This is a genomic window from Pedobacter hiemivivus, assembly GCF_004331685.1.
GTDB lineage: Bacteria > Bacteroidota > Bacteroidia > Sphingobacteriales > Sphingobacteriaceae > Pedobacter > Pedobacter hiemivivus.
This window is the reverse complement of the sequence record NZ_SJSM01000009.1, coordinates 114,500-172,170: the sequence shown is the minus strand read 5'-3', so window position 1 is coordinate 172,170 and position 57,671 is coordinate 114,500. Positions and strand designations below refer to the sequence as shown.

The 57,671-nt window shown below is 39.3% G+C and carries 51 protein-coding genes (2 of these 51 running past the window's edge); 33 read left to right on the top strand and 18 right to left on the bottom strand.

Features of this window, described 5'->3' with window-relative positions; translation table 11 throughout:
* The 7 genes from mutL to EZ444_RS15550 all read left to right on the top strand — a co-directional run.
* Positions 1–1,431, top strand: partial view of a DNA mismatch repair endonuclease MutL gene (gene mutL, locus EZ444_RS15580; RefSeq protein ID WP_131610076.1) — the 3' portion only. 441 nt of this gene lie to the left of the window's left edge; the window shows 1,431 of its 1,872 coding nt (coding positions 442–1,872); its start codon lies beyond the left edge, outside the window; the stop codon is at positions 1,429–1,431.
* Positions 1,432–1,435: 4 nt separating this feature from the next.
* A complete protein-coding gene (locus EZ444_RS15575) occupies positions 1,436–2,173 on the top strand; it encodes a rhomboid family intramembrane serine protease (RefSeq protein WP_131610075.1) in 738 nt (245 codons plus the stop codon).
* Positions 2,166–3,035: a rhomboid family intramembrane serine protease gene (locus tag EZ444_RS15570; RefSeq protein WP_131610074.1), complete on the top strand. Its 870-nt coding sequence runs from the start codon at positions 2,166–2,168 to the stop codon at positions 3,033–3,035. Before EZ444_RS15575 ends, EZ444_RS15570 begins: the two co-directional genes overlap by 8 nt.
* Positions 3,032–4,141, top strand: coding sequence for an endonuclease/exonuclease/phosphatase family protein (locus tag EZ444_RS15565; RefSeq protein ID WP_131610073.1), 1,110 nt, complete (start codon positions 3,032–3,034; stop codon positions 4,139–4,141). The genes EZ444_RS15570 and EZ444_RS15565 overlap by 4 nt, the downstream gene beginning before the upstream one ends.
* An 18-nt stretch (positions 4,142–4,159) precedes the next feature.
* Positions 4,160–5,620, top strand: coding sequence for a cysteine--tRNA ligase (cysS, locus tag EZ444_RS15560; RefSeq protein ID WP_131610072.1), 1,461 nt, complete (start codon positions 4,160–4,162; stop codon positions 5,618–5,620).
* Positions 5,621–5,699: 79 nt separating this feature from the next.
* Positions 5,700–6,557 (top strand): YybH family protein, encoded by an 858-nt coding sequence (locus EZ444_RS15555; protein ID WP_165503627.1) that lies wholly within the window; start codon positions 5,700–5,702, stop codon positions 6,555–6,557.
* A gap of 105 nt (positions 6,558–6,662) precedes the next feature.
* Complete coding sequence (locus EZ444_RS15550) at positions 6,663–7,541, top strand: glycerophosphodiester phosphodiesterase family protein (RefSeq protein WP_131610070.1); 879 nt, start codon at positions 6,663–6,665, stop codon at positions 7,539–7,541.
* Positions 7,542–7,551: 10 nt separating this feature from the next.
* Here EZ444_RS15550 and EZ444_RS15545 read toward each other — a convergent pair whose 3' ends face one another.
* From EZ444_RS15545 to EZ444_RS15535, 3 genes are all read right to left on the bottom strand, one after another.
* Positions 7,552–8,514 carry an AAA family ATPase gene (locus EZ444_RS15545; RefSeq protein WP_131610069.1) on the bottom strand — a complete coding sequence of 321 codons (963 nt, stop codon included), beginning with the start codon at positions 8,512–8,514 and terminating at the stop codon, positions 7,552–7,554.
* A gap of 6 nt (positions 8,515–8,520) precedes the next feature.
* Positions 8,521–9,885: a peptidylprolyl isomerase gene (locus tag EZ444_RS15540; RefSeq protein WP_131610068.1), complete on the bottom strand. Its 1,365-nt coding sequence runs from the start codon at positions 9,883–9,885 to the stop codon at positions 8,521–8,523.
* A 65-nt stretch (positions 9,886–9,950) separates the two neighbouring features.
* A complete protein-coding gene (locus tag EZ444_RS15535) occupies positions 9,951–10,448 on the bottom strand; it encodes a hypothetical protein (RefSeq protein WP_131610067.1) in 498 nt (165 codons plus the stop codon).
* Positions 10,449–10,559: 111 nt separating this feature from the next.
* Here EZ444_RS15535 and EZ444_RS15530 point away from each other — a divergent pair, with 111 nt between their 5' ends.
* Positions 10,560–11,111: a hypothetical protein gene (locus EZ444_RS15530; protein ID WP_131610066.1), complete on the top strand. Its 552-nt coding sequence runs from the start codon at positions 10,560–10,562 to the stop codon at positions 11,109–11,111.
* Positions 11,112–11,113: 2 nt separating this feature from the next.
* A complete protein-coding gene (locus EZ444_RS15525; RefSeq protein ID WP_131610065.1) occupies positions 11,114–11,698 on the top strand; it encodes a non-canonical purine NTP diphosphatase in 585 nt (194 codons plus the stop codon).
* Here the strand turns inward: EZ444_RS15525 and EZ444_RS15520 are convergent.
* Positions 11,664–13,940, bottom strand: coding sequence for an OstA-like protein (locus EZ444_RS15520; RefSeq protein ID WP_131610064.1), 2,277 nt, complete (start codon positions 13,938–13,940; stop codon positions 11,664–11,666). The genes EZ444_RS15525 and EZ444_RS15520 overlap by 35 nt on opposite strands.
* A 79-nt stretch (positions 13,941–14,019) precedes the next feature.
* On the opposite strand from EZ444_RS15520, the gene tilS reads away from it, so the two are divergent.
* The 3 genes from tilS to bshA all read left to right on the top strand — a co-directional run bounded on the left by tilS (position 14,020) and on the right by bshA (position 17,228).
* Complete coding sequence (gene tilS / locus EZ444_RS15515) at positions 14,020–15,381, top strand: tRNA lysidine(34) synthetase TilS (RefSeq protein ID WP_131610063.1); 1,362 nt, start codon at positions 14,020–14,022, stop codon at positions 15,379–15,381.
* 61 nt (positions 15,382–15,442) lie between these two features.
* Positions 15,443–15,925: a hypothetical protein gene (locus tag EZ444_RS15510; RefSeq protein WP_131610062.1), complete on the top strand. Its 483-nt coding sequence runs from the start codon at positions 15,443–15,445 to the stop codon at positions 15,923–15,925.
* A 148-nt stretch (positions 15,926–16,073) separates the two neighbouring features.
* Positions 16,074–17,228 (top strand): N-acetyl-alpha-D-glucosaminyl L-malate synthase BshA, encoded by a 1,155-nt coding sequence (bshA, locus tag EZ444_RS15505; RefSeq protein ID WP_131610061.1) that lies wholly within the window; start codon positions 16,074–16,076, stop codon positions 17,226–17,228.
* On the opposite strand, the gene EZ444_RS15500 is transcribed toward bshA, so the two are convergent.
* Both EZ444_RS15500 and EZ444_RS15495 read right to left on the bottom strand, forming a co-directional pair.
* The gene (locus EZ444_RS15500) at positions 17,221–18,339 is read right to left on the bottom strand and encodes a lactonase family protein (RefSeq protein WP_131610060.1); all 1,119 of its coding nucleotides are present in this window, start codon (positions 18,337–18,339) and stop codon (positions 17,221–17,223) included. The two genes, bshA and EZ444_RS15500, sit on opposite strands and share 8 nt — an antisense overlap.
* A gap of 7 nt (positions 18,340–18,346) precedes the next feature.
* The gene (locus tag EZ444_RS15495) at positions 18,347–19,960 is read right to left on the bottom strand and encodes a pseudouridine synthase (RefSeq protein ID WP_131610059.1); all 1,614 of its coding nucleotides are present in this window, start codon (positions 19,958–19,960) and stop codon (positions 18,347–18,349) included.
* A gap of 892 nt (positions 19,961–20,852) precedes the next feature.
* On the opposite strand from EZ444_RS15495, the gene EZ444_RS15490 reads away from it, so the two are divergent.
* From EZ444_RS15490 to EZ444_RS15475, 4 genes are all read left to right on the top strand, one after another.
* On the top strand, positions 20,853–21,593 hold the full coding sequence (locus tag EZ444_RS15490; protein ID WP_394347788.1) for a lytic transglycosylase domain-containing protein: 741 nt from the start codon (positions 20,853–20,855) through the stop codon (positions 21,591–21,593).
* 94 nt (positions 21,594–21,687) lie between these two features.
* Positions 21,688–22,740: a 2Fe-2S iron-sulfur cluster-binding protein gene (locus EZ444_RS15485; protein WP_131610057.1), complete on the top strand. Its 1,053-nt coding sequence runs from the start codon at positions 21,688–21,690 to the stop codon at positions 22,738–22,740.
* Positions 22,741–22,797: 57 nt separating this feature from the next.
* On the top strand, positions 22,798–25,641 hold the full coding sequence (uvrA, locus tag EZ444_RS15480) for an excinuclease ABC subunit UvrA (protein WP_131610056.1): 2,844 nt from the start codon (positions 22,798–22,800) through the stop codon (positions 25,639–25,641).
* A gap of 10 nt (positions 25,642–25,651) precedes the next feature.
* The gene (locus tag EZ444_RS15475; RefSeq protein ID WP_131610055.1) at positions 25,652–26,584 is read left to right on the top strand and encodes an NAD(P)H-hydrate dehydratase; all 933 of its coding nucleotides are present in this window, start codon (positions 25,652–25,654) and stop codon (positions 26,582–26,584) included.
* Between the two features lie 4 nt (positions 26,585–26,588).
* Here the strand turns inward: EZ444_RS15475 and EZ444_RS15470 are convergent, their stop codons facing one another.
* The 4 genes from EZ444_RS15470 to EZ444_RS15455 form a co-directional block, all read right to left on the bottom strand.
* Positions 26,589–27,446, bottom strand: a complete 858-nt coding sequence (locus EZ444_RS15470) for an anti-sigma factor (protein WP_131610054.1) — start codon at positions 27,444–27,446, stop codon at positions 26,589–26,591.
* Between the two features lies 1 nt (position 27,447).
* Positions 27,448–27,999, bottom strand: a complete 552-nt coding sequence (locus tag EZ444_RS15465; RefSeq protein WP_131610053.1) for an RNA polymerase sigma factor — start codon at positions 27,997–27,999, stop codon at positions 27,448–27,450.
* A gap of 55 nt (positions 28,000–28,054) precedes the next feature.
* Positions 28,055–28,933, bottom strand: coding sequence for a lipoyl synthase (lipA, locus tag EZ444_RS15460; RefSeq protein ID WP_131610052.1), 879 nt, complete (start codon positions 28,931–28,933; stop codon positions 28,055–28,057).
* Positions 28,934–29,004: 71 nt separating this feature from the next.
* Positions 29,005–29,424 (bottom strand): META domain-containing protein, encoded by a 420-nt coding sequence (locus EZ444_RS15455; protein WP_131610051.1) that lies wholly within the window; start codon positions 29,422–29,424, stop codon positions 29,005–29,007.
* Between the two features lie 53 nt (positions 29,425–29,477).
* Here EZ444_RS15455 and EZ444_RS15450 point away from each other — a divergent pair, with 53 nt between their 5' ends.
* Positions 29,478–29,882, top strand: coding sequence for an OsmC family protein (locus EZ444_RS15450; RefSeq protein ID WP_131610050.1), 405 nt, complete (start codon positions 29,478–29,480; stop codon positions 29,880–29,882).
* Here the strand turns inward: EZ444_RS15450 and ytxJ are convergent.
* Positions 29,872–30,204 carry a bacillithiol system redox-active protein YtxJ gene (ytxJ, locus tag EZ444_RS15445; protein WP_131610049.1) on the bottom strand — a complete coding sequence of 111 codons (333 nt, stop codon included), beginning with the start codon at positions 30,202–30,204 and terminating at the stop codon, positions 29,872–29,874. The genes EZ444_RS15450 and ytxJ overlap by 11 nt on opposite strands.
* 218 nt (positions 30,205–30,422) lie before the next feature.
* A complete protein-coding gene (gene ribH / locus EZ444_RS15440; RefSeq protein ID WP_131610048.1) occupies positions 30,423–30,914 on the bottom strand; it encodes a 6,7-dimethyl-8-ribityllumazine synthase in 492 nt (163 codons plus the stop codon).
* A 157-nt stretch (positions 30,915–31,071) separates the two neighbouring features.
* On the opposite strand from ribH, the gene EZ444_RS15435 reads away from it, so the two are divergent.
* The 6 genes from EZ444_RS15435 (at position 31,072) to EZ444_RS15410 (ending at position 40,073) form a co-directional block, all read left to right on the top strand.
* Positions 31,072–31,662, top strand: coding sequence for an RNA polymerase sigma factor (locus tag EZ444_RS15435; protein ID WP_131610047.1), 591 nt, complete (start codon positions 31,072–31,074; stop codon positions 31,660–31,662).
* Between the two features lie 66 nt (positions 31,663–31,728).
* Positions 31,729–32,931, top strand: coding sequence for a FecR family protein (locus EZ444_RS15430; RefSeq protein ID WP_131610046.1), 1,203 nt, complete (start codon positions 31,729–31,731; stop codon positions 32,929–32,931).
* A gap of 148 nt (positions 32,932–33,079) precedes the next feature.
* On the top strand, positions 33,080–36,727 hold the full coding sequence (locus tag EZ444_RS15425; RefSeq protein WP_131610045.1) for a SusC/RagA family TonB-linked outer membrane protein: 3,648 nt from the start codon (positions 33,080–33,082) through the stop codon (positions 36,725–36,727).
* 11 nt (positions 36,728–36,738) lie between these two features.
* Positions 36,739–38,196 (top strand): RagB/SusD family nutrient uptake outer membrane protein, encoded by a 1,458-nt coding sequence (locus tag EZ444_RS15420; protein ID WP_131610044.1) that lies wholly within the window; start codon positions 36,739–36,741, stop codon positions 38,194–38,196.
* 30 nt (positions 38,197–38,226) lie between these two features.
* Entirely contained in the window at positions 38,227–39,099 is an 873-nt protein-coding gene (locus tag EZ444_RS15415; protein WP_131610043.1) for a substrate import-associated zinc metallohydrolase lipoprotein, read from the top strand.
* Positions 39,100–39,122: 23 nt separating this feature from the next.
* Positions 39,123–40,073, top strand: coding sequence for a DUF4302 domain-containing protein (locus EZ444_RS15410; protein WP_131610042.1), 951 nt, complete (start codon positions 39,123–39,125; stop codon positions 40,071–40,073).
* A 420-nt stretch (positions 40,074–40,493) separates the two neighbouring features.
* Here EZ444_RS15410 and EZ444_RS15405 read toward each other — a convergent pair whose 3' ends face one another.
* On the bottom strand, positions 40,494–41,165 hold the full coding sequence (locus EZ444_RS15405; RefSeq protein WP_131610041.1) for a tetratricopeptide repeat protein: 672 nt from the start codon (positions 41,163–41,165) through the stop codon (positions 40,494–40,496).
* A gap of 204 nt (positions 41,166–41,369) precedes the next feature.
* Here EZ444_RS15405 and recF point away from each other — a divergent pair, with 204 nt between their 5' ends.
* Both recF and EZ444_RS15395 read left to right on the top strand, forming a co-directional pair.
* Positions 41,370–42,473 (top strand): DNA replication/repair protein RecF, encoded by a 1,104-nt coding sequence (recF, locus tag EZ444_RS15400; RefSeq protein WP_131610099.1) that lies wholly within the window; start codon positions 41,370–41,372, stop codon positions 42,471–42,473.
* Positions 42,466–42,756, top strand: a complete 291-nt coding sequence (locus EZ444_RS15395) for a DUF721 domain-containing protein (RefSeq protein WP_090777565.1) — start codon at positions 42,466–42,468, stop codon at positions 42,754–42,756. The genes recF and EZ444_RS15395 overlap by 8 nt, the downstream gene beginning before the upstream one ends.
* An 8-nt stretch (positions 42,757–42,764) precedes the next feature.
* Here EZ444_RS15395 and EZ444_RS27235 read toward each other — a convergent pair whose 3' ends face one another.
* From EZ444_RS27235 to EZ444_RS15385, 3 genes are all read right to left on the bottom strand, one after another.
* The gene (locus EZ444_RS27235) at positions 42,765–42,938 is read right to left on the bottom strand and encodes a hypothetical protein (RefSeq protein ID WP_165503626.1); all 174 of its coding nucleotides are present in this window, start codon (positions 42,936–42,938) and stop codon (positions 42,765–42,767) included.
* Between the two features lie 58 nt (positions 42,939–42,996).
* Positions 42,997–43,728, bottom strand: coding sequence for an FKBP-type peptidyl-prolyl cis-trans isomerase (locus EZ444_RS15390; RefSeq protein WP_131610040.1), 732 nt, complete (start codon positions 43,726–43,728; stop codon positions 42,997–42,999).
* Positions 43,729–43,825: 97 nt separating this feature from the next.
* Positions 43,826–44,245: a nucleoside-diphosphate kinase gene (locus EZ444_RS15385; protein ID WP_090777560.1), complete on the bottom strand. Its 420-nt coding sequence runs from the start codon at positions 44,243–44,245 to the stop codon at positions 43,826–43,828.
* A gap of 143 nt (positions 44,246–44,388) precedes the next feature.
* On the opposite strand from EZ444_RS15385, the gene EZ444_RS15380 reads away from it, so the two are divergent.
* The 5 genes from EZ444_RS15380 to EZ444_RS15360 all read left to right on the top strand — a co-directional run bounded on the left by EZ444_RS15380 (position 44,389) and on the right by EZ444_RS15360 (position 49,854).
* The gene (locus EZ444_RS15380) at positions 44,389–45,399 is read left to right on the top strand and encodes a DHH family phosphoesterase (protein WP_131610039.1); all 1,011 of its coding nucleotides are present in this window, start codon (positions 44,389–44,391) and stop codon (positions 45,397–45,399) included.
* 65 nt (positions 45,400–45,464) lie between these two features.
* A complete protein-coding gene (locus EZ444_RS15375; RefSeq protein WP_131610038.1) occupies positions 45,465–46,469 on the top strand; it encodes an FKBP-type peptidyl-prolyl cis-trans isomerase in 1,005 nt (334 codons plus the stop codon).
* 112 nt (positions 46,470–46,581) lie between these two features.
* Positions 46,582–47,349, top strand: coding sequence for a TatD family hydrolase (locus EZ444_RS15370; protein WP_131610037.1), 768 nt, complete (start codon positions 46,582–46,584; stop codon positions 47,347–47,349).
* A gap of 2 nt (positions 47,350–47,351) precedes the next feature.
* Positions 47,352–48,368 (top strand): asparaginase, encoded by a 1,017-nt coding sequence (locus EZ444_RS15365; RefSeq protein ID WP_131610036.1) that lies wholly within the window; start codon positions 47,352–47,354, stop codon positions 48,366–48,368.
* 70 nt (positions 48,369–48,438) lie between these two features.
* Positions 48,439–49,854, top strand: coding sequence for an MBL fold metallo-hydrolase (locus EZ444_RS15360; protein WP_131610035.1), 1,416 nt, complete (start codon positions 48,439–48,441; stop codon positions 49,852–49,854).
* Here the strand turns inward: EZ444_RS15360 and EZ444_RS15355 are convergent.
* Entirely contained in the window at positions 49,851–50,843 is a 993-nt protein-coding gene (locus EZ444_RS15355) for an alpha/beta hydrolase (RefSeq protein ID WP_131610034.1), read from the bottom strand. The two genes, EZ444_RS15360 and EZ444_RS15355, sit on opposite strands and share 4 nt — an antisense overlap.
* Before the next feature lie 74 nt (positions 50,844–50,917).
* Between EZ444_RS15355 and EZ444_RS15350 the strand changes: the two genes are divergently transcribed.
* The gene (locus tag EZ444_RS15350; RefSeq protein ID WP_131610033.1) at positions 50,918–51,889 is read left to right on the top strand and encodes a polyprenyl synthetase family protein; all 972 of its coding nucleotides are present in this window, start codon (positions 50,918–50,920) and stop codon (positions 51,887–51,889) included.
* A 10-nt stretch (positions 51,890–51,899) separates the two neighbouring features.
* Here EZ444_RS15350 and EZ444_RS15345 read toward each other — a convergent pair whose 3' ends face one another.
* Positions 51,900–52,664 (bottom strand): DeoR/GlpR family DNA-binding transcription regulator, encoded by a 765-nt coding sequence (locus tag EZ444_RS15345; protein WP_131610032.1) that lies wholly within the window; start codon positions 52,662–52,664, stop codon positions 51,900–51,902.
* Between the two features lie 199 nt (positions 52,665–52,863).
* Between EZ444_RS15345 and EZ444_RS15340 the strand changes: the two genes are divergently transcribed.
* Together EZ444_RS15340 and EZ444_RS15335 are read left to right on the top strand one after the other, a co-directional pair.
* Complete coding sequence (locus tag EZ444_RS15340; RefSeq protein ID WP_131610098.1) at positions 52,864–54,477, top strand: glycerol-3-phosphate dehydrogenase/oxidase; 1,614 nt, start codon at positions 52,864–52,866, stop codon at positions 54,475–54,477.
* A gap of 147 nt (positions 54,478–54,624) precedes the next feature.
* Positions 54,625–57,671: the 5' portion of a SusC/RagA family TonB-linked outer membrane protein gene (locus tag EZ444_RS15335; RefSeq protein WP_225874743.1), read on the top strand. Its footprint extends 187 nt past the window's final position; 3,047 of the gene's 3,234 nt are visible here — the first part of the coding sequence; the start codon lies at positions 54,625–54,627; its stop codon lies beyond the right edge, outside the window.

Sequence of the window (57,671 nt, the reverse complement as noted above, 5' to 3'; positions counted from 1 at the left end):
ATCAAAAATTTATTTTACAATACACCTGCAAGACGTAATTTCCTAAAAAGTAATCCAGCCGAAATGCGTCATATCCTTGATGAGTTTCAACGGGTATCTCTTGCAAATCCTGCCATAGCTTTTACACTTCACCATGATGGGGTAGAGATTTACCGCTTACCATCGTCTGTTTTAAAACAGCGCATTGTTCATTTGTTTGGAAACAATTACAACGAGCGTTTGATCCCTGTTGAAGAGGAAACTAGTATCATCAACATAAAAGGATACATTGGAAAGCCACAATTTGCCAAGAAGACAAGAGGAGAACAGTTCTTTTTTGTAAATAACCGTTTTATAAAAGACGCTTATTTGAATCATGCATTGAGCAGGGCATATGAAGAATTGCTGGCGGATGATCATTTTCCGATGTATGTGCTGTTTATAGATATTGATCCCGCTAATATTGATGTCAATGTGCATCCTACAAAAACGGAGATCAAATATATAGATGAGAAATCTATTTATGCCATATTGCATTCAGCAGTAAAAAGATCCTTGGGTCGATTTAACATCAGTCCAACCATAGATTTTGATCAGGAAACAGGTTTTAGTGGGATGATCACCCATAAATCACCTGAAGAAATTGTACCACCAAGTATTAGCTTTAATCCTGATTTTAATCCCTTTTCTGGTGATAAACCGGCAACTTCAAGAGAATCTGCATATGCCAGTTTCCCAAAAAGTTATGGTGGAGGTGGTGGCAGTATGTCGCCAAGCACAAAAAACTGGGGATCACTGTACGAGATTGCCAATCATGCCCCGGAAGAGCAAGCTGCATTAGATTTACCTACAGAGGAGGCCGAGCATCAGTTTAGTCTCGTGCAAAAGCAATTGATGCAATTGCATAACCGTTATATCATATCCCAAATTAAATCGGGGCTAATGCTGATTGATCAGCAGGCTGCACACGAAAGAATTTTGTATGAACGTTTTACCGTACATCTAGAGGATAGAAAGGGCGCTTCGCAGCAAAGTTTATTTCCGCAAACGGTAACTTTAAGTCCTAATGACTACGAACTGGCAAAAAGTTTATTGGAGGATATTAAAAGTTTGGGATTTGAGGTCAGAGAGTTTGGTAAAAATACTTTAGTGATCGAAGGTATTCCTGTTGATCTTGGAGGTGGGAATATTAATGAAACCCAGCTTTTTGAACATTTAATTGAAGGATTTAAAAACTCACAGCAAGAGCTGAAATTAGATAAAAGAGATGCCTTGGCCAGAAGTATGGCAAGAAACAGTGCCATAAAGAATGGTACAGTTTTGGGACAGGAAGAGATGAATACATTGATTGAGCAGCTTTTTGCTTGTAAAAGTCCTAACTTTAGTATTAGTGGGAAGCCTGTTATCCAGACCATTGGTTTGGCCGAATTAGATAAGAAATTTGATAAATAGATAGATGAATAATATCCACATACCCCCTGTAGTAAAGAATTTGCTGATCATCAATGTGCTGTTTTTTGTTGCAAAATTTGTGCTTCAGAGAGCTAACATAGATTTAGATACCTTGTTAGGTGCTTTTTATTTTGATTCACAATTTTTTAATGTATGGCAGGTGGTTACTTATATGTTCATGCATGGTGATTTCTGGCACATCGCATTTAATATGTTCGGATTATTCATGTTTGGTGGCGTGTTAGAAGCACGATGGGGGGCAAAAAGGTTTATTAATTTTTACCTGATTACAGGTTTGGGAGCTGTAGCCCTGCAAATGGGGGTGCAGGCTTATGAGGTTTATCATATTACCGGATCAGCGGTGAACAATCCGGTTGTCATTGATATTGCTGCAAATTATGTTAAACTGCCTCCGGGCTTGTCGCAGCTAGATCAGGCCACCTTATTTGGTATTTATGCGTCCCCTATGGTTGGTGCTTCAGGCGCTATATTTGGATTGCTGGTTGCTTTCGGTATGCTGTATCCAAATACAGAGTTGTACATCATGTTTATCCCAGTTCCAGTGAAGGCGAAATACTTTATTCCATGTTACATTCTTTTTGAATTGTTTATGGGGGTTGCAAATAGACCTGGGGACTCGGTAGCCCATTATGCTCACCTAGGTGGTGCATTAATTGGCTTCATCCTTGTGAAGATTTGGAAAGACAAAAATAACGATAGATTTTATACCTACTATGAATAGCAATAACGTTTTAAAAGATTTAAAGTATAAAATATTTCAATCGGGCAATCCTGTATTCTTTTATATAGGCGTTAATGTCCTTATTTTTGTTGTTTTAGCGCTCCTAAATATTCCTTTCTTTTTGTCAGGTAAAGGCGGGATTGCTTACGATAGCCTGGTCCGCGAATATGTTGGCTTCCCGGCCGCACTAGAAAAGCTGCCGTTCAGGTTTTATACGATCCTCACTTACCAGTTTTTTCATGATGGACTACTCCATATCCTCTTTAATATGCTATGGCTATTTTGGCTGGGGAGCATCTTTCTTGATTTTTTAAAACCGCGTCAGTTTCATTTTGTATACCTTGGCGGAGGCGTTTTTGGTGCATTGTTGTACCTGTTGGCTTATAATGTATTCCCTGTTTTTGCTTTGTCTTTATCTGGCGCCACAATTATTGGCGCATCGGCTTCAGTAATGGCAATTATTGTGGCTATAGCCACTTTGTTACCAGACTATAGCATGAGGCTGTTGTTGTTGGGGGATGTAAAATTGAAGTATCTGGCCGTAGCGTATGTTGTGCTGGATTTAATAGATATCGCCTCTAGCAATGCTGGTGGTAGCTTTGCGCATATTGGTGGAGCTATATTTGGCTTTGCCTATATTAAGTTGTTAAAAAGTGGAACAGATTGGAGTACCTGGTTTAAACGTAAACCTAAATTAAGAGTAGTTAAAAATGAATCTGGAAAGCAGGGGACGCAAAAACAAAATGATGGTGTAGATCAGGAAGAGATAGATAGAATATTAGATAAAATTTCTAAAACCGGTTACGATAAACTAAACAGACAAGAAAAAGAAACCTTATTTAAGGCGAGTAAAAATCAATGAGAAACGCTAAACCTACCTTTCTAGATCAATTGGTTCGCCTGGCTGCTGCTGGGCTTGCGTTTGGTTTGGTGTTTGGTTTCCTTGCTGGTAGGTTTGATCCACGTAGTTTCCAGCTTCTCGCTTTTTTTGGTCTGGCCTATCCCTTTTTTCTGGTGCTAAACGTATTGATGATTATTTGGTGGTGCCTGCGTAAAAGATGGCTTTTCGCTTTCGCTACACTGGGTTTGATTCTGGTTGGCTGGACTGCCTTAACTGCTACGTTTGGATTTAGTGGTGAAGCCGGAAAAGGACCTAAATCTGATGCCGGACTGATACGGATGATGACCTATAATGTACATAGTTTTAAACCTTATGGTCAGGAAAATGTAGAGCCAGTAAAGCAGAAGATGCTGAATTTGATTGAAAATGAAAATCCAGATATCATTTGTTTTCAAGAGTATTTTACTCGAAGAAAAGGAACTTTTGACATCACGGATAGTTTAAAAAGGATATTGAATAAGCCACATTATTATTTTGTGCCTTCTTCTAAAAACGATTACGAAGCTACCGGATTGGCTATTTTTTCTAAATACCCTATTGTTGATAAAGGGACTATCGTTTTTGGTGAAAACTACGGTGGCAATGCCAGCATATATATTGATGTAATGATTAAAAAACAAAAGATCAGGGTCTATAATGTGCATTTACAGTCCATCTCTTTTGATAAACAGGATTACGACTATATTGACCGGGTTAAAGATATGAATCCTAAGCTTTACCCCTCAAAAAGAATTTTGGTGATGTTAAGAAATGCCTTTTTGTTGCGTAGTGAACAGGTAGACGTCATGAAGGCACACATGAAGACCTGTGAAACTCCCTTTTTGATTGCTGGTGATTTTAATGATACCCCTGCGTCTTATGCAGTAACGCAATTGACAAAATCATTAAAGAATACATTTAAAGAACAAGGAACTGGGTTTGGGAAAACTTACAATGGCAAGTTTCCTAATTTTCAGATCGATTATATAGCGACTACTAAAAGCATAGATGTGTTGAATTATCACATCGCTGAGGCTGAATTGTCAGACCATTTTCCTGTTCGCAGTGACTTAAGATTAAACCCCTAAAATTTTTACCTTTGTATAATGGATACAGGCCTACACCTATATAATACGCTTTCAAGAAAAAAAGAACTTTTTGAACCGTTAAACGCTCCCAATGTTGGTATGTACGTTTGCGGACCTACCGTATACAGTGATGTTCATTTAGGCAATTGCCGTACTTTTATTTCTTTCGATTTAATATTCAGATATTTAAAATATAGTGGTTATAAGGTGCGCTACGTTCGAAACATCACTGATGCCGGCCATCTGGAAGGCGACCGTGATGAAGGGGATGATAAATTTGCAAAAAGGGCAAAGCTGGAACAGCTGGAGCCTATGGAGATTGTCCAAAAATATACCTTAGGCTTCCATGATGTATTGAGAATGTTCAACACCCTTCCTCCAAGCATTGAACCAACCGCTACCGGACACATTACCGAGCAGATTGAAATGATCAAAGAGATCATTGCCAATGGCTACGCTTATGTGGTAAACGGAACGGTTTATTTTAACGTAGAGAAGTATAGTGCCGCTCATAATTATACCATATTAACCAACAGAAATCTGGAAGATATGCTGGCCAATACCCGCGAACTGGGGGGGCAGGATGATAAACATGGTAGACTTGATTTTGCATTATGGATTGAGGCTAAACCTGAAACCATTATGCGCTGGCCTTCTCCATGGGGTATTGGCTTTCCTGGGTGGCATATTGAATGCTCGGCTATGAGCGCTAAATACCTCGGTGATGAGTTTGATATTCACGGCGGGGGGATGGACCTTGCAGCAACGCACCATACCAATGAAATTGCCCAGTCTGAAGCTTGCAGCCAAAAGCAACCGGCAAAATACTGGATGCATACCAATATGCTTACCGTAAATGGAACCCGCATGTCTAAATCAGCTGGTAATGGATTCCTGCCAGGTGAGCTTTTTAACGGTGATCACCCTTTGTTGGATCGTGGATATAGTCCAATGACGGTTAAGTTTTTTATGCTTCAGGCACATTATCGCAGTACCCTGGATTTCTCTAATGAAGCATTAGATGCTTCAGAGAAAGGGTTCAGAAGATTAATGAATGCCGTAAATCTATTAGAAAAGTTAATACCTTCAGCGGATAGTGATTTCGAAATTGAGCCTTTGGTGCTTGCCTGCGTTAAGGCAATGAATGATGATTTCAATAGCCCGGTAGTGATTGCGGAACTGTTTGAAGCCAGCCGGATCATCAATATCGTATTTGATGGAAAAGGTAAAATCTCTGCCCCGGAATTGGATAAGCTGAAAAAGCTGATGAACGATTTTGTATTCGATATTTTCGGACTTAAGGATGAAGAGACCTCCAATGTTGAGCTAAATTCAGTGTTGGATATGCTTATCGACCTCCGCAAAGCAGCTAAAGAGAACAAAGATTATGCAACCTCTGATAAAATACGTGTAGGCCTGCAAAGTATGGGTATACAACTAAAGGACAGTAAGGACGGTACTACCTGGACTAAAGCCTAGGATTGTTTAATTGTTAATTACTTTTTAAAAGAGAAATAATCCCAAACCCTATATTCGTATCGCAAACTATTTAAACATAATGATGAACAAGTTTCTTTATACAATTATTGCCGCTTCTCTAACCCTTGGAGCTTACGCCCAAAAATCTGATGGAAGCACTAAATCTCTCGTGAAAGCTGAAAAAGAATTTGCAGATAGCTTTGCAAAAAATGGTTCGAAAGCTGCATATATTGCTTTCGCAGCAGCAGACGGCCTTGTCTTTAGACCAAATCCTGTAAATGCTAAAACTTTTTATGCAGCGCAGCCGGATAGTAAAAATATTAGCTGGACACCTGCATATGCAAGAGTGTCAAAAAGTGGTGATTGGGGCTTTACAACCGGTCCATACACGGAAGCTGGTACTAAGCCATCATACGGACAATATTTGTCTGTATGGAAAGAAAATAATGGCAAATGGGAACTTGTTTTGGATTTAGGTACTTCAAGTAATAAACCATTAAACAAAGTAACTCCCGAGTATATAGAGCCTAAAGAGTCTTATAAACCAAAGTTTCTAAATGATAAGGTGAGAGCTGCAGGTGCAGATATTGTTGCAACTACAGAAAAAACACTAAATACAACTTTAAAAACTTATGGTATTTCTGCTTTTTCAGGTTTCCTGAATCCTGATGCAAGATTGATATTCCCGGGATATGAGCCAATTGTTGGTAAAGATAAAATATTGCCCTTCTTTAATAGTATGGTAGACAAAGTATCGCTAAAAACAACTAAAGCAAATAAAGCAGATGGTGGTGATTTGGCTTATACTTATGGTATTGCTACTGTAGATTATAAAGCAGACCTAAGAGAAAGCTTCAATTACGTGTTTATTTATGAGCGTCAGCCAGATCATAACTGGAATATTATTGCTCAGATTTTTACAGCAGCAGAACGCTAAATAAACTCATTTGATCCAAAAAGGGGCTTTTATCATGTAAATGGTAAAGCCCCTTTTTTTGTTTGCAGCCAATAAATCCTTATTTTGAGCCGTTATACAAAATAAATGAAGAAAATATTACTGATTATAATTTTAGTCTCAGCCATTCAGGTACATGCTCAAAAATTTCTGCTTATTGGTCATCAGGGAGCTAGGGGGATTATGCCCGAGAATACCCTCCCGGGAATGCTCAAGGCTTTAGATCTCAATGTAAATGTACTTAATATGGGCGTGGTGATCTCCCAGGACGGACAGGTTGTGCTTTCTCACGAACCATACTTTAACAACGAGATTAGCACCAGGCCGGATGGAAAGGCAATCACTTTTAAGGATGAGAAGACCTACAATATGTATAAAATGAACTATTCAGAGATCGAAAAGTTTGATGTGGGCAGTAAGGTGCATAAGCGTTTCCCTGGCCAGATGAAGCTAAAAATCCACAAGCCACTGCTGGTAGATGTGATAGACTCTGTAGAGGCATATGTAAAGGCAAATAAGTTACCAAAGCCAACTTATAATATAGAAACCTCCTTGATCAGGAAAGGGGATGAGGAATTCCAGCCAGATGCTTCGGTGTTTGTCGAACGGATCATGGATATTGTAAAAGCAAAGAAACTGACAAAAAGAGTGGTCATCCAGTCGCTTGATCTTCGTCCACTTCAGTATCTCCATGAGTACTTCCCAGCTATAAAAACATCATTAATGGTAGATGAGAAGCAGGATTTTGAAGATGGGATTCAGGCATTGGGTTTTACACCAACCTATTACAGCCCATACTATGTGCTGGTTGGAAAAGGCTTAGTAGATCGTTGTCATGCTGCGGGGGTAAAAATTATCCCATGGACGGTAAACACAGCAAAAGATATGAAGTACTTAATTAACCTGGGTGTAGATGGCGTAATTACTGATTATCCAAATCAGTACACCCGTGTGATGCAAGAATAAAGAAGGGGATTTAAAAAAGGTTTTTGATGATGTGCTCTATCGAAAGACCTTCGGCCTCTGCACGGTAATTTCGTACAATTCTATGGCGAAGAATCGCCTCTGCTACGGCCTGTACATCTTCAATATCAGGTGCATATTTGCCGCTAATTGCCGCATGGCATTTAGCGCCTATAATCAGGAATTGTGAGGCTCTTGGGCCAGCACCCCAGTTTACATACTTATTTACCTCCTCGGTAGATAATGGGGTATTGGGGCGTGTTTTGCTAACCAGCTTGACTGCATATTCAACAACATTGTCAGTTACGGGAATATTTCTTACCAGTTTTTGGAAGTATTGTATCTGACTTGCATTGATGATTTTATTTAATACAACCTCATGATTGCTGGTCGTATTTTTAACGATAGTCATTTCATCCTCAAATGAAGGATAGCCTAACAGGACATTGAACATAAACCTGTCTAGCTGAGCCTCCGGAAGGGGATAGGTACCCTCTTGCTCAATAGGATTCTGGGTCGCGAGTACAAAGAAAGGATTTGGCAATACGTGCCTTAATCCGGCTGCTGTGATTGCTTTTTCCTGCATGGCCTCCAATAGGGCCGCCTGAGTTTTAGGCGGTGTCCTGTTGATCTCATCGGCAAGAATAATATTAGAGAATATCGGTCCGTTAATGAATTTGAAGTTTCTGTCTTCACCCAGGATTTCAGCCCCTATGATGTCACTAGGCATCAGATCGGGGGTAAACTGTATTCTGTTAAAGTCGAGGTCCAACACATTTGCTACCGTTTGAACGAGTAACGTTTTGGCCAGACCTGGAACACCAACCAGCAAACAATGTCCATTGCTAAAAATGGATATCAGAACAGACTTGATGATCTCGTCCTGTCCGATAACAACCTTTCCTATTTCGGCTTTGATGCTTTTGTAGGATTGATGCAGCGCATCAACGGCCTTTATGTCATTGTCAAACTGCATGAGCGCTTATTTTTTTGCTGAGATTTGAGAAGTCCACATTTTTAGTTCAGCGCAGTCCGTATAATCTTCGTCTATACGAACATACGTGTTCACTCTTTTTTTCTCAAACCATGCACTTAATTCACGGTTTACTTTATCCTGTTGTGCATATTCCTTAAACTTAGCATAATCCTGTTCTAAATTAGCTTTATGAGGAGGTATCTTAGATTTTAAGTAAATGATTTTGTAACCTTCTTTGCCACTTTGATCAGTGAATAGAGTAGGAGCGGATATTTCTCCAACTTTCATGGTATCTGCAACAAGGAATACTTTTGGATCTAATTTATCCGCTGGGATAAAAGAAGTTCTGGCGGTTACATTATCTGCATATAATAACATCCCTCCATTGTACTGAGATTCTTTGTTGTCTGAATATTGTGATGCTGCAAAAGAGAATGGAACTTTCTTAGACACTAAACTCTTGTATATCGTATCGGCTTTAAGTTTAATACGATCCATACTGGCTGGCGTATTTTGCGGACGAATCAAAATATGGCGAGCTTGAACCTGCTCTCCGCGACGTTCTATAACCTGTAAAATATGGAAACCATGCTCAGTTTCAAAAACATTCGATACTTCTCCAGCTTTTAATTTAAATGCCTGAGCAGTAAATTCTTTTACCATCGCCTTACGGTCAAAAAATCCAAGGTCACCACCTTCTGGTGCCGATCCAGGGTCTTCAGAATAAGATTTCGCTAGGAACGCAAAGTCCTCACCGCTCTTTACTCTTAAACGTAAAGCATCAATCTTATCATGAAACTTTTGTTTTTCCGCTTTAGTCAGCTTAGGGAACATTACAATTTCTCCAACCTCAAACTCAGTTGGGATATCCGGCAGACTATCTTTTTTATAAGAATCGAAATATTTTTTTACTTCAAGAGGAGTAATATTAATGTCCTGAGTGATGTGTGATTCCATTTTTCTCGAAATCAACTGCTCTTTAATGTCAGGTCTGATTTCGTCTTTGTACTGCAATACCGAACGATTTAGGAATTGCTCTAAACGCTCTTGTCCACCAGCTTTTTGAATTTGATAGCGCATACGTTTGTCTACCTCTTCATCAATCTGACTTTCGTCAACAGTGATCGAGTCAATCTCCGCTTGTTGTTTTAAAAGCTTATTGGTAAGAATCTGGCGTAATATTTCACACTTAACGCTTGGGTTATCAGGATTACCCATGTTTAGATATTGAGCATACTGCTGGTTTAAATCAGATAATAGAATAATGTTGCTTCCCAATACCGCAACGACCTTGTCTATATTCTTTTTTTGTGCCTGAGTATTTAAAAACAAACAGATTAATCCGCCTGTAATCATTAAAAATTTCTTCATTATATGTTTGTTCAATTGTATTCGTTTTGCAAATTTAATATTCTCAATAGCTAATGGCTAGTTTTTTACAACTTTGCCAGTTTCTTTACTTCATTCTGGTTAATCTTCACTGTATATTTCCTTCTAAGTGAATCCGTCCAATCTCTTTCCAGACTATCTTGATCATCTTTCAACTTATTCCATATTTTTATCTCCGAGACATTAAACATTAAAGCCGCCTCTTTATATTCATTCAAGACCATTGTATAGGTCATGCTTGTCTTAGATGCCCTTTTTTGAGCAGCTAATGTCGTTTCATAGTTTTTTATCTCTGCAAGATAAGCTGTGTCTGTATCTAAGCCCATTTCCCTTGCATCCAAAACTTTAAGCTTAAAATTGATGTACTGGTTTAAATAGGTCTCTAAATCTTTAGCAGACGCATTCGCGTTTCCACCATGATTTTTTTTGTAAAACCACATAAACTCTTTATTAGTTATAGGCTTCCCATTAATGGTGGCTACATTTTGTGCAAATGCACCAGAAGTAAAAAGACCTAAAGTAATAATACGATAAACTGCGTTCACGAAAGTTATATAGTGTACATTTTTAAGGCATAAAAGTAATAAATAAAGGCACTATAATAAGATATTTAACTAATTTTAACAGAAAAAATATTCCCAGTAAAATTATCATTAATGGATAGCGAATTAACAGCCGACAAAGCAGCCCTGCATTTATTTTTCACCGATGATGTTTATCTGGTAAATGAGCCTGGTATTCAGGTGGATACGGTGGTTTCTGCTGCGGTTAGATCTGCGTCCATTAGCCAACCTTCGGCTTCGCCTGTAGCGCAAACTGTCGACTTTAAGTTTTTAGGCAATAATAAACGCAATATCCTGATCCTTGTCAACGATGAGGAAAATGAGGTAAGTGATGAAATGGGACGTGAATTGCTAAGGAAAATTGTAAAGTCAGTAAATCTTAGTGCCAACGATTTTGCATTGTTAAACTATGCAAAATACAAGGGTACAGGCTTTCAAGCACTACAAGATTACTTCTCAAGCACACTCATTTTTGCATTTGGGGTAACAGCAGCAGAGCTTTCGTTGGCTACTGTGCATCCAGAAAATGTAATTGTACAGGAGGGAACAATAAGAATGATCTTCTCTGCCGAATTGAAAACGCTGGATAAAAACCCGGCTGGAAAAAAAGCACTGTGGGGAAGTCTTCAAAACCTTGGATTATAACAATGAGAGAACTCGTATTTGCTACCAATAACCAACACAAAACTCAAGAAGTTCGTAACCTACTTTTAAATGATTATAACGTATTAAACCTAAATGATATAGGTTGTACAACTGATATTCCTGAAACCGGCAGTACTTTTGCCGAAAATGCAACGCTGAAAAGTAGTTATGTTGTTGAGCATTATCATATGGATTGCTTTGCCGATGATAGCGGATTGGAAGTAGAAGCCCTAAATCAGGAGCCTGGTATTTTTTCGGCCAGATATTCAGGTGTTAGGGATGATCAGGCAAATTTAACACTCGTGCTTCAAAAGATGGAGGGGCAGACCAATAGAAAGGCACGCTTCAGAACTGTTATTTCTTTGATGCGCGGAGGAGAGAATTTTCTATTTGAAGGCATTGTAAATGGAACCATCCGGGAAACTCCAACTGGAGCACAAGGTTTTGGGTACGATCCAATTTTTGTGCCTGATGGTTATGACCATTCATTTGCCGAAATGAGTATGGAACAAAAGAATCGGATTAGCCACCGGGCATTAGCCATGAAAGAGCTTATATCTTTTTTAAAGGAGCAGAAACAGGTTTAATTGTATCTGTTTTTACCTTTGTCGTATCGGGATTAGTCTTAATAGGCGTAACCTCCGTTCTAGGTGCAACAGGGACAACTGCTGTGCTGTCCTTTTTAAGGACAGGAGTCGCCTTCTTAACTGTATCTCTTTGATCAACCGGTGTCCCTTTCTGCTCTGTTTTGCCTTTAGTTGCTGCAGCAGGCTTACCCGTTGTTTTTGAGGCTGCAGGTGTAGCCTTCTTAGCTGGAGCTTTAGCCTTAGGTTTGCCATTAATCACCTCTTTTTTAGAAAGCGGCCTTAGTTCAGGTTTCCATTTAAAACCGGTAAGGAAAACATCTTCTTTTAACTCAGGAATAGGAGTTCTAACCCCCTCAGGCTCTCTAATGATTACAATTTTTGCAATTTCTTTATTTTTAAAAAGAACCTTTAATCGGCTGCTAACCGTTTGGTTCATATCCGTATAAATCTTCTTTTCATTTTGGTTGAAAAAGATGCTTTCTGCATTTCCATCTACAAACATATTTTGCAGTTTTCCCTCTTTAAAAAAGGCGGTAATCAATCTTCCTTTGATCTGGTTATATCTTGCCGAATCCGCATTGACATTGACAAGGAAAGCATTTTGAATTACCTGAACGGCATTTAGCTTCTTGTTTTTCAATTGCAGGTAAATGGTATCTCCCGTTTGTTGTGAGCCTTCCGACCATAAAATGGGATCTCGGTACCAGCGAAGCGTAGAGTCTGCACTTGTGTAAAATAAAGAATCGGCGGTAGCTTGCATATTGGACTTATATACGCGTACATTATGGTAGGCTTTAATCACCCTGGTCCGAACGGTGTCTTGCGGGTTAAAAGGTACAGTATCCTTAGGTAGAGACTTTATTTGGTCCTTAGGTAGCTTGCCTTTTAGGGTCGTGTCAATCTTTCCTTTTGCTAATTGTAGGGTCGATTTTAACACTTTCCCGGTGCTGTCTTTCCCTTTTTTTGTCAAAGAATCAGCTTTAGAAACGAGGAGAGAATCCTTTAATAATGGGATGGCTTTTTTAGGAATAGCGAGGCTATCCTTCAATGAGCTGTCTTTAGCCAAACTATCTTTTCCTAAAGTGATCTTGTCATTTTTCAGCGGTAGTTTAGCTGCTTCTTTTCCTTTTCCATTCCTTTTGTCAAGTCTTTTCTGTTTTTTTTCTGAAATGTTCTCCTCAGTTGCAGTAACCTTAGGTTTTGAAAAGCCTACCTTTTTCTCTTCTTTCTCCTCTTCCCCAAGCTCATTGTCTTTTTTAATTACTGGCGATGAAATGAGTGTTAAGGTTTTTTTAAGCACCATTTGGGTCTCCAAAGTATCAGCACCCATCCACAAACTGTCGGGTTGCAATTTGTCATTCACCTTTATAGAGTCGGCGGTGCCCATACCTACATAAGGGTTCTTGGTCACAATCGTCTTTTGATCTATTTTGTAGTAATAACCTAGCTGACCATACATCACCATTTTATCAGTCGTGTCTTTAAAAATAATGTTTCTTACCGCTTTACCATAGCCGGCTATCCCATCATAATACAAACTATCACCTTTAAGGGATTTTGAGCCTGTTGTATACAGATTTTTCTTTCCAAAATAGGCATATTGAGTCTTGGTGTTATAAGCTCCATTTTCGGTATACAGGTTGTCATCCTTACCCTTTATATTGGTCGGACCGTAGAAATAGGTCCAGTTAGTTAAGGTATTGTAGCGTAAGGTATCTGAATTAATCACAGTTTCTGGTGTTACCACGACTACATTGTAACGGAAAAAAGCATCGCGACTATTGGAAAAATAATAACCGTTTTTACTGGTTAAGGTTACATCCTTACTCACAATTTTACCTCCTGTTATGTAAGTCCCATATTTGGTCGCCATGTTATAATCCAGGATATTTGTCGTCAATGTAGATTCCCTGTCTATCATTTTAACATTCTCCGTTAAATGGGCGATTTTAGTGTTCCCGTTATAATTTAAATAATCGGAATAGATATTAATGGTATCTCCCTGATTGATGTGTACATTTCTATAGGCATCAAAAACATTCTCAGTTATATAAAAAACAGCACTATCACAGGTGAGTGTCGCATTGTCTTGTCTAAAAACAGGGTTTTTTAAATAGGATATGTTCTTTTTTGCATCGACACGAGAGGTTGTCCAACTGTCAACATTGATCTTTGTCTTCTGTTGCGAAAGCACAGAAAAGGGGAGTAATAATAGGATCAGGAAATAGCGTAATATCTGCACGGTACAAAGTTAGTTTTATAATTTGTTTTTTTAAAGGTTATCAAGCCATGATGAGTTTTTATTCATTATTTTTGAGACCATGTTACCCCTTCAGAATTTTAAAGACTACATCAGCCAGCATTCGCTTTTCAACGTAAAAGATAAAATCCTTTTGGCGGTGAGTGGGGGGAAGGATTCCGTCCTTATGGCGCACTTATTTAAACTCTCTGGATTTGAATTTGGTATTGCCCATTGTAACTTTAATTTAAGGGGGGCTGAGTCCCAACGTGATGAAGATTTCGTAGTCACGCTAGCCAAAAAGATGGATGTTCCATGCTATGTCACCCATTTTAAAACGAAAGAATTTGCTACAACGCAAAAGGTATCCACTCAGATGGCAGCAAGAACACTACGCTACCAATGGTTCGAGGAAGTTAGGGAGCAGGAGCAATATGAGCTCATCGCGTTGGCACAACACCAGGATGATGCCATTGAAACTGTCTTGTTAAATCTCACCAGGGGGACAGGAATTGCAGGCTTGCATGGTATTTTGCCAAAGCGAGGCCGATTGATTAGGCCTCTGTTGTTTCTCTCTTCAGCAGAGATCGCCGATTTGATCAGTAAACAAGATATTGATTTCGTAGAGGACAGCTCCAATAAAAGCACCAATTATGCCCGGAATAAAATAAGGCTAAAGGTTATTCCACACCTCAAAGAGATTAATCCCAATCTCGATGAAACCTTTCAGCACAACATCCAACGCTTTACCGATACCGAGCTGGTTTTACAGCAGGTAGTCGCAAGCCTTAAAGCCGAAATTCTAAAGGAAAAGCAAGGGAAATTCTATTTCTCTATAAAAAAAATAAAAGCGTTAAATCCACAGCATTTACTATTGTTTGAGTTGTTAAGGCCATTTGGATTTACAGAATCGGTAGTTGCTGAGCTTTTACAAGGACTGGAGAAGCAAAGTGGTACAAGTTTTTTTAGTATTTCGCATCGCATTGTTATAGATCGACAGGAGTTGATCATTGACCCAATTGGAGATCGGGACGTAGAAAATAAGAACCTCATGATTCATTCCCATGATGAGCAAGTCAATTTTTTGGGCAACCAAATCCTCATTACTGCCGCTGAGGATGTTCATTTTGAGAAAAGTAGCAATAAGGCTTTTGTCGATACCGATAAGTTGATCTTTCCATTGGTGCTAAGAAGTTGGCAAGCTGGCGATAAGTTTAAGCCCATAGGCATGAGTAGATCTAAAAAGGTAAGTGATTTTTTTATAGACGAGAAGATTCCGCTAAGTGATAAGGGGCTGATTCCGGTATTGGTTAATGGGAACGGTGAAGTGATCTGGATTGCAGGTTGGAGACAGGACAATCGGTATAAGCTTACTGAAGCCACAAAAAATGTAACAATTTTTGAACTCCGTCATCTACATATTACAATTGCTAAACAATCTTAAAGGAACTGAAAGGTTTGAAGCAATTAAAAAACCAGTAACTTTATAGGCAAAACACACGCACATGGGAAACCGCTACGCTTTTTATGAAAAACAATATATCGGCCGCGATTATATAAGAATCTGTATTAGGTTGGTGATGGCTGCATTTTGTTTTGCTGCCTATGTTTATGAACGCGATCGCGACAATACCCAGGATCTCTTTCTGGTAGTGGGCTTCGGTATCATTGGTGTTTCTATTTTATTACTTTTCCTAATTCAGTATAAAACCACGATCGATAAGAAACGCATCATTATTGAAGGTTTATGGTCGGCCAAAAAAGTAGAAATAGACTTAAATACAATCGTTAAAGTTAGAAAAGATACTTATAGCAGTTACTTATTCAACAACCCAGTGTATAATCTTCACCGTAAGGGAAGTATCCGGTTTTACTCTTCGGGTAAGGATGCTGTTGTACTTACAGATCGCGATGGCCTGGAATATTACATTGGTACCCAACGACCAAATGAGATGTATTTGGTTATCCAGGAAGAAATGAAGCATTAGTTAAATAATTGCAATTGTTTAACATAAAGATCAGTTTAAGTACAGTAATTTGCATCGTTAAATAATTTCAATGAAACGATCGTGAGCATAGCGAATCTAAACCGCATGTATGCTCATGATAGCTTCATAAAACTAAAATTGTTTTTTAATGAAAATAGGTATCGTTTGTTACCCGACTTTTGGCGGAAGTGGTGTTGTAGCCACAGAACTTGGAAAGGCACTTGCCGACGAAGGTCATCAGGTACATTTTATCACATATAGTCAGCCAGCTCGTCTGGATTTCTTCTCAGCCAATTTATTCTATCATGAAGTATCTGTAAGGGATTACCCACTGTTTGATTATGCCCCTTACGAGTCGGCATTGGCCAGTAAACTAGTAGATGTAGTGCGCTTTGAAAAGTTGGACATATTGCATGTTCATTATGCGATTCCGCACGCTTCGGCTGCTTTTATGGCTAAGCAAATCCTGGAGACCTATGGTATTCATATTCCCTTTGTAACTACCTTACACGGAACGGATATTACCTTGGTTGGAAAGGATCCAACCTATAAGCCGGTAGTTACGTTCTCCATCAACAAATCTGATGGGGTAACCACGGTATCCGAAAGCTTAAAGAAAGATACAGAGGAGTATTTTGAAATCACTAATGAAATTAAGGTTATCCCTAACTTTATCGATTTTACGAGATTTAGTTTAAAACCTAAAGATCATTTTAAAAAGGCTATTGCGCCAAATAACGAACGTATTCTTATTCATACTTCCAACTTTAGAAAAGTAAAGCGGACCGCAGATGTGATCCGTATTTTCCATAAAATTCTGGAGAAGATCCCTTCCAAACTGCTGATGGTGGGAGATGGTCCAGAACGTGCTTATGATGAGCAATTGTGCAGGGACCTTGGGATTTGTGACAATGTTCGTTTCTTGGGCAAGCAAGATGCCGTAGAGGAGATTTTATCGGTCTCTGATTTGTTCCTGATGCCTTCCGAGTCAGAAAGCTTTGGTTTGGCTGCCTTGGAAGCTATGGCTTGTAAGGTTCCTGCTATTACCTCTAATTCTGGTGGTTTACCAGAATTAAATATAGACGGTTTTTCGGGCTATATGAGTAATGTAGGTGATGTGGAAGATATGGCCATTAAAGCCATTCAGATTTTAGAGAATGATGAGGTGCTGAATAGATTTAAAGAGAATGCATTTGCAAGGGCGCAGGACTTCGATTTAAAGAAGATTCTACCAGAATATGTCAACTATTACAATAAGATCATAGAAGAATCAAAAAGAACGCTCAAGGTTGAAGTTATTTAATCGGAGCAAATACTAAACAAACTGGAGCACCCAGTTCAATTCTTTTACCGGTATCCTTTAAGGTGCCGGTTTTTTTATTGCGTTCAAAGATGATAATGTCATTGGTGTATTGGTGCCCAACCAATAAGTATTTCCCAGTTGGATCAATCGTAAAGTTTCTTGGACCTTTACCTAAGGTACTGATGGTAGACACAGAATTTAGTTTTCCGTTAGCTTGTATGGAAAATGCCGAAATGGTATTTGCATCGCCACGGTTGGTTTCATATAAAAATTTGCCGTCTGGTGATACATGTATATCTGCTGCATCAACTCTTCCCGAAAAATCTTTGTCAGTCGTACCAATGTCCTGAATCTTGTTTAGCATGCCATTGTTGTACGTAAACACAGTAATTATCCCATTAAATTCGTGAGCAAGGTAAGCGTATTTGCCATTGGGACTGAAAGTCAGGTGACGTGGACCGCTGCCGGGAGTAGTTTTTACAACCTGTTTGATGGTTAGCACTTCTTTATTTGCTGTTGAGTTATAGTTGTAGATGTAAATCTGATCTTCACCAAGGTCTGAACAAGTTACGTACTTCCTGTCAGGGGTAAATTGAACCTGATGGGCATGAGCGCTTTCCTGTCTTTTCTTTGGGTCTATACTTTTGCCGGTATGTTGTATCAGTTGTTTTAGTGGACTTAAAGCCCCATTGGCTTCAATGCCGAAAACAGAAATACTGCCCCCACCGTAATTGGCTGTGAATGCGTGTTTTTCATCAGCAAGTACAAAACATGGGCCCGGGCTTCCGGTAGCTTGTTTGTTGATAAAGGCAAGCTCGCCTTTTAGGCCGTCAAAGTTAAAGGCAGCTGCAGCGCTGTTGCCAGGTGCCTCTGCTACGGAGTATACCAACTTGTTATTTTTGCTAACAGCCAAATAACTGGGGTTGGTTACATCTTTGGCTACACTTTTGAATTTAAATTCAGCGGTGTTCGCATCAAAGTTGTAAATATAAATTCCCTCGCTTTTACCCGGACTGGTGTAAGTCCCAATGATTAAATTGTATTCTTTTTTTTGTGCAAAGCCTTGCGTTGTAAAAAATGATAGCAATAAAAGCGAGAGAATTTTTTTCATATTATAATTACTTAATTAGGTGTTTGATCTGAATTAGCTCATGCTCTTCCAGGTAACGCCATCTTCCACGAGGAAGATCTTTTTTAGTTAGGTTACCATAAACAACGCGATCTAGTTTCACTACATCGTATCCTAAATGTTCGAATATACGGCGTACAATCCTGTTTTTACCACTATGGATTTGTATGCCAATCTCACGTTTAGAACCTCCGGTAACGTAAGATACTGAATCTGGTTTAATAATACCATCTTCTAATTCTAAACCGAACTGAATTTTATTAAAGTCGCCTTGACTTAAGCTCTTGTTTAACTCTACGTTATATATTTTAGTGATGCCGTTTTTTGGATGAGAAAGCTTATCAGCAAGGTCACCATCATTGGTCATCAATAATAAACCTGTTGTGTTGCGGTCTAATCTACCTACTGGATAAATACGTTCTCTGCTGGCTTTTTCTACCAATTGCATAACTGTACGACGTTCTTGTGGATCGTCAGTAGTCGTGATGTAATCCTTAGGTTTGTTTAATATTACGTAAATTTTCTTTTCACGTTTTAGTAGCTCACCATTGTAACGAACCTGATCATTAGCAGGATCAATTTTATGTCCTAACTCAGAAACAGGCTCACCGTTTACAGAAACTACTCCAGCAGCAATCAGCTCATCCGCTTTACGGCGTGAGCAAATACCTGCATTAGAAATGTATCTGTTTAAACGGATTAGTCCGTCATCTTTTTGAACAGGAGCGGCTTTTCTGCCACGCATGGTTGGCGCTTTTTCAGGTCCTGCCCATGTATTGTTGCGATCCTGACGAGCAGTGCGCTCTCCACGTTCTCCGCGCTCTGGGCGCTCAGTTCTTTCCGGGCGCTCAAATGAACGCTCTGGACGTGCACCTTCATCTTCTCTTTTTCTGAAAGGTCTGCTATCAGTACTTCTTGAAGTTGAACTTTTTTTATCATCAAATTTGCGGAAAGGTTTTTCACCTCCAGCAGCAAAATGATCTTTCTTTATATAGCTACGTTTGCTTTCTCCAGCAGGAGTCTCTCTTGATCCACCGTCTTTGCTAAAAGTACGAGGTTTGAAATCTCTGCTGTCATTGTCTCTGTTGCCAGGTTTGAAATCTCTTGAACCGCCTTCTTTACTGAAAGAACGAGGTTTGAAATCTCTGCTGTCATTGTCTCTGTTACCAGGTTTGAAATCTCTTGAGCCACCTTCTTTACTAAAAGAACGAGGTTTGAAATCTCTGCTGTCGTTGTCTCTGCTACCTGGTTTGAAATCTCTTGAGCCTGTGCTTCTAGAACCGAAGCTTTTATGATCACCATCTTTTCCTGGTCTGGATTTAAAATCACTGCCGGAAGTTCTTGGTCTGAATTCTTTTGAATCGTTTTCGCCTCTTGGCTTGAAGCTTCTTGAGTCTCCTTCTCTTGGAGGTCTCGATGCTCCGAATGGTCTTGGTTTAAATTCTTTGGCGTCACCAAATTTATTATCCTTCCCCTCTTTATCGTCAAACTTGCTTTTTCCCTTATATGAAGACTCTGCTCCACCTGGTCTTTTGCCTGTTGTGCTTCGGTTTCCCGGTTTGGACTTGTCATCCCGACTGTTCCTGTTGTTGTTTTTTATCATGATACGCTTTTATCCGCATAATTTATGCGGCGACAAAATTACTAAAAAATGCGGGGATTTACAATTGTAAGTGTCTGATTACTGCAATTTAGCGTTTAAAATTGTTGTGTATCTAACTGCGTTAGTTCTAATTACGAAATAAAATGGGTGCTTTTGTTAGGCATTGCTATAAATAGGGGATGAGTACGGGATAAGTAGGGAATGAATAGGGGGTTGCTTTACCCTTGCTTTAGGGTTGAGTTAGGGTTGCTATACCCCTAAGGTAAACCAAGGGTATAGCAAGGGTAAAGGAAGGGTAAGGCAAGGGTAAAGCAACCACCTACTTACCCGCTATTCATTCCCTACTTATCCGCTACTTATGGTAGTGCCTGAAATAACCGTTTATGGATTTGAAAAGCCGTTTTGATCTTGAATTTCTTGCTGATTTAGGTTGATCTTATAGTTTTTATTCTTGATTTTGTTTGTTCAAGCTTAAAGCATTCCTGAAATTGATTGTTTTCTTCAACTCTTTTGATTGTTTTTGCTGTGTTCAGATTAGGGGGTAAAAAAAGTTTAATTACAGGCTAGTGTTTACATGAATTTTGGCTTTACTGAATGCAGTTTATGAAGCGAAATTTTCAGCGAATACTGTGACATGATTGAGTGCTCCTTCTGGTTTTTTGAATTTATAAATCGAGCTAAAGAAACAGGAAAAATGGCTAAAATTGACACTTTTGGAATCTTGCTTTAAAGCTATTTAAACGTCGATTTTTGCAGTTAAATTCGTAATAGCTTGATAATTAGATCGATATAATGTACCTTTGCAGGAGTTTTAAAATTGTTAACCAAAAAAAGGAGGAAAATGATAAAGAAACACATAATGACATGTACGGTAATTATATCATTACTAGTTATGGCAAAAGTGTTTGCTTACAACATGCCCCAAGCAGCAGAAAAATCTTCAAAACAGGAAGAATTAACGAGTACCGATACACTAACATTTAACATCACGAAGCCATTGTCTTTAATGGCTCAATTAAATTTTGCAGAAGAGACATTACCAATTGGAGATGTCAAAGTAGAGCGTAAAATGAAGAAAACGCTGGCTGCACATTACTTCAGTAATCTACAAACAAATAAGCTGCACAGAAAAGCAGCAGAATGGTTTCCAATCATCGAACCGATCCTAGCGGCTTATGGCATTCCCCAAGATTTTAAATATATGGCCTTGGTAGAATCAGGATTACAAAGCGGAGTATCACCTAAGGGTGCTGCAGGCGTTTGGCAGTTTATGCCAGGGACGGCCCGCATGTATGGTTTAAAAGTTAATTCTAACGTGGACGAGCGTAATAATTTACGTAAATCTACTATTGCAGCCGCCAAATACATCAAGGATCTTTATCGTATTTTTGATAGCTGGACATTAGTTGCAGCGGCTTACAATGTTGGCGATAGCCACATGAGACGCCAGATTAACAGACAGAACCAGGATAACTACTTCAAATTGAAGTTGAATAATGAAACTGGGGGTTATGTTTACAAACTGATCTCTATGAAACAAATTATGGTGGATCCTGTTCGTTATGGTTACACTGCTCCAAGACAATTCTTGGCTTATAATGCAGGAAAAGCAGAAGAAAAAAATTCAGAATAATATTGAGATAAAATACTCGAAAATGGGGAAAGCCGTTCAGTTTATGCTGAGCGGCTTTTTGTTTTCGTGCAGAATTTGCTAATTTGAGCGTCTTATGGAATTGATGAAACTGCGGATAAAAGACATGAAATATGGTGCGGGGGAAACTCTGGTGCTTAGCTTTGAAGTATTAGATGGCAAGAAGCCACCGTATCTTGCCGGACAATTCTTAACGCTGGTGTTCAATACGCAAGGCCGCGAATTGCGTAGATCTTATTCTCTTTGTAGTTCTCCAGACCTGGATGAACCATTGGCGATTGCTATAAAACGGGTGGAAAATGGTGAGATTTCCAGGTTTCTTCATCACAAAACAGCAGTAGGAGATGTGCTTCATGCTTTGGAGCCCAATGGGCAGTTTACTTACGTGCCGGATCAACAAATCAAAAGAACGGTTTTCCTCTTTGGTGCAGGCGTAGGGATTACCCCTCTTTTTTCGATCATAAAAACAGCAATGCTTAGAGAAGAAAATTCAAGGTTGGTGCTGATTTATAGCCGTAGATCTGTAGAAGAAACTCTTTTTCATGATGAATTGAATGCCTTGCAGGAAGAATATCCGGGAAGGTTCAAGATCATTTATGTGTCTAGTCAGAGTAAAAATTTACTAATGGCCAGATTAAATGTATTCCTGATTGAAAAGATTGTAAAGGAAGATTTGGTATTTGAGAGGGCTGATGCCTTGTTTTATACCTGCGGACCAATCGATTATATGGTGACTTGTCGGATTAAATTGCTGGAGATGGGCTTTGATATTTCTCAGATCAAGAGAGAGACTTTTGTATTGCCAGAGGATGAAGTAGATGAAGACGATTCGACAGAAAAAAAAGTAAAGCATACCAATACTTATACTGTAGAGCTTCATTTTAAACACAAAGTTTATCATTTGGCTGTTCCTTACAACAAGACTATACTTGATGCGGCTTTAGAGCAGAAGATTAATTTGCCCTATAGTTGTCATGCCGGCATATGTAGTACCTGCATTGCAAATTGTACTAAAGGTGGTGTTGAAATGGATTATAACGAAGTGCTGATGGATGATGAGATTGCAGCAGGAAGAGTACTGGTTTGCACAGGACATCCAACCGAAGATGGGACTACATTAGTTTGGTAGTTTTTGTGGATAATGCCTTATCTTTGTGGATTAAATAGGTTGTTTTTTTAATATTATATGAGCAAAAATACTGTTGACCTTGGCGAGCAAAAAGATGTAGAAGTGTATGGAGCCAGGGTGCATAACCTTAAAAATATAGATATTTCCTTTCCCAGAAATAAACTCGTAGTCATTACCGGTTTAAGTGGGAGTGGAAAGTCCTCTTTGGCTTTCGATACCATTTACGCGGAAGGGCAGCGTAGGTATATGGAAACTTTTAGTGCTTATTCTCGCCAGTTTATGGGGGGGATGGAAAGACCCGACGTAGATAAAGTATCAGGTTTGAGTCCGGTTATTGCTATAGAGCAAAAAACAACCAGTAAAAACCCTCGGTCTACAGTAGGTACAATTACGGAAATTTACGATTTTATGCGTCTATTGTACGCTCGTACTGCCGATGCTTTCTCCTACAACACGGGAGAGAAGATGGAGCGGATGAGCGAAGATCAGATTCTTGAAAATATCTTTAATAAGTTTGGCGAGATGCCTGTAAATATCCTTGCTCCGGTAGTAAAAGGGCGTAAGGGACATTACAGGGAGTTGTTTGAACAAATTCGTAAGCAAGGTTATGTAAAAGTGCGTATCGATGGAGATATTCAGGATATTACACCTAAAATGCAGGTAGACCGCTACAAAATTCATGATATTGAGATTGTGGTAGATCGCTTGATTATCGACCGTAAAGATTTAAAGCGCTTACAAGATTCATTGCAAACGGCCATGCGTTTGGGTAAAGGCATCATTAAGATTAGCGATAAGGACAACAATGTTGCCCATTTTAGCCGTTTCTTGATGTGTCCAACTACGGGGATTTCTTACGATGAGCCACAACCTAATAACTTCTCTTTCAACTCACCATATGGCGCTTGCGAGAATTGTGACGGTTTGGGTTACATTTTCGTGGTAGATAAGGAGTCTGTAATGCCCAACCTTAAGTTGAGCATTATGAATGGTGGCTTGGCTCCCTTGGGAGAATACCGTGATATATGGATGTTCCAGGTGTTAAAGGCAGTGGCCAAGAAGTATAATTTTTCTTTGTCTACTCCACTTGAAAAACTGGGTGATGACATTATTGCTATCATTTTAAACGGTTCTCATGAGCTGATTTCGGTAGCCGTCGAGTATAATAAGTGGAACGTACAAAACTATCAGATTACATTTGACGGGATCATTAAACTATTGGAAGAGCAGCAAGAACGCAAAGGTGAGGCTACTGTGGAGGATATGGAGAGTTTCCGCAAGCTAAAAACTTGTCCGGTTTGTAATGGTGCTCGTTTAAAGAAAGAAAGTCTGCATTTTAAAATCGACGGCAAGAATATTTTTGAGCTGGCAGAAATGGATATCAGTAGCATCAGAGCCTGGTATGAAGGTTTAGAAAGCAGATTAAACGATAGGCAAAATACAATTGCCAAAGAAATTTTAAAGGAGATCCGATCAAGGTTGGGCTTCTTAAGTGATGTAGGATTGAATTACTTGTCGCTTGACCGGACAGCACGTACACTTTCTGGTGGAGAGGCGCAAAGGATTAGGCTGGCTACACAGATCGGATCACAGTTGATGAACGTAATGTACATCCTGGATGAGCCGAGTATTGGACTTCACCAGCGTGATAATGAGCGTTTAATTGGCGCATTAAAAAACCTGAGAGATTTAGGTAATACAGTGTTGGTGGTAGAGCACGATAAGGACATGATTTTGGAGGCCGACCATGTGATTGATGTTGGTCCGGCTGCAGGTGTGCATGGCGGACAAATCGTTGCACAAGGTACTCCGGCACAGATTTTGAAATCGGATACCCTTACTGCAGCTTATTTGAATGGTAAAAAAGGCATTGAGGTGCCTAAAAAACGAAGAAAAGGGACTGGCCATAAGCTATCTATCATTAAGGCCAGTGGACATAATCTAAAAGATGTTTCTGTAGATTTTCCATTGGGTAAATTTATAACGGTAACCGGGGTTTCTGGTAGTGGTAAATCGAGCTTAATCACCGAAACGCTATATCCTATCTTAAATCATCATTTTTTTAGGGCTAAAAAACACCCTTTGCCATACGAGAAGATCAATGGCATAAAGGAGATTGATAAGGTAATTGAGATTGATCAGGCTCCTATCGGACGCACACCACGCTCTAACCCTTCTACTTATACTGGTGTGTTTTCAGATATCAGGAACTTATATGTCCAGCTACCTGAAGCTAAGATCAGGGGGTATAAGCCTGGCCGTTTCTCTTTCAATGTAAAGGGTGGTCGTTGCGAAACCTGTCAGGGTGGCGGAATGAAGGTCATAGAGATGAACTTTTTGCCTGATGTACAGGTGCCTTGTGAAGAATGCCATGGCAAAAGATACAACCGCGAAACACTTGAAGTACGTTACCGTAGCAAGTCGATTAGCGATGTGTTGGATATGAGTATTGAAGAGGCTTGTGTCTTTTTTGAGAACATGCCTTCTATTTATAGGAAGATCAAAACATTGAAAGATGTTGGTTTGGGGTATATTACCTTAGGGCAATCGTCTACGACTTTGTCTGGTGGTGAAGCTCAACGTGTTAAGTTGGCTACTGAGCTTTCAAAAAAAGACACTGGGCGGACATTTTATATTTTGGATGAGCCTACAACTGGCCTACATTTTGAGGATATAAATGTGTTACTGGGTGTGCTTAACGAATTGGTGGAGCGCGGGAATACGGTATTGGTTATTGAGCATAATCTGGACGTAGTAAAAGTTGCCGATTGGGTAATAGACCTGGGCGAAGAAGGCGGTGCTGGAGGTGGAAGAATCATCTTTGAGGGTACTCCTGAAGGCTTGATTCAGAATCCGATCAGCTTAACCGGCAAGTTTCTGAAAAAGGAAATGGGCCTGTAAATCAATCGTTATGGCAGTCTTTTTAAGTGCCTTTCTTCCGGATTCTGATGCTTCAAGCAAATTGCAGGTTGTAGATGAAGGACTGGAAAAGGCAGGTACAGAAAATGAAAGCTCTCCCTATAAATTAATTGAAAGTGCCGATATTAAGGCTATTATTGAGCCCAGAAAGCCCTTTTCTCATAAAGGGACTTATGGGCATGCGCTTATTGTTGCCGGTGCGCTGAAGACCATGGGAGCGGCTCTGCTTACTGCTAGTGGCTGTTTGTATGGTGGAGCTGGGTTAACTACAGTATCTATCCCCGAAAGCGGGTTGATGGCTTTAAATACAGCGCTTCCCGAAGTAATGTATTTAGAGAGAAGTCATCTGATCAAAATAAAATCGTTAAAAAAATACAATGCCATTGTTATAGGCCCAGGTTTAGGTAAACTATTTGAAGCGGTGTGTATGATGGAAGAACTGGTTGTTTTAAACGTACCGGTTGTTGTTGACGCTGATGCTTTAAATATCCTTTCTAAACGGGATGACTTACTTTTGCATTTGGCTAAGAACTCTATATTTACTCCCCATTTAAAAGAGTTTGATTGTCTCTTTGGTGAACATAAAAGTTGGTGGGATAGGTTGCAGACAGGTAGGAGAATGGCAAAGAAGCTGGGTTCTGTGATTGTGTTGAAAAACCAATACACCTTCATTATCGATCAACAGGGTGATGTAATGATCAATCCTACGGGTAATCCAGCGATGTCGCAGGGCGGAATGGGGGATGTGTTGACTGGCTTAATCACGGCGTATGTTGCACAGGGTTACAGCGCAAAGGCAGCGGCCATATTGGGCTGTTATTTTCATGGAAGGGCAGGAGATGAATTGGCTTTAAGCCATCACAATATAACTGCATCGCAGCTGGCTGCACAGATTCCTGTAACGGTAAAATCGTTTTTAAAATAGCTTTTTAGATTCCAACAGCTCCCATTACAATCATTTGATCCATGGTTGGGCCTACATTACCACCACGTTTCTCTAATGTGACTGCAAATGCCTGAGCTCCGGCGATTTCTTTCATTTTAAGCAAAATCTGGGTACTGTCCGCTTTCACATCAAATACACCTAGATCTACTGGTTTGCCATTTACTAAGGCCCAAAGTTGATACTGATGGTCCTGATCATTGGCTGGCAATTGCATTTTAGAATTGTCGACCATAACATGTCTACCTGCTGGGTGCCAATAAACGATCATATTAGCTTGTGGATCCATTTTAGTTCCCGCAAGTTTTACGGTTTTCCAATCTGGGTCACTAACTATTTTGTTTTTCTCTTGTAAATCTGTGTTGTTTTCTTTGAGGTAGCTGGCTTCAGTAGCAAATTTCTGCTTGTCCAGGTTTAGTGCAATGATTTCATTTTTGGCCTCTCCCAACTCGCCTCTTGTAGATAGGAGTGCGATAATCGTAATTGCCAATAAAGCAACACAAGCAGCTAATGCAATATAAAGTTTTCTTATTTTAGCTTCATAAACGTTATCATGCAATGGTATAATTGCGGGCTCGATTTTTTGCATGATCTTGTCAGATTTTGCTTCGAGTGGTTTAGTAAGTATTTTATGAAGGATTTCATCCTTTAGTATTTCGCGAGGATTTCTAGCAGCAACCATTGCATATTTTTCCAGAGTAAGCTCAATAGACGTAATTTCCTGCTTTACTTCAGGGTCTTTTGCGGCCATTGCTTCAACTTCATATCGCTCCCTGGCAGTTAATTGCCCAGTAACATATTGTTCAAGTATGCCTGTTTCTATATATGCTCTTCCTTCGTCCACCTTAATTAAACCTCTTTCTTAATTCTATAATTGCCATTCGAACCCTTGTTTTTATGGTCCCTAATGGTAAATTCAACTCTTCAGCCGCTTCTACATGTGTATATCCTTTAAAATAGACCATATCAAGAACGGCAATTAGTTCTGGCTTAAGGCCATTCACCATTTCCTTAATCCCTAATGTATCCGCGTTAAAGGTTACTTCCTTCTGTGCATCGATAAAATCTACGTTATTTTCGATGTCTTGGTTTTTTTCAGTGTTCCTATAATCTTTAGAGCGCAATTTATCTATAGCTATATTGCGGGCAATGTTCATCATCCAGGTGAATAGGCGACCTTTAGCAGGATCGTAGCCATCGGCAGAATTCCATATTTTTATGAAAGTTTCCTGTAAAAGATCTTCGGCGACTTCTATTTGAGGGATAATTCTTGAGATGATCCCAAATAATGCAGCAGAGTACATATCATACAGTGCGTGCATGGCAATGGTATTTTGGCTTTTTAGGGCGTTTACCAGCTCATCTTCAGGGAGAGATATTTTTCGGTTATTTGTCAATTCATCACTAATATAGTGAAAGAACTATAACAACAAAGAAGTATTTATTTTTTTATTAAAAATCAAACAGGTGTTTTTCAGCATGATACGATGAGCGAACAAGCGGTCCACTTTCTACGTATCTTAATCCTTTAGCCAATCCGATTTCTTTGTATTTAGCAAATTGATCAGGATGAATCCAATCAACCACAGGGTGGTGATTGCGTGTTGGCTGCAGGTATTGTCCCAAGGTTAAAATGTGTACACCATTGGCAACAAGATCATCCATGGCTTCTAAAACATCGTCTTCAGTTTCTCCGAGTCCAAGCATAATTCCTGTTTTGGTTCTTAGGCCAAATTCAGAGATGCGTTTAAGGGCTTCAAGGCTTCTGTCGTATTTTGCCTGGATACGTACTTGTTTGGTTAAACGTTTTACGGTTTCCACGTTGTGCGACATGACTTCAGGACGTTCTTCCAGTACGCGGTATAAGTTGTCCCATTGACCCCTAAAATCTGGTATTAATGTTTCTAGTGTGGTTTCAGGGCTTTCTCTTCTGATGGCTTGTAAAGTTTCGGCCCATATAATTGAACCACCGTCTTTCAGGTCATCCCTGTCAACCGAAGTAATTACACAGTGTTTTACTTGCATCAGTTTAACTGAGTTTGCTACACGATTAGGCTCGTCAGTATCAACGGCTAAAGGTCTGCCCGTAGCTACAGCGCAGAAAGAGCATGATCTGGTACAGATGTTACCTAAGATCATAAAAGTTGCTGTACCTGCACCCCAACACTCGCCCATATTAGGACAGTTACCGCTTTCGCAGATGGTATGGAGTTTATGGGTGTCAACTAAACTACGCACTTGCGCATATTCTTTACCTACAGGAAGCTTAACTCTAAGCCAATCTGGTTTACGTTGTACTGGGTTTTCTGAAACAACCGGAAGTGCGATCATGGCACAAAGTTAAGCAATATTACGCAAAAAGGCCATGCGTAAACATGGCCTTTTATGTAATCGTTATCTAATTATTTCTTGGTAAACTTCATTACAGGCAAATCATCCTGTAATAAGGTTAGTGTGTTGTCATCAACACTATAAGCCGTTACTTTTTTCAGCATCTCCATAAACCTCATTTCTCCTTCACCTTCACAATGTTTCATGGTCATTGCACCTGGCTGCGAAATGGTCATTTTGCGTCCATCAACGGTTAGTTTCGTGCTAAATCCATTACAACTGGTATTGCCACTTACTTCTGTAAAAGGTGCTTTAAAATTTAATACAGGCTTGGCATCTGGATATAGGCCATTGAAGGCAATTCTTACCCCTGTAATGTAATTTAGTTCCCATTGACCAGTTAGTTTTTGACTTGGTTGATTTGGTTTCATCGTGTTACAAGCCGTTAAAGCGCTAATACTGATGAGGATGATGGAAAATAATTTTTTCATGGTAATTGATTTTATTTGATATTAAAGTTAACGAATTCTCTTAATTTTACGTCATGAGCACTTCAAAAATAACTTACAACGGTGGTTTAAGGACCACTTCTATACATGAGCGTTCCGGTAATGAAATCATCACAGATGCTCCGGTAGATAACAAAGGAAAAGGTGAGGCTTTTTCGCCAACTGATTTATTGGCTACATCTTTAGGTAATTGTATGCTGACTATTGTTGGAATTGCAGCGAATGAGCATGGTTTTAATATTGATGGGACTACTTGCGAGATCACTAAGATTATGGCCGAACAACCAAGAAGAGTAGCTGAAATAGTAGTTGATTTTCAGTTTCCTGCAAATAACTATTCTGATAAAGACAAAACGATCATTGAGCGGTCTGCCAATACCTGTCCGGTGATGTATAGTTTACATCCTGATATTAAGAAAACAGTAACGTTTAAGTATTAATCATTTCGGCAACTTCTACTGCCGAAATGTCGCTATGCGAAGCATCCAGAATGCAATCCCCATCTTTGATTAACAAAATTTGTGGGGATTCGTGATGTACTTGAAAAGTTTCAGCTATCTGCGCCGAAAGGTCGCGATAGCTGATTAAATCTAAAAAATACAGGGAAGTGTTTTCGGGTATTGAATCCCAATCCATTTCAAAACGTCTCTTAGCCATTGAGCTAACCGAGCAACGGGTACTGTGTTTAAATATTAAACTGTAGCCTTTCTGGTTTTGTATTTGACTAATCTGTGTCAGATCAGTAATGTTTTTCCACTGCATCGAATCTCTTTATTAATTTAACCCTTCTTATCCTCTTCTTCTTTTGCCTTCTGGGTAAGAGCTATACGCCGGACAAATTTTATTGGAACAAGCTTCCAACACCGTTATTGCAAAAAACACGCCAAGCAATAATATTGCAACTTTTTTCATTTGTATTTATTTTCTTTAATGAAATATCGATACTAATCTACAGTTTTTAACAAAAGAATCAAAGTTTGTTATAGGGTAGCCTTCAATTCTGCCATTTTTAATGCCGTAATTGCAGCTTCGTCTCCCTTGTTACCATGTTTACCACCAGCTCTGTCTATTGCTTGTTGTTGGTCGTTAGTAGTTAACACCCCAAATATTACAGGTTTAGCATGTTTAATTCCTACTTGTGTAATGCCATTGGCTACTGCATCACAGATAAAATCAAAGTGCTTGGTTTCTCCCTGGATTACACAACCCAAACAGATTACTGCGTCAAGATCTTTGTGTTTTTGTAAAAGTATTTCGGCAGCAGCAGTAAGCTCAAAACTACCAGGTACTGGTACAGAAATGATATTTTCCGGAGATACACCATGTTTAAGCAAGGTTTCTAATGCGCCATTGTATAGGCTACCTGTAACTTCCGCATTCCATTCAGCAACAGCAATTGCAAATTTGAAAGCGCTTCCATTAGGTATAGTAGTATGCGAAAAATCGGATAGGTTTTTAAGTTGTGTTGCCATGCTGCAAACTTAAATAAAATCATCTAAACTAATAAATGGTTTTTAGGATCGGTTTTAATATATTTAGCATTGAATGCTTGTTTCTATTTAAATAATTAACGTGATCTCTTTTAATAGGAAGCAAATTTAAGTTTCAGATTAAAAGAACTAGAGTTATATGAGTAAGATTGTATCCTTTTCTGACAATGAAATGCTTATCCGTTTAAAATCGGGGGATGAGGAGGCTTTTGACTTTTTTTATAAGAAGTATAGGGGCAAAATTTATGGCAATATTTTAAAACTTGTAAAATCTACAGACATTGCTGCTGATATTTTGCAGGATGTATTTATAAAGGTGTGGAATCATGCTGCCGGTTTGGATGTTGAGCAGTCTTTTGAAGGGTATGTGGTTCGAATCGCACAGAATAGTGTGTATGATTTCTTCAGAAAAGCCTCACGCCAAAAGAAACTCGAAGAAAAACTGATCGCTTCCTCTTCTGTTGAGGGGCATCATGATATAGATGCGGGGGCTGAGCTAGAGGAAAGTATAAAATTACTTGACCAGGAAATTAATCTGCTGCCGCCCAAATGTCGTGAAGTGTTCCAACTTTGTAAGATCGAGGGGAAAAGTTATGATGAGGTGGCTTTGATGCTGAACATTTCTACTGCAACCGTCAATAATCACATTGTAAGAGCTACCAGGATACTTAAAAGCCGCTTATCGCAAATTGATATTATTCTTATTCTAATGCTGATTACAATTTTTTAATTTTTTTTTGAATTAAGAGTAGTTGGTTTTTGCTTCATCGGCGTATTAGAATAAAAATAGACGCAGGTGCAAGAACTTTCACAATTATTTAAACGCTTCTTAAACAATCAATGCACTCCTGAAGAGATCAGGATGCTGCTGGATTATTTTAATGTCGATAACGATAATGCTGATCTGAAATTATTAATTGAAGAGCAGTTGTATGCGGAAGTCCCGGCAGATTTTGAAGAACAGCCTGAAGTGATTGCAGCTTTTCGTAAAACGGATAGCCATTTGCAGCAGCAGCTCTTTAAAAAGAGTTTTCTTCAGCGTGTTTTTTCTTCTGGTTATACCAAATATGCGGTGGCGGCAAGTCTTGCAGGTATTTTACTTCTGGGGGGGCTTTTTTATAGTCGCTTTAAAAAACCGGACTTTCTTGAGGGGAAGCAGCTAGCTAACGACGTGAGGCCTGGGACTAACAAGGGGATCCTGACGCTTGCAGATGGTTCATCCATTGTTCTTGATGCCAATAGTGATACTACACTATTGAAAAAGGCCGGGGTGAGCATAAAAGTAACAAAGGAGGGCTTAGTTGTTTATCAAGTCTCAGATCAGCAATCGGAAACTACGGAAGTATTATACAATCGAATTACTACTCCAAAGGGCGGCCAATATACTGTGATGTTATCTGATGGGACCAAGGTAATGCTCAATGCTTCTTCATCATTGAGGTATCCGCTGACTTTTCCATTAGGGGTGGGGAGAAAAGTAGAGCTTAATGGGGAAGGCTTTTTTGATGTGGAAAAGGTAATGGAGAATGGTTTCCGTAAACCCTTTTCGGTAGAAACACCGACTCAGATTGTTGAAGTATTGGGGACTCATTTTAACCTCAGTGCATATGATGATGATCTTGTGGTAAAAACTACTCTGGTATCTGGAAAGGTAAATGTTTACTCGATAGCAACTAAAGAGGGTAAGATCTTAAACCCTGGTGAGCAGTCGGTACTTATGGCTGGTGATCCTTTTATCCACGTGAAAAAAGTAAATGTGGAAGGCGCTACCGCATGGAAAGAGGGTAATTTTATGTTTGAGGATTTATATCTAAAAGATATTCTGAAACAACTGTCGCGTTGGTATGATGTAGATGTAGATCTTAGAAATTTGCCAGAAACCAGGTATAACATCTTTATTTCCAGAAATGAGACCTTATCAAATGTTTTAAGAATGCTTGAAAAAACGGGGAATATAAAATTCTCTTTAATAAATAATACGATAAAAATTAACCGCTAATCAATCCTCAGCTAAAACCTATGCCTATGTAGTATCAATACAAAAGCCTAAAAAAAAGACACCGATTGCGTAGCAGCGCAATCGGTGATGAATAAGGCACCCGTCAACAAAACAACTAGTTAAGAATCACCTTAAACCTAACAAATTTATGAATTTAAATGTTCAGCGCAAGCTATTTTTTGGCTTACGGCAGAATTATGTCCTTGCGCAAAACCTACTCTCAAAATTTTCACTAACCATGAAGATCACAGCTTTCCTATTAATGGTTGTATGTATGCAGATTTCGGCGAAAACCTTTTCTCAAAGGATTACGATTTCAGCAAAAAATACTTCATTAAAGTTTGTCCTTCTCGAAATCCGCAAGCAAAGCGGCCTAAAGTTGGTATACAATACCGACGTGTTACAACGTGCCCAGCCGGTAACAGTTTCATTGAAAGAAGCAACTTTAACTGAAACGATGGACAAGGTAATGGCCAATCAGCCATTTAATTATGAAATCGAAGGCAATACTATTTTAATTAATCCTAAGACTATAAAAGTACGTGCGGTAGCGGCGGTTCAACAAATCGTTGTTACCGGCAAAGTTACCGATGGAAAAGGTCCACTTCCTGGTGCCAGCATTACGGAGAAGAATACTAAAAATGTAACGAAAACCGACATCAATGGGCAGTTTACATTGAAGGTAGATAAAGAGGGTGCTATTTTGGTAGTCAGCTATATTGGCTTTAACAGAAAAGAAGTTGCTGCAACTTCTTCCTTTATGAATATTGTACTGGAGGGTGGAGACCAAAGTTTGGGTGAGGTTGTGGTAACTGGATACCAGAAAGTAGACAAGAAAACTTTTACAGGCTCTGTAAGTCAGGTGGATAAAGAAATTATTAACCGCTCTGGGTATACCGATGTTTCAAGGATGCTTCAGGGTGCTGCTGCAGGAGTAAGTGTAGAGAATGTTTCCGGTACTTTCGGGGCAACTCCAAAAATCAGGATCCGCGGTAATGCTTCCATCAGTGCCAATCAGGAACCTTTGTATGTGATCAATGGTATTCCTATTGCGTCGCCAGCCAATGTAAATGTCAATCAGTTATACTCCGGGGATCCGGCATCGTTACTTGGATCGGCAATTGCAGGGTTAAATGCTGCAGATATTGAAGATATCTCTATCTTAAAAGATGGTTCGGCAACCGCTTTATATGGAACCAGAGCGGCAAATGGGGTTATTTCCATTACCACTAAAAAAGGAAAGAAGAATTCAGCCAGTATCAATCTGAGTACCGCTTATACCATGGGGGTAAAACCTGATATCGATCAGTTTAATGTGATGGATTCTAAACAGTCGATGAATCTTTCGCAAGATCTATACAACTATGGGTACCTGTCTGTTTTAAATTATCCATCTTCAACAGGTGCTTTTACAGAGCCCTACCGTTTATATGCGTCTAATCAGATCAGTCCGCAGGAATTCAACAACAGACTAAATCGCGCAAGGGGCTTAAATACCGATTGGTTTGACGTGTTGTTTAAAAACAACCTGTTACAGGAACATAGTTTGTCTTTCTCTGGCGGAGGAGATAAGTCTACTTATTATTTATCAGGAAGTTATGCTGGTGATAATGGATCGGCCATAGGTTACAACATGAATCGGTATACGTCTGATTTTCGTGTAGTTCTTAATCTAACCTCTAAACTAGATCTGGATCTGAACCTGAACGCATCATTTCGAGATCAACTTTCACCGGGTACATTTAACAGTACCACCAGTTCAAGTAGTTTTAATACAACGAGGCTTTTTGATCTGAATCCTACCAGTTATGCTTCTAACACAAGCAGGGCAATGTCTCCATACGATGCAAATGGAAATCTGCAATATTATCTGCGTGATTATGCACCATTTAATATTTTGGATGAGTTGAAAGAAAACTTCAATACATTAAGTGCACATGATGTTAGGATCTCTGTAAAGCCAACTTATAAAATATCTAAGGCCCTCACTTTTGAAACGCTGCTTTCTGCGAGAAAAACAGCAGCTAAGTACGATCACGTGATGACAGAATATTCGAATGTAGCAGCTGCATACCGTGTGGCCACAAACGATAAATTAAGAGAATTGAACACCTATCTATATAAAGATCCTTCAGATCCGAATTCTATTCCGGAAACCATTCTTCCACGTGGAGGTATATTGGATGCCCGTAGTAGTGACGGTAGATTTCTTTACATGAGAAATACACTGACCTTTAAAAAAGACTGGGAAGATAAACATAAGTTAAATGTATTTGCTGGTTTTGAGATGGCATCGGATAAAACCACAAGCGATTACACTCGTGGATATGGTTATTTATATTATGGGGGTAAAATCATATCGCCAAGTGTGCTGGCGATGAAAAGAGCGATTGAAAAAGACGAGCGATATTATACCGAAGGGTTTATTCAGGAAAACAGAACCGCTTTGTTTCTCTCTACTCAATACTCTTTTAATAATAAATACAATATAGAAGTAGCCGGAAGGGTTGATGGGAACAACATGTTTGGCAGAAGAACCAGATCAAGGTTCTTACCAAACTACAGTGTCGGGTTATCATGGAATGTTGACCAGGAAAATTTTTTCAAACAAATCAATGCTGAAGGAAAAGTTGACTTCCTGAAACTACGTGCAAGTTATGCATTGCGTGGTAACGCTTATCAGTCGTCGCCAAATATCAATGCCAACTATGTAAATGTGAACCGTCCTGACGCAGTTAACAGCGAGATCGGTATCAGGATCATTGCACCAGAGTTATTTAGCTTAAGCTGGGAAAAAGATTTCATTACCAACTTCGGTTTAGAATTGGGGTTATTCAACAAGTTAAACCTTACTGCAGAATACTACACCAGACGTAACAAAGATCTGATCAGATCGAGCTCTGTTGGATATGAGGATGGGTTTGCAAGCAAAACCATTAACTGGGCTACCATGAGCAATAAAGGGGTTGATATTACTTTAGATATCAAAGAAGTTGTGAAAACCAAAGATTTTAGATGGAATGTAGGTTTGATTTATGGTTATGTAAAAAACACCATGGTTGACGGAAATCTCTTCTCGCCATTGCTTACGGAAAAAACACGTCCGGATGGATATGGTATAGTTGGTAAACCTTTATATGGCTTGTATGCTTATCGTTTTGCCAGCCTGGATGCAAATGGTCAGCCCTTGTTCTATGATGGTAATACAGGTAAAACCACCAATAACATACAGTTTTCAAGTGTAAACGATTCTCTGATTACTTATATGGGGTCAAGAATTCCTACAAGTACTGGTTCAATAACCAATTCATTTAACTATAAGTCATTTGAATTGAGGGTGTTTTTAACCTATAGTATGGGTAATAAGGTATTTAGGTCGCCAACTGTGAAACGTGTGTATGATGATAATCTGGCTGCATCCAAGGATATTGATTCGAGATGGCGTACTTCAGGAGATGAAAAATTAACCAATATACCTGGACTGGTATCTAATATACAGAATGAGTATTATACTTCTGCATTTATACAGAATGAGTTTGCTTATAACCGAAGCGATGCAATGGTGGTTAGTGCAAATGTGCTCCGCCTGAGTGAGGTGATGTTATCTTACAATGTATCGCCTAAATTATTAACGGGTGTGCCATGGATAAAAGGGGCAAGGTTAATGGCTTCGGCAAATAACATCCATTACTGGGCCAGCAGTAAGTTGCGTGGTGTCGATCCACAGAGCTTGATTTCGGGTGTGAGTTTGCCAAATCCAAGGAGCTATACATTAAGATTAACTGCACAGTTTTAAAAGATAATAAGATGAAACTATTCAATTCCAAAAATATTATAGCCTCATTATTAACCGTGCTTGCATTGTGTTTTACAGGCTGTAAAAAGTTTACCGAAAAACCTTACGATAACAGGATAGACCTGCAATTTACAGAGCATTATCAGCAGATTCTGGTTGATGCGTATCCTGAAAGGCAGGAGATGTTTACCGATATTTTAACTGATGATTTTGAGTACCACGCCAATCTGGCTCAGGCTTCTATGACCAGTTATTTTCTGCCGATTTATTTATACAAAGACGAATATCCTGATAATACCTATACGAACCCGGATCTGGCTTACCGCGAATTTTTTGCGAAGATCTACCGCAGCAATATTGTGATCAATGGAGTGGATGGTTCTACACGGGGAAGTGCAGAATTTAAGGCGGCGGTTAAAGGCGAAGCGCTTGTTTTAAGAGCTTATTGCCAGTTCATGCTGGTTAACCTTTTTTCTAAGCATTATAATGAAGCTACTGCAGGTACAGACCTGGGTATTCCGATTGTAACGACTGTAAATGAAGAAAATGTAAAAAGTTACACCCGTGCTACGGTAAAGGAAACTTATGCACAAATTGAAAAGGATGCTGCCGAAGGTATTGCTTTGCTTCAACAGGGAGCTGTTTTTGCGACTAAAAACCCTTATCATTTTAACATGGTCAGCGCTAATGCTTTTATGAGCCGGGTAATGTTGTACAAAGGTAACTGGGCAGAAGCAATCAGATACGCTGATGCAGTGATTCTAGAAAAAGGCCGCTTTGTTAGAGATCTTGCAACTGACCTTACTGTAATTACAGCAAACGGGATACAGATTTTTACAGTGAAATATATGGATCCTACTACCCATCCGAATATACTGATGAATTATTACTCTTCAAGAAACCTTGGCTTCCTTGCGCCTACAGGGTTTACAAGGTCGGGTTTTTATGTCGCAGATTTCTTAACCACATTGTTGCCGGTAACCGATTTAAGGAACAAGCTTACCTACCCAGTAGGAACGGTTATTGACAGAAGGGTAATGGTTGCTAAGTACGAAACTCAACCAAACAATCCGAACTCGGCTTTCAGGGCTTCTTATTTTTCTATGGAAGAGGTTTTGCTCAATCGTGCTGAAGCGGTGCTAAGAAGTACAGGTGGTACGGTTACTGAGGCGTTGAAAGATCTTGAAGTATTACGTAAAGCAAGGTATACCAATTATGTTGCGCTGAACCCTGCGTTATTTACCAACGAGGCACTTTTAACGACCGTATTACTGGAACGCAGAAAAGAGTTTATCGGAGAAGGATTGCGTTGGTTTGATGTGAAGCGTCTGGGTATAAAGGTTGAACATCTGATTGGCAGAGGGGAAGCGCCAACTGCCACTTTAATGCCTAATGATTTGAGAACCGCGTTGCAGATTCCTTTAAAAGAGCAACAAGGGAATCCGGCTATTCAGTTAAACCCAAGATAAGGTTTATTAATAATGTTAAATGATATGATCATGAAAAAGATATATGCATTTGTACTTGTAGTTGTATTGGCTTCAAGTGCATTTATTACAGGTTGCAAAAAAGACACGACAATTGCCATCGATGACCCCATTGATTACCTTTCGATTAAAAAAGGCAAATGGAACGGTTTGGATAGCTTGACGGACAGTCTGTTTAAAAATTATGGTGTAAGGGTATTTTACGAATTTAATCCAAGGATTATAGATCCGACTACTTTTTATGTACCCGCGCAATATGAAAAAGCTAGATTTTATACAAAAAATGTTATAGAAAGACTTTGGCTGGAGCCTTTGAAAAAGAACTTTCCGAAGTTTTTAAATGACCAAAAACCTGTTGAATTTCTTATTCTCGGTACTTACGTGCATTTTAATTCTATCAGTTCAGGATTAGCGGCGGGTGCGGGATTGAACGGCCAGTTTTATAGACTTGGTATGGGGGGAGCGGATGTGTTGCCAGCCACTAAAGCTTCAGTAAGAGATCACATGAATACATTGTACCATGAACATGCACACCAATTGGATCAGAAATTCGGTAGGGGTTATGCTTACGACAGAGTATCCCAGGGGACTTATTATCAGCTGAATTATTTACGGAAGCCAGATGGTACAGCCAGGACTAATACAGATGCGCAAAATGACGGGTTCTTTACCCCATATGGCGGTTTTGCTCCTGAGGAAGATTTTGCCACGACTGTAGAGTCTCTTATTCGCTATTCTAAGGCGCAAATACAGACCATTATAGCTAGAAATCCAAAATTGGTTACAAAATACCAGATGGTTTATAAATTTTACCTTGATAAGGGGATTGACCTGCATCAAATGCATGATATCCTGGATCAGGTTGCGAGTACATTACCATTGTAAAACTTATTTTAAATATTATCAAGATGAAAATAATATATCATATCACTTTTCTGGCTGTTTTTGTCCTTACGATGAGCGCCTGTAAGAAGGAGGCGTTGCTGGATGGCAGCAAGTCTATCGAGCGTTCTAACGCGTTAGAGAAAGAATTGAAAACTCAATTACAAAATTCAAAAGATGGTTGGATCATGTATCTTAAAACTCTAGATGTTAATGTAAAAACATCAGCACCATTTGTTTTAAAATTTGATACTGTAGCGAGTAAAGTAACTACCAAATCGATTTATGGGAATGAGGATAGGGTCAGCTATTTTAATATTTCTGCGGCTACTGGAGCGCCATTACTGACTTTTTCAACCGGATCTATTTTATCTGATATTTATGAGTTCGGTACCATGGATATTACAGATTATTTCTTTAAGGTTTTATCTGTAAGCAAAGATGTAATCGAAATTCAGACTTATCGTAAAGGTACCGGAAGTGCAAGTGAAGGCGGGGTTGTCTATAAAATGATCAGAAATGAGAATGTTGCCTGGGTTAAAGATTGGCAACAAGAAACAGCGAAGCTAATTACGCAAAGGCAGTTTTTTGATGTTGATTTGAAACTCGAGCTAACTTATGCTTCAGGTGAGGTTTTTGCCCCGGGTACAATCGCTTTTTTTAATCAACCAGCAGGAAATATAGCTTTTTTTAAGGCTAGTTATCCTACTGTTATTAATAATAAACAATTAGATCCGATAGAATTCGATTATTCAGTCTATTTTCCAGTGGCGTTTTTAGGGTATAATTCAATATTCTGGGAAGTAACGACCAGATTTACTCCTGCAGAATATTTCAGTTCAGGTCCAGCGGCCTATCAAAGATTGTTTAAAACCAATTATTTTTTGATCAGAAAAATAAACGGCAGGTCAATAGATATTTTTGCCCTTGATAAAGAGGGGAAGGAAGTGATAACCGGAAAGATTAGCATTATTTAAGGTTTAAAATATTTTATAATTGTACAAAGCATCCATGAAAATGGATGCTTTTTTTGCGTTTGGGCTTTTAGTGTGGTTTTGCCTTATCTAACAAAAGGCATTATGAAAGAGAATAGATACGGGAATAACCACTTTTTTAACTTGCTTTTCACTACCTGGAAGACGTCGGTAAGATTTGCGACAAGGTGCATTATAACCTGTCTAACGCAAGGACTTTTGTCTTTTTAGTAAAGATCCCCATCTTCACGGCCCAGTGCTTACAGGGCTGGTATTATGACCAAAAGGGAATCGGGTACACTGGCCAGTTGATCAGTGTGCCAATCAAGGGATCAGGAAAGCAAATTTCCTTAGCGTAGAAGTAAAAAAATAGCCCTGTAGACATGAAGTCTACAGGGCTATTTAATATTTTAAAAGCAATCTTTATTTAACTTGTACAGCTGCACGTGCAATGTACTCATCAATCATAGCTGCTTCCTGGCTCTCAGGATACTGAGTTTTTATTTTAGTATATGCTTCTTCAGCATTTTTAAATTCTTTAAGGTTTTCATACACTAAGCCTAGTTTTTTAAGGAACATTGGAGAAGTGAATTTGTTGCTTGCCTTATCAGCTGCTTTTTTGTAATAAGTAGCTGCTTGTTTGAAGTCTTTCAACTCGCTATAAGCATCACCTAACAAACCTAAAGCCAATGGATCTGCAACTGGACTTCCTGTTTCAGAATATTTACCCAATACTTCAGTAGCTTTTTTGTACTCACCTTTACGTAAGTAAATACCACCAAGGTATAAGTTAGCAAGGTTTGCTGATTTTGTATTGTCATACTCCTCTGCAATTTTTTCAAGACCAGGATAACCACCTTCGCCGTTTATAGCTTTGTTGGCCAATGAATCTGCAGCACCAATATATTGCTCTGCCTTGTACATTTTAGCTGATGCTTCTTCAGCCCTGTTTTTAAGATACACATTCTGGTACCAGAAGTATATGCCTATTAATACTACAATTGCACCTGCAATGAATAAAAGGCTTTTCGAATTTTCTTCTAAAAAAGAGCCCTTTCTTACCGGCTGATTTATTTCTTTTTCTGTTGTAGACATTTTATTTAAAAAAATTAAGGATTGCAAAAATACATTTTTACATCAAAGTATCAACCCTTTTCTGAGTATTTAAACAAAATTAATGAACTGAGCGTTAATTAGTACCGTGATAAAGCTTAATATTTATATTAGGATAGCGTATCCTGGAGGAAAAACAAATCATAGAATTGACAAAGCTAAACGGTAACTTTGGCTATTGATACTATGTGGTTAAAAAACATTACTCTTCTTAATTTTAAAAACTATACGGACGCAAATGTTAGTTTTTCTAAAACTGTAAATGCATTTGTAGGTGATAATGGGGCCGGTAAAACAAATTTACTAGATGCCATCCATTACCTGTGTCTATGTAAAGGGTATTTTAATCCTATCGATACCCAGCAGATTAAAACTGGTCATGATCTTTTTATGATTCAAGGTGATTTTGACCGTGAAGAGAAGAATGAGAAGATTACTTGCGGGGTAAAACGGAATCAGAAAAAACAATTTAAGCGGAATAAAAAAGAATACGATAAGCTGGCCAATCACATTGGTTTGTTCCCTTTGGTGATGATCTCGCCTTACGATACCAATATTATTATGGAGGGAAGTGAGGAACGCAGGCGGTTTATGGACAATGTGATCTCACAAACGGACATGCATTACCTGGACGAGTTGATTCTGTATAACCGTCACCTGTTAAACCGGAATGCCTTGTTAAAGCAGATTGCCATCACAAGAAGCTATGATCCGACGTTGCTGGAGATTTATAATGAGCAGCTGATTGCTTCTGGTGCAAAGATTTATGCCAAGCGTCAGCAGTTTATGATCGAGTTTATTCCTTTGTTTGATAAGTACTACCAATTCTTGACCAATGATAAGGAGCAGGTCAGTCTGCAATATCAGAGTCAGCTAAATGATACTCCTTTTGAACAATTGTTGCAACAGTCTATAGAAAAGGATAAAATTCTGGAAAGGACAACCACTGGTATCCATAAAGACGATCTGATTTTTACCCTATCCGATATGCCTTTGAAAAAATTTGGCTCACAAGGACAGCAGAAATCCTTTTTAATTGCCTTAAAGCTGGCGCAATATGCTTATCTTCAGAAATATAAAGGGTTTAAGCCTTTGCTGTTGTTGGATGATATTTTTGATAAGCTGGACGATAGCAGAATGCATAAGCTGATGGAGATGGTATCTCATCATGATTTTGGACAAATTTTTATTACAGATACAGGAAAGGAAAGAGTGACAGCAGTATTTAATAAAATTGATGTGCCGGTAACTTTATTTGAAGTAACTAATGGAGCAATAAATCATGCGTAAACCAAACGATATTACACTGAAAGAAGGCATTGGCAAGTTGTTGAATGTTTATAAGTTGAAAGGTAAGTTTGATGAAACTTCGGTGGTGTCTTTATGGCCCGAATTGATGGGGACTGCTATTGCCAATCGGACTACAAAGATTTATGTTTCACAAGGGAAACTATTCATCAGGATTGAGTCGTCAGTTATAAAGAATGAGTTGCTAATGGTAAAATCCGGCATCATTCAAAAAATAAATGAACGTGCCGGATCTGAAGTGATTACTGATATGGTGTTTCTTTAGACATCGATTTATCCGCCAAAGATTCTGCCGATTAACCAGATAATGAGTGCAAGTACCAATATGACTACAATTGCACCAGTCCAAATACCTGCCTTAAAAATGCCCTTTACTAACTCGCAACTCATAAGTGTAGTAGTAAGGAAGGCGATAATTGCTAAGGGAAAATATCTTCTCGTTGTCATAGGCTTGATTATTTGATGTAATAAACTAACAAACGAGAATGCCAAAGGTTTGATGTGCCTATTTTCCGTTTACTTTAAGCAACTCAATTTCAAAGATAAGCGTGCTATATGGTGGAATGTCCTGTCCAGCGCCACGTTCTCCATAAGCAAGGTTGTAAGGGATAAAGAATTTGTATTTTGAACCTGTTTGCATCAGTTGAAGACCTTCTGTCCAACCTGTAATTACACCGTTTAATGGTAGTGAAAGCGGTTCTTTTCTGTCGTATGAGCTATCAAACTGTTTTCCATTAAGTAAAGTTCCTCTGTAGTTAACCAATACTGTATCTGTAGCCTTAGGTTTGATACCGGTACCTCTGGTGATTACCTGGTACTGCATACCGCTTGGCGTTACCTGTACACCTGCTTCTTTTTTATTTTTTTCTAAAAATGCTTTACCTTCTGCAATAATAGGGGCGTTTTTTTGTTTGCTTACATTTTTGAATAAGTTGTTGATGGCAACCTGAGATTGTTCTTTAGGGATCAAGGGAGTGGCATTACCAAAAGCATCTTTCAACCCTTTAATTAACAAATCGTAGTTAAGGCTGTTCAGACCATCATTTTTCATGCTGCTGGCCATGGTATTACCAAAAGCATAACTGGCCGAGTCTAATGTTGATTTAAATACAACTGCTGACGGAGCTTTTTTTACTGTGGTCGTTGTTTTCTTTACTGTAGTAGTTTTTGCTTTCGTTTGAGCGTTTAGCGCTAATGCGCAAAACGGAAGCATAAGGGTGATAAGTGTTTTCTTCATTAGTTCTATTTGTTGTGGAGGAAAGGTACAAACTTTATAAAAAAATAAGCACCTTTTTTTGAGGTGCTTATTTTAATTTCTATACGACAGAGGGTTCTTAGAAACGCTCAGCAGCAGTAAAGAAGAAATCACCTTCAATTGCAGCGTTCTCGTCAGAATCTGAACCATGAACAGCATTTGCATCAATTGATTTAGCATATTTCTGACGGATAGTACCTTCAGCAGCCTCAGCTGGGTTAGTAGCACCGATTAATTTTCTGAAATCTTCGATAGCATTGTCTTTCTCAAGAATCGCAGCAACGATTGGTCCTGATGACATGAAGCTTACCAAGTCAGCATAAAAAGGACGTTCTTTGTGAACTGCGTAAAACTCACCAGCAGTTTCTGGAGTTAGTTTAGTGTATTTTAATGCAATGATTTTAAAACCTGCAGCAGTGATGTCGTTAATGATCGCACCAATATGGCCATTTGCAACAGCATCAGGCTTAATCATGGTAAAAGTTCTGTTTGTACTCATTTTATATATATGATTTTTTGCAAAATTACGTTTTATACTGTTAATATTAAAGTTCGAAACTTAGATAAAATAGTTTGCCCCTAAAAGGCGTAAATATTATAGGCTTCAATTATCATTAAATTATTAGCTTTGCAACGAAAATTATGCTATCTATTTCAGAAATAAAATCTTTGCTGGCTACGCCACAGAAAATTGTAATTACTACACATCATAAGCCTGATGGTGATGCAATGGGTTCGTCTTTGGGCTTATATGCTTATCTGATTCAGAAGGGGCATCATGTTCATGTAATCACGCCTAGTGACTATCCTTACTTTTTGCATTGGATGCCTAATAACGCCGAAGTTATTATTTATCCCGATGAGCAGGAACGTTCGGCGAAATTGGTGGCGGAGGCTTCGATGATTTTCTGCCTTGATTTTAATGCGCTTGGTAGGATCAATGAATTGGGCGAATTGGTGAGGGCATCTGATGCTTATAAGCTGATGATTGATCATCACCTGGATCCTGAAGATTTTGATGATTACCGTCATTGGAATATAGGTGCTTGTGCTGCGGCGCAATTGGTTTATGATTTTATTGTAAATGAGTTGCAGGATGGAGCGCTGATGAATAAAGACATTGCTAGCTGTTTATATACAGGAATCATGACCGATTCGGGTTCTTTCCGTTTCGAGTCTGCAAATGCTGCGGTTTATCGTATTGCTGCGGATTTGATTGATTTGGGGGCCGAACATTGGAGAATTCACCAATTGGTATACGATAACGCTACCGAAAACCGTTTACGTTTTCTAGGCTATTGTTTAAGTGAGAAGCTGGAAGTGATTAAGGAGTTCAATGCGGCGATCATCTCTGTTACCAAAGAAGAGTTAAAAAAATATAATATTGTAACAGGAGATACCGAAGGGATAGTGAATTATGCATTGTCAATTAATGGTGTTAAATTGGCCGCGTTTATTATTGAAAGAACTGATAAAGTTAAATTATCTTTGCGCTCCACAGGAGATTTTCCTGCGAACGAGATTTGTAAGAAATACTTTAACGGTGGTGGGCATAGAAATGCTGCTGGCGGGTATTCTGATAAAAATTTAGTAGATACAGTGACAGACTTTAAAGCGCTTTTGCCAGAATATAAAAACCAACTGTTTCAATAATGATGGAGTTATTGAACAGAATTTAGAAAATAAACATATAAAAAAAATATAATTTAAAAAACCACATGAAGAAAGGTCTAGTAATTCTTTTCGCAGCGACACTTGGGCTAGCTGCTTGTAACAACTACAAAAAAGGTCCGGGAGGCCTGTCGTACATCATTCATAAAGATGCTGGAGGCGCAAAAATTAAAGAAGGTGATATCGTTAAATTAAACTTTATCCAAAAAAGTGAGAAGGATTCTGTGATGTTCAATACATGGGATATGGATCAACCTCAGGTTTTTCCTGTTGCTAAAAAAGTATATGCAGGTGATATGAACGATGTGTTAACATTGTTCGGAGAAGGTGACAGTGCTACATTTAAATTGGATTTAGATACCATGGCTGCTCGTTCTGGTCAACCAAAACCTCCAGGAACAAAAGATAAATACATTGTGTTTACTATAAAAGTAGAAAAAGTGTTGGCTAAAAAAGCTGGCGAAGCTGATTCTACCTTCCAAAAACAAGCAAGGGATTTCTTTGAACAAGATTACAAAGCTAGCATCGAGAAAAAGAAAGGCGCTGAAGCTGGTAAAATCAAAAAATACATTGCTGATAATAACCTGAAAACTACAACTACTGCTTCTGGTTTACAATATATCATCAGCAAACCTGGGGATGCTGTAAAACCTGCTTTAGGCGATACAATGATGGTTAACTATACTGGTAAATTAACAACTAAAAAATCTGACGGTAAAGATAATATCTTCGATACTAGTGATGAGAAAGTTGCTAAAGAATCAGGTAAACACAATGCAATGGCTCAATATGGTCCTCGTCCTATTACTTTAGGAAGAGCAATTCCAGGATTTGATGAAGGTTTGCAATTGATCGGTAAAGGTGGAAAAATCACTTTAATCATCCCTTCAAGCCTTGCTTATGGCGAAGGTGGAATGCCTCAGGGTGGTATCAGTCCTTTTTCTCCACTTGTATTTGAAGTTGAGTTAAGTGACATTAAAAAACCATCTGCAGCTCCAGTTGCTCAGCCAGGTGCAACTGTTACTCCTGTAACTCCTGCTCCAACAAAATAATAAATATAGTATTGCCCATTGATTTGGGTAATGATGAAATAGGAACCCGGTCTGCATAAGCAGACCGGGTTTTTTATTTGTTAAGCTCCGATGGTTTTTATTAACTTCGCCAATGCTTTTAACCGATACCCATACGCATCTGTATTACGAAACAGATGAGGAGAAATTAGATCAGCTGATGCAGCGTTGCTTTGACAATCAAATCGAACGCTTGTTTTTGCCTAACGTTGATGTTGCATCTATCGCAAAAATTGATGCCCTGGTAAAGAAATACCCTAACAACTGCTTTGCAATGGCCGGCTTACATCCTTGTGATGTGAAGGAGAATTATGAAGAGGTGTTGGATGAAATTTGCGAGCGCATGGTAGACAGAGATATTTATGCCATCGGAGAGATTGGTATAGATTTGCACTGGGATAAAAGTACACTCCCTTTTCAACAGGCGGCTTTTCGTGAGCAGATTAAGTGGGCCAAAGATATGGAGCTCCCAATAGTGATTCATTGCAGAGAAGCTTTTGATGAGATCTTCGAAATTCTGGAAGAAGAAAAGGGCAAAGACCTAAGGGGAATTTTACATTGCTTTACCGGAAACCTGGAGCAAGCCAATAAGGCTATTGAGCTGGGTTTTTATTTGGGAATAGGTGGTGTAGTTACCTATAAAAACTCTGGTTTAGATGAGGTATTGAAACAAGTGCCTTTAGCAAAGCTGGTTTTGGAAACAGATTCGCCGTATCTGGCACCAGTGCCTTACAGAGGTAAGCCCAATGAAAGCAGCTATCTGGTGCACGTTGCCGAAAAACTAGCAGAAATATATGAAACCAGCGTAGAAGAAATAGCCGCTGTAACTACAGCAAATTCCATCAGCATCTTTAAAATCTAATAATGACCAAAATACTTATCATATATACGGGCGGAACTATTGGTATGGTAAATGATACCGAAACCGGCACGCTAATTCCATTTAATTTTAAGCAGATCCAACAAAATGTACCTGAACTGGCAAGATTGAATTACGAGCTTGAAGTCCATTCTTTCGATCCAATTATGGACTCATCGAATATGCATCCTGACATTTGGGCGGAGTTGGCTAAGCTGATTTTTACCAGATATGATGAGTTTGATGGTTTTGTAATTCTGCATGGCTCGGACACGATGGCTTATACCGCTTCGGCGTTGAGCTTTATGTTGCAGAACCTGAGTAAGCCTGTTATACTTACCGGTTCGCAACTTCCAATTGGTCAGATCAGGACCGATGCCAAAGAGAATCTGATTACTGCACTTGAAATTGCGGCAATGAAAGAGCATGGTAGAGCTAAAGTTCCGGAGGTTTGTATCTATTTCGACTCACAGCTGTTCCGCGGCAATCGCTCTATTAAATACAATTCAGAAAAGTTTGAGGCTTTCCGCTCTCCAAACTACCCTATACTTGCTGAAGCCGGGGTTCATTTAAATTTCTTTAACAATTATATCTTACCTCCGCCTGAGAAGGAATTGCAGGTATTGTTGGATTTTAATTCGAACATTGGGGTATTGAAAATGTATCCTGGTATATCGCAACAGGCGGTAATGGCGATTACGCATTCTCCCGTAGATGCGATCGTTTTAGAGACCTTTGGCTCTGGAAATACAACTACTGCTGAGTGGTTTATCAATTGTTTGAAAGAGGCCATAGCAAACGGTAAAATCATAGTCGACATTTCTCAATGTCAGCGTGGTTCGGTAGAGCTTGGTAAATATGAAACCAGTAAGCAACTACAAGAAATGGGTGTGGTAAGTGGTTATGATATGACTTTCGAGGCTACGATCACTAAACTCATGTACCTGATGGCACAAGGGCACAGCTATGAGGAAGTAGTGAAATTGATGGAGCAATCGCTTCGCGGAGAATTAACGGCTTAAAGTAAAACTTTGGTGTTAGTTTTTAGAGCGGGTATTATAATCTTAAATTTGTAGTTAAATAAAGAAGGCAATGAAGATAGAGCAAATTTATACGGGATGTTTAGCAGAAGCGGCTTATTATATTGAGAGTAACGGGGAGGCTGCAATTATTGATCCTTTGCGTGAGATAGACCCTTATCTTAAGAAAGCTAAGAAAGACAATGCTGTAATCAAGTATATTTTTGAAACGCATTTTCATGCTGATTTTGTTTCAGGTCATGTGGATCTGGCCGAGAAATCGGGTGCTGAAATTGTATATGGCCCTACAGCCAAAACTTCTTTCAAATCGCATGTTGCGGTAGATGGGGAGCAGTTTAAAATTGGTGAGTTGACGATCAGGGCGTTACATACGCCTGGGCATACGCCAGAATCGACGACTTATTTGTTGACAGATAAAGATGGTAAATCTTATTGTATTTTTACTGGTGATACCTTGTTTATTGGCGATGTAGGTAGACCCGATCTGGCACAGCAGGGAGACCTGACGATGGAAGATATGGCTGCAACTTTGTACGATTCTTTACATACTAAAATATTAACGCTTCCTGATGATGTGTTGGTATATCCTGCGCATGGCGCTGGTTCTGCTTGTGGTAAGAGCATGAGTAAAGAGACCTTTGATACTTTAGGTCACCAGAAGGAAGTTAATTATGCCCTTAAGGCAACTTCGAAAGCGCAGTTTGTAAAAGAGGTTACGGAAGGCATTTTACCTCCGCCACAATATTTTGCTAAAAATGCCGCCATGAACAAAAATGGTTACGAAAGTTTTGATGAGGTTTACGAAAAAGGGTTAAAACCTTTGACTCCGGAGGCGTTCGAAGCGATGGCAAATTTAACGGGAGCTTTAATTCTGGATACCAGGGACCCACAAGTATTTGCCAAAGGTTTTGTTCCTTCTGCTGTAAATATAGGCTTGAATGGTCAGTTTGCCCCTTGGGTTGGCGCATTGATTACCGATTTAAAGCATCCTTTATTGCTGGTTGTTGAAGCAGGTAAAGAGGAAGAAGCGATTACACGTTTGGCAAGGGTAGGATACGACAATACGATTGGTTATTTAGAAGGTGGTGTTGCTGCATGGGATCAGGCTGGTAAGGATGTGGATACAATTAAATCAATCTCAGCCGAAGAATTTGAAAGCATAGTTAATGAGGATGCATCCATCAAGGTGCTTGACGTAAGGAAACCGGGCGAATACGAATCAGAACATTTGGAAATGACTATGACTCGTCCATTGGATTATATCAACGATTGGACTACTGAAATTGACCACAACGATACTTATTATGTGCATTGTGCAGGTGGTTACCGATCTATGATTGCGGCTTCCATCCTTAAAGCAAGGGGAGTTGAGCAGGTGATAGATATTGCCGGAGGTTATGGCGCGATTAAAAATACAGGTTTAAATCGTACGGATTTTGCTTGTCCTTCTAAGGCCATGAAGGCTTAGCTTGGTATCTTTAGTGTATTTTTAACAAAGCTGCCTATTGCATTTTCCACTGCGGGAATGTCTTTTGAAGTAATGTTAGAGCCGAGCACATGACTGCCTCCATTAGGGATTGCAACTTTGGTTTTTAATTGTGCAGGTGTGCCTAGTTGATCAAACATTCGTAGTTGGGCAGATACTTTTACGACGTGGTCCTGCTCTTTTTCGTTTTTATAATAATAGAGTAGCAGTACAGTTTGCTTCACTTTTTCGAAAGTTGCTTTATTCATGCTGGTTTCCAGGAGTTCTTGTAGCTGTACCGTGGATTCAATCCGGTAACGGGAGTACCAGTATTTCTTTTCATCAGGTGTTTTATTTTTCGCTAATCTTTCTTTACCACCTAATACCAGGCGCGCAATTTGTAGACCCCATGGATTATTTAGCATAAACGCCAATTTGTCGTTGATTTCAATATTTGGAGAGATTAAAATAAGGCTGTTGACGTCGGGGTAGGCGGCAGCAAGCTTAAGCGCCAGGGAGCCTCCGGTGGATGTTCCGATTAGGATAACTTTCTTGCCTAATCTTTTTCCAATTTCAAATGCTTGTTTGGCGCTTTCCCAAAGTCTGTCGGGTGTTGAATATTCCATTGCTGATACTGTGTCGACTCCATGGTCCGCTAATCGCGCAAGGTACAAATTGGCATGTAATAGGTTTGCAAGATAAAAGTACGTAGGGTTACCCTCGGCTTTAGAGGCGGAGTAGCCGTGTAGATACACCACAGCGTAATCTGATTGTTGTTTTTGTGTGCTGTCCGCCCAAACGATCTCGGCTTCGTTACCGGGCTTTATTTTGTGTCGTGATTCTATCTGTTTTACGTAGTCTTCGAGCTGAGGAAGAGCAGGGACATTTGGAAGTTGAGTGCTGTACTCGGGGTGTCTAGGCTTTGGACCTAATAAATAAACGATGGTACCGATTAAAACAAGTGCAATAAAGACCTTAAATGCTTTTTTCATTATAAACTCTTTTTACTAAAAGTACGCTTTTAAAGATATTTAATTTATGTTTGCACACATATTTTTTAACCTGAATGCCAGGAATAAATCAGATAAAACTACCTATAGCCGCAGACATAGCTGCCTTTGAAGAAAAGTTCAAGGCATCGATGCATAGTGATGCGCCATTACTTGATCGCATAACCCATTATATTGTAAAACGTAAGGGTAAACAGATCAGACCAATGTTTGTCTTTTTTGCCGCAAAACTTTGTGGTGGAATCATAGAATCAACCCATAGAGGAGCCGCACTTGTAGAGCTGTTGCATACAGCTACGCTTGTACACGATGATGTGGTTGATAATGCCTACGAACGTAGAGGCTTCTTTTCGATTAATGCTTTATGGAAAAATAAGATTGCTGTTTTAGTAGGTGATTATTTGCTGGCTAAGGGTTTATTGCTTTCTGTAAACAATGGAGAGTTTCGCTTACTGCAGATTGTTTCTGAAGCGGTGAAACAGATGAGCGAAGGTGAGTTGCTGCAGATCGAGAAAGTAAGGCGGATGGACATCAGCGAAGCACTCTATTTTGATGTCATCAGACAAAAAACGGCTTCTCTCATTGCTTCTTGCTGTGCTTGTGGTGCTGCTTCGGCAGGTGCCGATGACGAGACGGTGGAGAAAATGAGGTTGTTCGGCGAAAAGGTAGGGATCGCTTTCCAGATTAAGGACGATACTTTTGACTTTGGAACCGATGATGTAGGTAAGCCACTCGGTATTGATATTAAGGAAAAGAAAGTTACCCTTCCATTGATCTATGCGTTAAACCGTGCCGATAAGGCAGAGAAGAAAAGAATCATTAGTCTGGTGAAAAACCATAACGATGAGCCCGCCAAGATACAGGAGATCATCGACTTTGTGAATGCCAAAGATGGGGTGCATTACGCCAATGAGAAAATGATCCAATATCAGCAGGAAGCTTTCGATATTCTATACAGCTTCGAGCCCTGCGATGCAAGGACGGGCTTAGAGCAATTGGTTCGGTATACCACCGAACGCAAGAAATAATTGATATAGCCTAAACAATAGAAACTTTAATCCCCAGACTTTCCAGTCCTTTTTTAATTTGTTCAGAAATGCCGCTGTCGGTAATGATATGATCCACTTCCTCTATTCCGCATATTCTTCCAAAGCCTCGTTTTCCAAACTTGGTAGAATCTGCCAGTACAATTATTTTTTGAGAAGATTCAATCATCTGTCTGTTTAGGTTTGCTTCTGACGCATTAGTAGTAGTAAGCCCAAATTCCAGATCTATTCCATCTACACCAAGGTACAGCTTGCTACAGAAAACTGTGCCTAAAACATTGTCTGAATAAGGTCCTGCAACAGAAGAAGAGCTTTTCCTTAATAATCCTCCCAACTGGATGATCTCAATATCGTTATGGTGCAACAATTCTAGTGCAACATTTAATGCGGATGTGATTACAGTTAAATTACCTTTTGGTTTGATGCAGCGCGCCATAGCCAGCACAGTTGTTCCAGAGGCGATGATAATGGAATCGTTGTCTTCAATTAGATCTGCAGCTACAGCTCCGATTCTCATCTTTTCTGTCGATTGCAGATGTTCCTTTTCATTTACAGGTCGATCAACTGTATAAGGGTTGTTCAATGTGGCCCCGCCATGGGTTCTGTATAGAAGATTTTTGTCTTCAAGAAGTTTCAGATCCTTACGTATGGTTACAGACGAAACGTCTAGCGTTTTACATAGCGACTGCACATCTATTGCGCCTTCTGTTTGGATTTTATTTAAAATATATTGGTGTCTTTCGGCTATGTTGATCATTTATCTATATGTAAAGCAGTAGTAATATAAACATAATTTTTAACTGCAATATTAATTAATCCACAAACTTAACGGTAAAAAATAAATATGTCAATTTGTTTTTAATAATAAAAATCTTTCTTTAGTTTCGTTTTATTGTATTTTTTTAGTAAACGAAAGATTGCGAAATAATTTTATTTAAAAATTGGAAAAAAACGAAATGTTGTTTAATCGGGAATCATTCATAGCACAAGTAGAAGCAAAAAATAATTGGGATATTATCATTATTGGTGGTGGGGCAACGGGATTAGGGACTGCTGTGGATGCCGCGAGTAGAGGTTATAGTACATTGTTACTGGAGCAATCTGATTTTGCGAAAGGAACATCAAGTAGGAGTACCAAGCTGGTTCACGGTGGTGTTCGGTATTTGGCGCAAGGTGATGTTGCCTTGGTTTATGAAGCATTGCATGAGCGCGGGCTTTTATTGAAAAATGCACCTCACCTGGTTAAAGATCAAGATTTCATTATACCATTGTATTCCTGGTTATCAAAATATAAATACCTGATTGGCTTAAAGCTTTATGATTTACTGGCTGGAAAGAGCGGTTTCAAGAAGTCTACGTTTTTATCAGCCGATAAAGTATTGAAAGCTATCCCGGGATTAAAACCTGATGGTTTGGTTGGTGGGGTGTGCTATAGCGATGGACAGTTTGATGATGCCCGATTGGCATTGAACCTGGCGCAGACTGCTGCGGAATATGGTGGCGTGTTGTTGAATTATACTAAGGTTACTGGTTTAACAAAAACCGGCGGAAATATAAATGGGGTAAGTTTTACAGATACGGAGACGGATAAAAACTATACACTAAACGCAAAGGTAGTGATTAATGCTACTGGTGTTTTTGTGGATGAGATTTTAAAGATGGATGTTCCGTCAGGAAAGGCAATTGTTCGTCCAAGTCAGGGCGCTCATGTGGTTCTGGATGCTTCCTTTTTAAAAGGGAGTAGTGCATTGATGATCCCTAAAACTCCAGATGGAAGGGTGTTGTTTGCTGTGCCATGGCATGGAAAAGTATTGGTGGGTACAACTGATACGCCTTTAGATGAACATAGTTTAGAGCCTAAGCCGCTGAATGAAGAGATTGAATTTATATTAACTACTGCAGGGAAATACCTTACAAAAGAACCTACCAGAAATGATGTGCTTGCTGCGTTTGCAGGTTTAAGACCGTTGGCGGCTCCAGGTAAGGATACCGACAGTACAAAGGAAATCTCGAGAAGCCATAAGTTAATTATTAGTAAGTCGGGACTGATTACCATTACAGGTGGTAAATGGACAACTTACCGCAGAATGGCTATGGATGTTGTGGATAAGGCAATTGAATTAGGAAAGCTGGCTGCAAAGAAATGCATTACACAAGATGTTAAAATACATGGATACCTTGCTGAGATGGGGACTGGAGATCTAGAATTGTATGGCGCCGATGCTGGTGGCATTCTTGCTTTAATAAAAGCAGAACCGAAACTAAGCGAAGCCTTAAGTGCTGATTTTAAATATGTGAAAGCGGAAGTGGTTTGGATGGTTCGAAATGAAATGGCACGTACCATTGAGGATGTGCTTTCGCGTAGGATGCGGTTGTTGTTCCTGGATGCAAAGGGAGCTTTGATGCTTGCTCCGGCTGTGGCTAGTATAATGGCAGAAGAGTTTGGTAAGGATGAGCAATGGATAAACGCGCAGGTTGAAAGCTTTACGGCACTTGTAAGGCAGTACCTATTATATCCGCTACCAATGAAGGGAGATGGGGGTGAAGCTTGGGTAAAGGCTATCGCCTAATTTAATAAAGACTTAACATAGACTTAAAATAGCAAACTTGATATTTGCAGCGAATTAAAGTTAGTCGAAATGAAACGAAACGTTGCAAAACAAAAAGAACTAACCAAATAATTAAATAGCATTATGATTAGAAATTCTACAAACTACATGCAATTTAAAAAACCATTAAAATACCTTGCTTTTGCATGGATAGTGGTTTTTATGCAATTGCCCCAGTTGCTGCAGGCCGAAACTCAGTCGGCTACGAACCTGTTTCGACAGGAAATCGTTACTGTAAAGGGGACGGTTAAAGACGCTGGAGACGGTCAGTCTTTACCGGGCGTTACCATTTCAGATAGCCAAAGGAAAGTTTTAGGCGTAACAGATGTAAACGGATCTTTCAGTGTGAAAGTAGCGAAAGGAACCGAAGTTTCGTTTAGCATGCTAGGTTATACAGCTGTTAAACGAATGGTTACAGCTGCAACTAACACCATGTCAATTAGCATGGCTAGTTCAAGTTCAGATCTTAATGAAGTTGTGGTTACTGCCTTAGGTATTAAACGCGAGGAGAAATCTTTGGGTTATTCGGTAACTAAGGTTGATAGTACTCAGCTAACAGAAGCGGTTTCGAGTAACTGGACAGATGCATTGTCTGGAAAGGTTGCTGGATTAAATCTGGTTCGTAACGGCGGACCGGCGGGATCTAACAAAATTATTTTGCGTGGTGAAAATAACCTTACTGGTGATAATGAAGCATTAATCGTTATTGATGGGGTGGTTATAAGTAGCGGAAGCAGACGTACTGCAGCTTCAGGAGGTGGTGCTTATGGAACAGGTGGTGACAATCAGCCAACTGATTTTGGTAGTGGTGTGGGTGATATTAATCCTGATGATATTGAGAGTGTTACTGTACTGAAAGGCCCGGGTGCTGCGGCACTTTATGGCCTGCGTGGTGCTAATGGTGCCATCCTTATTACCACAAAATCAGGTAATTCAAAAAAGAAAAGGATGGGGATTACTTTTACGTCAAATACCAAATACGAACAAATTAACCGTGGTCCGGATGTTCAGTATGAATTTGGGCAGGGCTTAGCGGGTGTAAGTTATTTTTCTTACGGTGCCTCAGCAGATGGAAGTAATCAGAATGCTACCAGTGCGAGCTGGGGTGCTCCTTTTGAAGGACAAATGTTTTTCCAATACGACCCTGCTACAAAAAAGGTAGGTAAAGAGCGTACGCCTTGGAGAGCTTATGAAGGCCCTATGGATGCGTTTTTCAAAACAGGTTTGGAAACTAATAATGCGGTAAGTTTAGATGGGACCTACAAAAAAACGACCATTCGTTTTTCTGCCAGTCATGGAGATAATCAATGGATTGTACCTAATACCGGGTATGATCGTACCTCAGTAACTTTGTCTACAAATACCAAAGTAAATGAAAAGCTAGACATTAGCCTTAAGGCGATGTACAACAATAAGCATAGTGATAATTTACCTGCAACTGGTTATGGTAACCAGTCGTTGATGTATTGGTTTATGTTTGCGCAGCCTAACGTAAATGTGGAGTGGTACAAGGATTACTGGGTGCCAGGTAAGGAATTTACTCAATTTGTGAATATTACAACCACGAACCCAGAAAGTCCGTATGCAATTTCAGAGCAATATTTGAACACACAAAGACGTAATGGTTATATTGGAAATATTCAGGCTAACTATAAATTCAATAAAGAATGGAGTTTAATGCTTCGTGGAACGCTTGATAAAGCTTTTGATGAACGTGAACAAATGCGTCCATGGGATGCTGCAGGGAGTAAATTTGCACATGGCTCATATCGCGTGCAGAATATCAATACACGTGAAATTAGTGGAGATTTCCTGTTGAGATATGATAAATCGGTGAATAAGAATTTAAGGATTACCACCACTGTTGGTGGTAGTATGTTGAGTAATGTATATAATAAAAATGAGCAGCGTGCAGACGGATTGATCGTACCAAATGATTATAGACTTGAAAATGCAGAGAACCCACTTATTTATGTGCCGGATACAGCCAGATATAAAATAAACAGTGTTTATAGCTTGATGTCCCTCGCCTATAAAAACTATCTATATTTAGATTTAACATATCGTGTAGACTGGAATAGCGTACTGGCGTCAAAATATGGTAATAAAGTGTCTTCTCCTTATCCTTCGGCTAGTTTAAGTTTTATTGCCTCAGATTATTTTAAACTGCCTAAATCAATTAATTTGGCGAAATTCAGATTCTCGCTGTCACAAGTGGGTAGTGGGGCAACAACCCCATATCGTACGGCTTACAATTATATCACGGCGGCAAACGGTATTTATCCAGACAATGCGTTGCAAAATCCTACGATATTACCTAATTATTTTTTGTTGCCACTTAGAACGACTACAATTGAATTAGGTGCTGATATCCGCTTATTCAAAAGCAGGTTAGGCTTTGATGTAGCAGTTTACTCTGGTAATACTAAAAATCAAATATTGACCCGACAGCTTGATCGTGCAACCGGTTATACGCATGCGATATTCAATGCCGGTCGTGTAGATAACCAAGGACTTGAAGTTGCGATAAACGCGATCCCGGTCGAGGTTAAAAAAGGATTCAAATGGTCAGTAAACTTTAATTTCGCGACAAATAGAAATGAAATTAAAGAATTGTTGGATAGTTCTGTAATATTAAGAACAGGTGCTTTGGGAGGTGGACAAGTTGTAGCCAATATTGGGGGTAGTATGGGAGATCTTTATGGAATAGGATTCCAGCGTTCACCCGATGGCCAGATCATTTATGATGAAGAATCTGGTTTTGCAAAGGCCACTTCTGGTGTGATTTATCTAGGTAATACCATTCCAAAATGGAAATTTGGTTTCAGCAATACCTTCTCTTATAAAAGCTTTAGCTTAAGTACTTTGTTTGATGCGCAGTTGGGCGGAGTTGCACATTCACTAACAGCTTCACGTATGGGTAACCTTGGTAAGTTGAAAAGTACGTTGCCTGGTCGCTATAATGGTATAATCGGTAATGGTGTAGTTCAAAATGCTGATGGTACTTTCCGTCCTAACGACGTAATTGCTAAAGATGTACCGAATTATTATAACTCTGTATTTGGTTCTGAGCAGGCTGAGGGAAGTATTTTTAGTACCGACTTTCTCAAGTTTAGAGAAGCTAATTTGACTTATGCATTTAAGTCTTCTTTCTT

Coding starts and splice junctions, on each gene's coding strand:
- EZ444_RS15490 (WP_394347788.1), top strand. CDS start 20,853: ATGGCAAAAGTGTTTGCTTACAACATGCCCCAAGCAGCAGAAAAATCT.
- EZ444_RS15360 (WP_131610035.1), top strand. CDS start 48,439: ATGAAGATAGAGCAAATTTATACGGGATGTTTAGCAGAAGCGGCTTAT.
- lipA (WP_131610052.1), bottom strand. CDS start 28,933: ATGATCGCACTTCCGGTTGTTTCAGAAAACCCAGTACAACGTAAACCA.
- EZ444_RS15345 (WP_131610032.1), bottom strand. CDS start 52,664: ATGATCAACATAGCCGAAAGACACCAATATATTTTAAATAAAATCCAA.
- EZ444_RS15375 (WP_131610038.1), top strand. CDS start 45,465: ATGAAGAAAGGTCTAGTAATTCTTTTCGCAGCGACACTTGGGCTAGCT.
- EZ444_RS15350 (WP_131610033.1), top strand. CDS start 50,918: ATGCCAGGAATAAATCAGATAAAACTACCTATAGCCGCAGACATAGCT.
- EZ444_RS15550 (WP_131610070.1), top strand. CDS start 6,663: ATGAAGAAAATATTACTGATTATAATTTTAGTCTCAGCCATTCAGGTA.
- ytxJ (WP_131610049.1), bottom strand. CDS start 30,204: ATGCAGTGGAAAAACATTACTGATCTGACACAGATTAGTCAAATACAA.
- EZ444_RS15495 (WP_131610059.1), bottom strand. CDS start 19,960: ATGATAAAAAACAACAACAGGAACAGTCGGGATGACAAGTCCAAACCG.
- EZ444_RS15340 (WP_131610098.1), top strand. CDS start 52,864: ATGTTGTTTAATCGGGAATCATTCATAGCACAAGTAGAAGCAAAAAAT.
- EZ444_RS15435 (WP_131610047.1), top strand. CDS start 31,072: ATGAGTAAGATTGTATCCTTTTCTGACAATGAAATGCTTATCCGTTTA.
- EZ444_RS15565 (WP_131610073.1), top strand. CDS start 3,032: ATGAGAAACGCTAAACCTACCTTTCTAGATCAATTGGTTCGCCTGGCT.
- EZ444_RS15575 (WP_131610075.1), top strand. CDS start 1,436: ATGAATAATATCCACATACCCCCTGTAGTAAAGAATTTGCTGATCATC.
- EZ444_RS15530 (WP_131610066.1), top strand. CDS start 10,560: ATGGATAGCGAATTAACAGCCGACAAAGCAGCCCTGCATTTATTTTTC.
- EZ444_RS15525 (WP_131610065.1), top strand. CDS start 11,114: ATGAGAGAACTCGTATTTGCTACCAATAACCAACACAAAACTCAAGAA.
- EZ444_RS15395 (WP_090777565.1), top strand. CDS start 42,466: ATGCGTAAACCAAACGATATTACACTGAAAGAAGGCATTGGCAAGTTG.
- bshA (WP_131610061.1), top strand. CDS start 16,074: ATGAAAATAGGTATCGTTTGTTACCCGACTTTTGGCGGAAGTGGTGTT.
- EZ444_RS15355 (WP_131610034.1), bottom strand. CDS start 50,843: ATGAAAAAAGCATTTAAGGTCTTTATTGCACTTGTTTTAATCGGTACC.
- EZ444_RS15475 (WP_131610055.1), top strand. CDS start 25,652: ATGGCAGTCTTTTTAAGTGCCTTTCTTCCGGATTCTGATGCTTCAAGC.
- EZ444_RS15415 (WP_131610043.1), top strand. CDS start 38,227: ATGAAAAAGATATATGCATTTGTACTTGTAGTTGTATTGGCTTCAAGT.
- EZ444_RS15405 (WP_131610041.1), bottom strand. CDS start 41,165: ATGTCTACAACAGAAAAAGAAATAAATCAGCCGGTAAGAAAGGGCTCT.
- recF (WP_131610099.1), top strand. CDS start 41,370: ATGTGGTTAAAAAACATTACTCTTCTTAATTTTAAAAACTATACGGAC.
- EZ444_RS15510 (WP_131610062.1), top strand. CDS start 15,443: ATGGGAAACCGCTACGCTTTTTATGAAAAACAATATATCGGCCGCGAT.
- EZ444_RS15450 (WP_131610050.1), top strand. CDS start 29,478: ATGAGCACTTCAAAAATAACTTACAACGGTGGTTTAAGGACCACTTCT.
- ribH (WP_131610048.1), bottom strand. CDS start 30,914: ATGGCAACACAACTTAAAAACCTATCCGATTTTTCGCATACTACTATA.
- EZ444_RS15385 (WP_090777560.1), bottom strand. CDS start 44,245: ATGAGTACAAACAGAACTTTTACCATGATTAAGCCTGATGCTGTTGCA.
- EZ444_RS15455 (WP_131610051.1), bottom strand. CDS start 29,424: ATGAAAAAATTATTTTCCATCATCCTCATCAGTATTAGCGCTTTAACG.
- EZ444_RS15420 (WP_131610044.1), top strand. CDS start 36,739: ATGAAACTATTCAATTCCAAAAATATTATAGCCTCATTATTAACCGTG.
- EZ444_RS15570 (WP_131610074.1), top strand. CDS start 2,166: ATGAATAGCAATAACGTTTTAAAAGATTTAAAGTATAAAATATTTCAA.
- EZ444_RS27235 (WP_165503626.1), bottom strand. CDS start 42,938: ATGACAACGAGAAGATATTTTCCCTTAGCAATTATCGCCTTCCTTACT.
- EZ444_RS15390 (WP_131610040.1), bottom strand. CDS start 43,728: ATGAAGAAAACACTTATCACCCTTATGCTTCCGTTTTGCGCATTAGCG.
- uvrA (WP_131610056.1), top strand. CDS start 22,798: ATGAGCAAAAATACTGTTGACCTTGGCGAGCAAAAAGATGTAGAAGTG.
- EZ444_RS15370 (WP_131610037.1), top strand. CDS start 46,582: ATGCTTTTAACCGATACCCATACGCATCTGTATTACGAAACAGATGAG.
- EZ444_RS15410 (WP_131610042.1), top strand. CDS start 39,123: ATGAAAATAATATATCATATCACTTTTCTGGCTGTTTTTGTCCTTACG.
- EZ444_RS15555 (WP_165503627.1), top strand. CDS start 5,700: ATGATGAACAAGTTTCTTTATACAATTATTGCCGCTTCTCTAACCCTT.
- EZ444_RS15365 (WP_131610036.1), top strand. CDS start 47,352: ATGACCAAAATACTTATCATATATACGGGCGGAACTATTGGTATGGTA.
- EZ444_RS15380 (WP_131610039.1), top strand. CDS start 44,389: ATGCTATCTATTTCAGAAATAAAATCTTTGCTGGCTACGCCACAGAAA.
- EZ444_RS15500 (WP_131610060.1), bottom strand. CDS start 18,339: ATGAAAAAAATTCTCTCGCTTTTATTGCTATCATTTTTTACAACGCAA.
- EZ444_RS15540 (WP_131610068.1), bottom strand. CDS start 9,885: ATGAAGAAATTTTTAATGATTACAGGCGGATTAATCTGTTTGTTTTTA.
- cysS (WP_131610072.1), top strand. CDS start 4,160: ATGGATACAGGCCTACACCTATATAATACGCTTTCAAGAAAAAAAGAA.
- EZ444_RS15545 (WP_131610069.1), bottom strand. CDS start 8,514: ATGCAGTTTGACAATGACATAAAGGCCGTTGATGCGCTGCATCAATCC.
- EZ444_RS15485 (WP_131610057.1), top strand. CDS start 21,688: ATGGAATTGATGAAACTGCGGATAAAAGACATGAAATATGGTGCGGGG.
- EZ444_RS15425 (WP_131610045.1), top strand. CDS start 33,080: ATGAATTTAAATGTTCAGCGCAAGCTATTTTTTGGCTTACGGCAGAAT.
- tilS (WP_131610063.1), top strand. CDS start 14,020: ATGTTACCCCTTCAGAATTTTAAAGACTACATCAGCCAGCATTCGCTT.